Genomic DNA, 57671 nt, shown 5'->3' with positions numbered 1-57671 from the left:
TAGCTTTATATGAAGAATTAGGTGACGATTCCGGTTTGGGAAGCGCGTATCGAACTTTAGGGGTTAAATATCGGGTTACGGGAGATTTTGAAAAATCTATAAGCTACACCAATCAAGCGATTCCTTTATTGGAAAAGACCAAAAACTATAGCGCTTTAGCCATTGCTCAATTCAATTTAATTATTGGTTATGGCGAATTGGGAGAGTATCAAAAAGCCTACGAAGCCACAGAAGTTTGCCTGGAAATTGTGAGAACAAAAGTACCTGAAGAGATTTTTGTGCCGGTTAGAGCATATTCCTACCGCGGAGAAGTCTATACCAAAGCAAAAGATTATGATAATGCTTTAAAAGATTATCTAAAAGCCTGGCAGCTGTGTATAACACATATAGGAGAGGAACGTTGTGCCACTTATCGCACCGAGATAGGAAAGATTTATTTGTTGCAGGAAGAATATGAGCAGGCTTTAGATCACCTTTTAGCTGGTGTAAATTCTTATGAAGAAAAGGGACAAATAGGTTTTGTAGAACCTTATTTAGATCTGGCCGAAGCTTATAGGCAATTGGGAGATTTTGAGAAAGCATTGCACTATAGAGAAAAAGCTTATGCTAATTCAGAAAAGATGCTGGAAGACAAAATTAGTAGTATTGAATCTGAAATGGCTATAAAATATGAAACCGGGAAAAAGGATGAAGCCTTAGCATCTCAAGCTGTTTTAATTGAACAAAAAAGTAAGACACAAACGCTCTTTATCGTGATTGCCTCGCTCTTATTATTGTTTTTACTATCCTTACTTTATTTCTTCTACAAGAACAAAAAAGCCACTAAAATTATACGGGCTAAAAATGCCGAAAAAGAATTGTTGCTGAAAGAAATTCATCACCGCGTAAAGAATAATTTAGAAATGGTGAAAAGCTTAATTGCCTTGCAATCGGCACAAATAGAAGATCCGGCCACCAAAGACGCGATGATAGCCAGCCAGAATAGGGTGCAATCTATGGGAATTATTCATCAAAAATTATATCAGGGGGAAAACCTGGGAAGTATTGAGATGAAGGATTATTTTATAAATCTGAGTGAAGGTATCCTGGATAGTTTTGATGCATCAAATAAAGTGAGAATTGAGCTTGCCATGGATAACCTGGAACTTGATGTAGATACGGCGGTTCCCATAGGTCTTATTGTAAATGAGTTACTTACTAATGCGCTCAAATATGCATTTCCTGAACAGCAACAAGGCCTTATTAATATCAGTTTAGAAAAAGATAGTGATCAAAATTTAAAATTAGAGATCAGGGATAATGGTGTAGGTAAAACCAGGGGGCTTGCTCCTATTGGTACCGGGTTTGGTTCGCAATTAGTAAAACTACTTACCCAACAACTCAACGGAAAAATGAGGGAACGTATAGATAAGGGTACTCATATTGAATTTGATTTTGCTCGATAATCAATTTCTATAAACGTCTTCGGTCAATAATTTGGCCTTTTCGGGAAGTGAATTGGTGCTTTCGTCCTTGATGTCTTGTGGGTTTTACTGAATATCAGTTACTTATATATTTAATCGACTATTAATTCTTAAATAATTTAAAATGAAAACATTAAAAATATTAGCACTTGCAGTAGTCCTTTGTATAGGACAAATCACAATCGCTCAGGAGATGAATTTCAACGAAGTTGTAACCCAAAATCCAACTGCCGAGGAAGACCTTAAAGTAGTTGCCGATTACTTAGATGCCCTGGTAAATAATAACCTGGATAAAGCCAAAAGTCTACTGGCTGACGATTTTAGCGGCAGTGGACCCAGCGACGGTGACAGTGAAACCAAAGAAGACGTAATCGAAAACTGGACGCAAATTCATAAACTGCGTACCAACCAAAATAATGAATATGTTGTGAATACCTGGAGAGTATTAAGTGGAGAATACGAAGGAGATTGGGTTTCTATTTGGGGCACTTATTCGTTTACAGAAAATGATACAGATATCAACCTTCCCTATCATTTAACTGCAAAAGTTGAAGATGGAAAGATACAGAATTCAATAATCTATTATAATAGTTTAGCCGTAGCGCAAAAAATGGGTTATGAATTAACACCTACCGAAAAAGATTAGTCGCTAACATATATGGAGCTAATATTCTATTAGCTTTTAAAAAAAACTTATCCATGTAGATAAGTTTTTTTTATGATCCTATTTAAGGATTAGCTATTGAGTGATTTCAATCTATAGAATTAGAATGGACGATTGAGATTTAGCGTGAAATAGAAGAATAATAAAATCACCAGAAATGCTACCGCCAATAGATGATGTGTTTTTAATAGAAAATAATTAACTTACTCATAAATAAGGTTGAATATGGTTGTCTAATGGATTGCTAGATAAAACTTATAAGCGGAATGGAGAACATTGAAATCTATATTAATTATGTTGCAAAAATAACTGAAGCCATTGGTGTTTTAACTATTTTCCTTGGCTCATTATACGCCATCGGTAAATTTATGTTTTCGATGAGGAATAGGAAACCTGTTACTTACATAGAGCTGCGGCAGTCGGTTGGAAAATCTATTCTTTTAGGGTTGGAAATTTTAATTGCGGCAGACATAATGGCCACCGTGGTTACTAAACCCACATTAAAATCTGTATCTATTTTAGGTTTAATAGTTTTAATTAGAACCTTCTTAAGCCTTTCGCTCCAGGTTGAATTAGAAGGAAAGTTTCCCTGGCAGAAAAGCAAGAATTAAATATTAAAAACTGTATTTGGAGTTTTGATTATACTTCTAAAAAGGCTAAAATTTTCCTATAATTTCTTTCCAAAATCATAAGATGCAGTTTTTTTCCTATGGCATTACTTAACTTTAAGAAATAGATCGTGTTTTCTAATTTCGAATAAATTATAGCCAATGTCTAAATCAATTTTAATTACCGGTGGTTCGGGTGCTTTGGGCTTTAAACTACTTAAGGATTTTAAGTTTAAGGGTTATAAAATAAGAGCGCTAACCCATTCAGAGGAAGGCCTGGAGAAACTCAAAGGAGAGGTTGAAGATATCCAGTATCTGGATGCCAGCGAAGATAAAGCTAAATTGGAAGGGATTACCAGAGGTATGGATTATGTAGTTTCAGCACTGGGAAAATCCATTAGCCTTTTCCACCCCGATTCAGATACTTTTTATGAAAGTAATTACAAGGCTAATAGTCACCTGTTGGGAGATGCAAAAGAATATGGGGTAAAGAAGTTTATATATGTTTCTATGATGGGAGCAGATACCGCCTCGAATTTTAAAATTCCCGGCACCCATAGAAAAACGGAGAAGGAGATTCAGAATTCAGGACTCAATTATTCCATATTAAGACCTGTCGGATTTTATTCCGGTTTACATGATCTAATTATTATGGCCAGGAAAAAAGTGATTCCGCTCGTTGGGGATGGGCAAGCTAAGACCAACAGTATTTATCATGGCGATTTGGCAAACTTTATAAGCAATAACTTTGCTGGATTACCTGAAATTTTAGATATAGGTGGTCCAAAAATTCATACCCGGGAAGAAATGGCTGTGATGATCCAGGAAAAAATAGGAGGGAAGATAATTAAAGTGCCGGAAGCGATAGCTAAATCAGGTAGTGAAGTCCCAAAGCTTTTTGCTAAAGAAAACCTGGGGCACAAGCTGGATTATTTCAGTTATATTATGAGTAATGATATGATAGGGCAATCCCGGGGAACATTAAGTTTTAAGGAATATTTAAATCAAATTGACCTTGACAATATAGAGTAAACTATCTCGGAGCAAGCTCACAAGGCATTCATTGAGAACCATTAAATAATTTTCGAGGCAAGCCTCTGAGCATTTAAATCTCGATTATCGAGTAAAGCGACTCTTAAAAAATTCAGGAATAATTCCACTTAATTTTATAAAATGGAAGTCAGAAAGCCACATTCAAAAAAGTACGATGCAGTTATTATAGGTGGTGGCTCCAATGGTATTGCCGCTGCTATACACTTGCAGCAGCAAGGTTTGAACACGGTAATTTACGAGAAATCTTCTGTTCCCGGCGGAGCAACAAAAACTGCTGAAATTACTTTGCCAGGCTTTAAACATGATATCGGTTCTACGGTACTTCCTATGGCTTATAGTTCTCCTATTTTTCAGGAACTTCCATTAGAAAAATATGGTTTAGAATGGATTTACCCGGAAATTCCTTTTTCACAAACCCTTGAGAACGGGAAATCCATAGCCTGTTATAAAAGCATTGAAAAAACCGCTGCTCAGCTAGGGAAAGATAAGGGGAGTTATATTCATTTTATGAAGCCTTTAGTCGAAAACTGGGACGATATTGGAGAAGATGTGCTGGGGCCGTTGGGGATTCCATCTCATCCTATAAAATTTTTAAAATTTGGCTTAAAGGCTTTTCCTTCGGCTAAATTTCTGGCCAATTCCCTTTTTAAAGAAGCGGAGGCTAAAGCTTTGTTTTATGGTGCAGCTGCACATTCTACGCTACCATTAACGAACTTGTTTTCTTCGTCCTTCGGGGTAGTGCTTGGATTGATGGCGCATTTAAATGGCTGGCCATTTCCTAAACAGGGTGCGGGTGCACTAATTGAAGCTTTATTAGATTATTATAAAGATCTGGGAGGTGAGTTGATATTGAATACTCCTATCAGGAAAGTATCTCAACTTCCCGAAAGTAAAGTTCAAGTTTATGATCTTACACCCCAGCAATTATTACAAATTCAGGACCTGGATTTAAGTTCGGGTTATAGAAAACGATTAGAAAATTATAAATATGGCGCCGGGGTTTTCAAAATAGATTGGGCATTAGACGGTCCTATTCCTTTTACAAGTGATAAATGCAGGCGTTCGGGTACCATTCACATTGGATTTAGTCCAGAAGAAATGGAAAAGTCTGAGCAACTTACAGCTGAAGGGAAAATTTCGGAACAGCCTTATGTGTTATTGGTACAACCCAGCATTTTTGATAAATCCAGAGCTCCAGAGGGTAAGCATACCGCCTGGGCTTATTGCCACGTACCCAATGGCAGCGAAGAAGATTGTACCAGGATTATCGAAAATCAAATTGAAAAGGCAGCGCCGGGATTTAAAAATTTGATAGTCCATAAAAGCACGATGAACACTAAGGAATTAGAGGTTTTTAACCCTAATTTAGTTGGAGGCGATATCAATGGAGGCCGACAGGATATTACACAATTATTCACGAGACCTGTAGCTAAAATTTCCCCTTATAAGACTTCTAATGATAATGTTTATTTGTGCTCTTCTTCAACTCCTCCCGGTGGAGGCGTTCACGGGATGGGTGGGTATAATGCTGCTAAGCAGGTGATTAATGATCATTTTAGTTAGATGAAGAGTGAGGGGAAAAGAGTGAAGAGTGAATTCTAAAGAGTAAAGAGAAAACCATAAACAACAAAGACACTATCTCGCTAACTGATAATTTACAACCCACAACCCACAACCCACAATCCACAACCGAGAACCGATACCCTAAACTATAAACAAAAGTCTACCAATTATCGTCTGGGACGGTGTGAAGAGTGAAGAGGAAATAGTGAAGGGTGAATAGTAAATAGTGAAGAGGTAATGGGAACGTCACCCCGAATTTATTTCGGGGTCTAAGTTGAGCACGGCAGTCCATTGTTGTGAAGAGGATAATGTAAATAGTGAAGGGTGAATAGTAAAGAGTGAAGAGGTAATGGGAACGTCACCCCAATTTATTTCGGGGTCTAAGTTGAGCACGGCACTCCATTGTTGTGAAGAGAATAATGTAAATAGTGAATAGTGAATAGTAAAGAGTGAGGAGTGAAGAACAAAGAACAAAGAACAAACAACAAACAACCGCTAACCGCTAACTGATAACTCACAACCCACAACCGAGAACATACAACCGACAACCGACAACCGACAACCCACAACTCAGAACCGACAACCGAGAACCCACAACTGACAACCCACAACCGATACCCCAAACAACAAACTACCAACTAAAGACTACCGCCTGGAGCTGCCTGGAGCCATCTTTCTTCTTTTCTTTTCTCTCCGAAGTAAGTTTAACTCTCTATTCGTTTGTCCTTCTACAGAAGAATTCTCTTCAGCCCTTCTTAATAGATAAGGAACCACGTCTTTTACCGGGCCAAAAGGAACTAACTTCGCGGTATTATAATCTTTGCTGGCAAGGTTATAACTAATTTGATCACTCATTCCGTATAACTGGCTAAACCACACCCTGGGATCATCTTTTGCGATTTTCTGGTCTTCCATGATCTGCAGCGCCAGGTAGTTGCTCATTTCGTTGTGGGTTCCTATAAAAACGGCGATATCATCAATATTATCAAGACAGTAAGCCAGCACATTGTTAAAATGAAGATCGGTAGCTTTCTTATTCTCACAAATAGGAGATTTTTTCCCGTACTTTTTAGCTCTTTTGTTTTCTTTCTCCATATAAGCCCCGCGAACTATCTTTGCTCCAATTTTAAAACCTTTTTCTTTGGCTTTAGTATGCAGTTCCTTTAGATAATCAAGCCTGTCCCATCGGTAACATTGAAAAGTATTAAAAATAAGCGCCTTTTCGGTATTATATTTTTCCATCATTTCCTCCATCAGGTCGTCGGCTGCATCCTGCATCCAACTTTCTTCCGCATCTGCGTATAAACGAACACCTTGCTTGTGTGCTTCTTTACAAAGGTCTTCAACCCTGGCTTTAGTTTTTTGCCATTCCTCTTTTTCCTTTTCACCGAGATTGACGTGGGAACTGAGTTTATGCCAGATTTCGAAGCTACCCAGTGCAGTAGGTTTAAAAATAGCGAAAGGGATCTCTGTTTCTTCTTTGGCAAATTTTATAAGGTCTTTCTTTACCCTGTAGGCCGAATCGAATTCTTCTTCGGTTTTCTTTCCCTCTACCGAATAATCAAGAATACTGGAGAGGTTTACCTCGTGCATTTCTTTAATAACCGGCTTGCAATCGTCCTTACTGGTTCCTGCACAAAACTGGTCAAAGATGGTGCTCTTAATTAGTGGCTGTATAGGAAGTTTAGCCTTAAGGGAAAATTTGGTCAATAAAATTCCGGGTTTAATCAAGGAGGGGATTCCCATTACGTTAAATAGGAGTAAAGCTCTATTGAGTTCTAAATCAGACTTTAATCTAAATGCTGTCGCTGTATCGTTAAAAATTTTCTTCTCAATCATATCCCAAAAATAGCCCAGAAAGTAGTTTAAGGAAAGTGGTTTAGCTAAACTTTAACCGACCAAACCCCTTATTGTGAAAAGAGTTCAGATTAATTCGAAATGGAGCATAAAAAGTCTTAATGATATCTTTTAATGTGTTAAGGATTTTAGGAGTAAAAAGTGTATATCGTTATATAGTGAGAAGACTTTCTAAGTTTAATTTGACGTTTCTTATGTAAAGTAAGTGGACTTGGAATTTTTTACAGGGATTCACTAAATACAAAATCATTCATTTCCCGGTATATTTTGTTCGGTAAACTCTAATTTCAACTCAAGTGCTTAGTTTTAAGTTTGAATAAATCCCTGACTCAAAAACAGTTAAAAATAAGTGAAACCGGGTCGTCTTAATTCTTAAAAATTTTAACAAATATAGTTCGTTAGAATCTTTTGCAGTGATTTATCTTTGCGGTCTTAACGGAAAGCACATATTCATTACGGTTTTCCGTAATTTTCCCTGAATTTGTCCGTTAAATTACTTGGCAACACGGGAAAGGTATTAACATAAAATTAAGGTTAGCGAGAGTTAAAATGTGACTCACTGTGGCGAAGCCGTATTCAGTTGGCAGGTTTTTTAACCGAGAACCGAAAACTCATAACCGACAACCGGTAACTGAGAACTCAAAACTGATAATCGATAACCGAAACAACCCAAATCTATCGTCTAAAGACGAATACTAAACTTAACCTACGGCTCGTTCTAAAGCGAGATTAATTAACCCCCTGCTTTCGCAACACCCTACATCGCGAAAGAATTAAAAATGTTTATGGTGTAAATCCAAACCGCAATCCGGCGGTAAAAAAATCTTAAACTTTAATTACCAGAGTAAAGCATTTCGAACATGTTTATAGCTATGCTTATGTCATTATTAGAGGGAAATTGAGACATAGTTATTTTAATATTATAAGTCAACTTTGTAAGAAATATAGAAAAATATGAAAGGTATCATTCTTGCCGGAGGATCCGGCACCAGGCTTTATCCTATTACTAAAGGGATATCTAAACAACTTTTGAGTATTTATGATAAGCCGATGATCTATTATCCTCTTTCGGTTTTAATGCTTGCCGGAATAAGAGAAGTGCTCGTCATATCAACGATTGAAGATCTTTCGAATTTTGAAAGATTGCTAGGTAATGGGTCTGAATTGGGGATGAAGTTGGAATATAAAGTTCAACCAAGTCCAGATGGTCTTGCTCAAGCCTTTATTATAGGTGAGGAGTTTATAGGAGATGATGATGTTTGTTTGGTACTGGGAGATAATATCTTTTATGGACACGGTTTTACAGAATTGCTTGCCCAATCTGTAAAGAATGTAAAGGAAAAAGGAAAGGCAACCGTTTTTGGATATTATGTAAATGATCCAGAACGCTATGGAGTAGCCGAATTTGATAAACAAGGGAATGTGACCAGTATAGAAGAAAAGCCAAAACAGCCTAAAAGTAATTATGCAGTGGCAGGTCTTTATTTTTATCCTAATTCTGTTGTAGAGGTTGCAAAAAATGTTAAACCTAGTGAAAGGGGAGAGCTTGAGATAACTTCTGTGAATGAAGCATATTTAAAAGACGGGGATTTAAAAGTCGAATTAATGGGGCGTGGCTACGCATGGTTAGATACCGGTACGCACGATTCCATGCTGGAAGCTTCTAACTATATTCATACCATAGAAAAAAGGCAGGGCTTGAAAGTGGCTTGTTTGGAAGAAATAGCCTATGAAAAGGACTATATCTCAAGAGATCAACTTTTGAAACTTGCTGAACCTTTAAAAAAGAATGGCTATGGCCAGTATTTAATTAAACGTGCTGAAAAAAAATAAATATGGATTTTATCAGAACAGAAATTCCCGATGTGGTTATATGCAAACCCAAAGTTTTTGGAGATCACAGGGGATATTTTTCAGAAACTTTTCGAAAAGATACTCTTGAAGAATTTTTAGGCTATAAGGTTAATTTTTGCCAGGATAATGAATCGAGATCTACTTATGGGGTTTTAAGAGGAATGCATTACCAATTACCCCCATTTACTCAAACCAAACTGGTACGTGTAATTGAAGGTAGAGTTTTAGATGTAGCCGTAGATATTAGGCAGGGATCTCCATATTATGGGAAGGCTGCTGTAGTAGAGTTAAACGATAAAGACAGAAATCAGTTATTTATTCCCCGGGGTTTCGCCCATGGTTTTGTAGTGCTTTCGGAAACTGCAACATTTGCCTATAAATGCGATAATTATTATGCTCCTGAATATGACAGTGGATTCTTATTCAACGATTCCTTTTTAGATATAGACTGGAGAATACCTATGGATAATATGGTTCTTTCTGAAAAAGATAAAAACCAACCTATATTCTCGGAAGCTGAAAAATTTGATTTCTCAAAAAACCTTTATGAAGAATATATTAGTAACGGGCGCTAAAGGACAGCTGGGTTCTGAGATTAGGGAAATTGCTTCTCAATATCCCGATTTCACTTTTGGTTTTACTGATATCGCTGAATTGGATATTACTGATAAAAATGCAGTAGTACAATTTATTGTCGATAATAATATTGATATTATTATCAATTGCGCCGCATATACCGCAGTAGATAAAGCGGAGTCTGAACCGGAATTAGCTGAAAAGATCAACAATACAGCTGTTAAATATCTTGCCGAAGTCGCAAAGAAATATTGTAGTAGTATAATTCATATTTCAACCGATTATGTTTTTGACGGCAAAAATTTCCAACCCTATATGCCCGATCATCCGACGGACCCGGTGAATATGTATGGGGAAACAAAATTAGAAGGAGAAAAAACTTTAAAAAAAATTAACCCGTCTGGTTCAGTAATTATTCGTACTTCCTGGGTGTATTCCTCTTTCGGAAATAATTTCGTTAAGACTATGCTTAGGCTTGGTGGCGAACGGAAAAATCTCAATGTTATTTATGACCAGGTGGGTGTACCAACATACGCGGCCGATTTAGCGAAATTTATTCTCGATAATTGCCTGAACTTGCAAAATGAAGAGGTGAAGACTTATCATTACACCAATGAAGGGGTTTGCTCCTGGTATGACTTTGCAAAGGAAATTATGGAGGTAGCTAACTTAAACTGTAAGGTAGCTCCAATTCCAACCGCATCTTATCCCACCCGGGCAAACAGGCCTTTTTATTCTCTGATGGATAAAACCAGTTTAAAGGAAGAGTTTGATGTTGAAATTCTTTATTGGAAAGATAGTTTAAAAGACTGTATTGAAAAAATGGCTGTAAGCATTAAGCTTTAGACTATAATTTTTCTAATAGATAAATCAATTTAAAAAAATAAGGTCAACAGCCTATAGCTTATGGCCTAAAGCAATACAACCCAATGTCACTAACCCGAACTATACTCATCACAGGTGGCGCCGGCTTTATTGGTTCCAATTTTATTCCATATTTTCTTGAATCCAATCCAGATGTAGCTGTAGTAAATCTAGATTTATTAACCTATGCAGGTGACCTTGCAAATTTGGAAGAAGTAAAAGAAAATGATCGCTATACTTTTATTAAAGGAGATATATGTGACCGGAGCTTGGTAGAACAAATTTTTGATAAACATCATATTACCGGGGTTATCCATTTCGCTGCAGAATCCCACGTAGACAATTCTATTAAAAACCCGGGAGTTTTTATGGAAACCAATGTTAAAGGAACCTTTGCTTTGGTAGATGTTGCTTATAAAACCTGGATGGAAAAACCATTTGAATATAAAGAGGATTATAAAAATGTCCGGTTTTTACATATCTCTACCGATGAGGTTTATGGAACACTTGGGGAAACAGGTTTGTTTACCGAAGAAACTCCATATGCTCCTAACTCCCCTTATTCAGCCAGCAAAGCGGGATCTGATATGATCGTACGTTCTTATCATCACACCTATGGATTGAATACTGTTATTACGAACTGCTCTAATAATTATGGACCGAAGCAGCACGATGAAAAGCTGATTCCTACTGTAATTAGAAAAGCTATAAAAGGAGAAAATATACCCATTTACGGAGACGGTGAAAATGTAAGAGACTGGTTGTATGTTTTGGATCATGCCAAAGGCATTAACCTTGCTTATACTAGTGGAAAAGCTGGAGAGGTGTATAATATTGGTGGAAGAAATGAACGAAACAATAATTACATCGCTAAAAAGATATGTGAGCTTATGGATGTCCTAAAACCTAAGAAAAAAGGCAGTTATTTGGAGCAAATCGCTTACGTAGAAGATCGTGCCGGCCACGACCGTCGATATGCAATAGATGCAACAAAAATCGAAAATCAATTGGGCTGGAAAGCCGACGAGAATTTCGAAACCGGAATAATAAAAACTATTAATTGGTATTTGGATAAATATGATTTCATTACTAAAGAATAAAAAATTATTAGTATTCTTTGATCAGGCGATAGTAAGTGGGAGTAATTTTTTACTAAGCGTATTATTAGCAAGAAATTTAGAAATTAAAATTTTTGGAGAGTTTTCATTATTATGGCTTGTACTGTTGTTTTTTTTAGGTATACAGAATGCTGCGATAATTTCACCATTTTATTCTCTGGAACCTAAACGTTCTGCAGAAGAACATAGAAGGCTTGGAGATGTTTTCGGTTTGCAACTTATATATTCTTCTTTAGCTATATTATTAACGTTAATCTTTATAGTGATTGCTTCCTTTTTTAATGAGGATTGGGATATTAAAGATGGGTTGTTGCCATTTAGTTTGTTTTTTGTGGCTTTTTTAATCCATGATTTTTTAAGAAGACTATTTTTTTTAAATAATAAGTATATCCATGTTATAATAATTGATGTTTTAGCATATGTTGTGTCGTTAGTTTTGCTTTACCTAAACCTTAATATTCTTGATAGTTTAGAACTGGTTTATTATCTTCTTTTTTCAGCCTTTTTAAGTAGTTTAATAGTTGCTCTTCTGTTTTTGAGAAAATCGGGATTACGAATTTATAATTTGCTAATTACATTTAAGGAATATTGGAGTTTTTCAAAATGGTTGAGTCTTTCAGCAATTCTGCAATGGTTTTCTGGTAATTGGTTTATAGTAATAGGGGCAATGATTTTGGGACCATGGGTGGCTGGTGTGATAAGAGTTTTCCAAAATACTATGGGGGTCTTTAATGTTTTATTTCTAGGCTTAGAAAATTTTGTCCCAATATCCGCATCAAATATTTATTCAGCCCACGGTTATAAAAAAATGATTTCATATATAAAGAATTTTGCTTTTAAAGGATTATTACCCTTTTTGGGGTTTGGTGTATTACTATTAATTTTTAGCCCAGAAAAAGCAATTTCTTTCATTTACGGAGATGGTTATAATGAATATGCTAATTTAATTTATTGGTATCTATTGATATATATCTTCATCTATTTTGGTCTCCTATTTAGATTCATAATTAGAACAGTTGAAAAGACTCAAAAGATATTTTTAGTTTATTTAGCTTCAACAATTTTGAGTCTAATATTTTCCTGGCCTCTAGTAAAATATTTTGGGATTTATGGGATTGCTGGAGGAACCCTCGGAACTCAAATCCTAATGTTCACTCTTTATTATAAAATAGGAAATGAAGGCACGGCTTTCTGTAAGTAGATATTATTATATTTTACTCAATCTTTTCTAACTGCAATATTAATAGATTAACCTAATGGTGGTTCAGCAAGGGGAAAACAACCTTTACACTTATTTTACGAAAATTATCATAATATCTTTAGCTATTGCTCCTGCATTTGCATTGGGTAGTGACAACAGAAATTTGATATTAATTTTTGTTATGAGTATTTCTCCTATTTTAATTTTCACCTTCAGAAAACTTTACAAATCAGATTTACTACTCCTAACTTTTATTGCTAGTATTACCTTATTTCCCTCGATTCTGCATCCACAGAGTATGCGTTGGTCTACTGTGCTATATTCCTATATGTTCTGTCTAACTTTTATGTCTTATTATCGTCTTTTATTGAGTGGGAAACTTGAAATAAATAGCTATTTAAAATTACTCCGCTTTTTAATTTTAGCATATTTTATAACATTAATTTTACAGCAACTTTCAGTCTTGACAGGACTTCCTATAATTAATCTCAGTAACTATAGTATCGAAGAACCATGGAAGTTAAACTCTTTATCATCAGAGCCTTCTCATTCAGCTAGAATTTTATCTTTATTAATGTACTCCTTTATTAGTGTTAAAGAGGTGGTGATTGATAAGAGGTATAATTTTTTAAATGCCTTTAAGGAGGATAAATGGTTGTGGTATGCATTTATTTGGACTATGGTAACTATGGGTAGTGCAACTGCTTTTATATTCCTGCCATTAGTACTACTGAAATTTCTTAAGAATAGAAATATTATTTTACCATTATCTATATTACTTTTAATTGGATTTATTTTATTTAATATTAATTATATACCTGTAGAACGGGTTATAAATGTAGTTGAGGCAACACTAACCTTTAATCCAGATGAAATAATTAAAGCTGATCATAGTGCATCATTTAGAATTGTTCCTTCAATTGTATTGATTTCTTTTCTCGATCTAACTTCAGCTGAATCTTGGTTTGGTCATGGAGTGGATTCCGTTAGTAGTTTTATGTATCAATATATTCCATATGGAGGAGAAGAAATATCCGGTGGGGGTTTCTTACAAGTATGGTATGAATACGGTTTAATAACTTTTATAATTATTACTATTTTTAGTATTAAAAACACTATTAGGAAAAATGATTTTTTGACTTATGCATTTTGGTTTATGTTGATTTTTATTTATGGAGTTAATAATCAAATTGTGTGGTTATGTGTAATTCTACTTTTCACTAATAAATATTTTATTAATAATAAAAAATTATTTAATTAATTGAGGAAATATTTTATATGTAGAGAAATCAACTCAATGATAAATTTTGAATTTTTAAGAATTACTTATGAAAATAGATTGCTTGGCATCAGATTTACTAACTGGTTTTTTTCATGAAATAAACCATCAAAATATTGAATATGCTGTATTAAGAAATTATGAAGGCTTACCATATAAGATTAAATCAAAAGATGTAGATATAGTAGTTAATCCCACTTCTTTGTATAAGACAGAAGAGATATTATTACATACAGCTAAAAAATTCGGATATCAATTAATATGGTCGAACCATTTAGATTATTTAAGAGGTTTTAGTTTAGTTAAGTTGGAAAATAATAAAGTATTTTCAGTTAAGATTGATTTGTTTTTTGGTTTCAAATGGCATGGCTGTACCTATTTAAATCACGATTTAATATTTGATAATATCAATTATTATAATGATATAAAAGTTCCTAATAAAGGTCATGAGGCTCTAATAATGATTGTATACTATGTTTTATACGCAAAGAGAATAGACGAAAAGTATCACGACGAAATCTATAATAATGCAGTTAATAATTTTGAAAATTTTCAGGCAATTGTTCATAAGACCTTTAAAAATAAATTGGGTAATAGTATAATAGACAGAGTTAAAGAAAATAAAATTAAAACTTTGGAGAAGTTGAGACCTCAGATTAAGAAAGATGTAGTGGTTCATAGTTTTAAAAATGATTTTTTAATTAAAACTTACTTGAAACACTTTATAACCGAAGTGTTTGACAGGAATAACATGGGGACTCTAATTGCATTTTCTGGACCAGATGGGGCAGGGAAAAGTACTTTAGTAAAGGTTGTAATGGAGTTATTTTGTTCTTTGGGCATTTCTCATAACCCAATTCCCGATCATTTTTTATCTAATAATGTGCCATCATTACATAAGCTCCCAGGTGCACCTAAAAAATATGCAGAACAAGATTATACTAAACCATATCAAACTAAAACAACTGGATTTTTTAATTCAAGTTTACGAACTACGTATTATTATTTAGCCTTCTTATTTGACAGACTGTTATTTATAAAGAAGAAAAAGAGGTCTAATCAAATTGTGGTTTATGATCGTTATTATACTGATCTGATAGTAGATCCATCGAGAATTAGAATAGGTCTAAAAAAATCTCTCGTTAGAAAGTTGTTTTTATCTCTACCTAAACCGGACTTTACATTTATAATATTGGCAGAAGTAGATCAAATTTTAAATCGTAAAGAAGAATTATCAAAAGATAAACTTCAAGAACTGCTATTTGAATATAATGAGCTACCAAAAAGAATGGCGAATTGTGAGGTTATCAACAATATAGGTTCGCTTCAAGAAGGCCAAACTAATATTTTGAAAAGTGTATTTGATAAACTGAACAAATTTAATTAATTAATATTGAAAATTTTACATTTCATTTTAGGAAAGGCTAATCCAGATAGAGCCAATGGAGTCAATGTAGTAATTAATGGATTGGCGAAATATTCTGCATTAGCTGGGCACGATATTCAAGTAGTTGGTATAAGTAAAGGAATGCACGAAAAATTTGAATTAGTAAAGCGAGATGGATTCGAAGTTAAAGTTTACAATTCATTTTTTGGTGAAAGTTTTAATGAAATAAAAAAAATCATTGGCGAAGTTGATATTGTACATCTTCATAGTGTATGGCAGCACTACAATATTATATTGGCAAATTATTTATTGAAAAAAAATAAACCTTACGTAATAACAATACATTCTGGTTTAACAGAAGATAGGATAAAACAGTCTAATTATTGGATAAAATTGGCTTATCATCAAATCTTTCAAAAAAGAATATTTGATGGCGCATCTGGTATCCATGTTATTACAAAGGAAGAGATGAGCGATGTTGCAAAATACACCAGAAATAATAATATTTTTTTTGTTCCAAATGGGGTTGATTTGGATAATTATAATTTAATAAAAAAAGAATATAATGAAAGTAACCTCAAAATCCAATTTGGGTATCTCGGAAGATTTGGAGTTGAGAAGAATATTTCGAGTTTAATATATGCAATTGCGAGATTACCTTTAGAATATTTAAATAAAGTACAGTGTCATCTTATTGGCCCAATTGATAAGGAGGGTGAGCGACTGAAAAAAATTGTAGAAAAATTAGAATTACAAAGTGTCATAAAGTTTACTGGTCCCTTATACGATTCTGATAAATATAATATGTTAAAACAATTAGATTTTTATATTCATCCAGCTCATTCTGATGTTGTAAGTATTGCTGTTATGGAAGCTATGGCGTCGGGTCTACCTTGTGTTATTACTAGAACCTCACAGGTTTCTTATTATTATAATTCCAAGGCATTTATAATGGTGGAGCCGTTAATTGAAGACATTAAAAGTGGTATAATTGAAATTATTGATAATGAAGCAGATTGGGGGCATATGTCGCAAAATGCCTTAAAATTAATTGCTCATAATTTTAATTGGAAAAATGCAACTAATAGATTATTGCGCCAATATGAGCTTTTAATCACACACCCGTCTTAGTAATTCATTTATGAAGAAAATTTTAATGACAGCTTATGACATAAACCCTTATAAGGGATCTGAAGCTGGAACAGGCTGGAACTTTGTTATACAAGGTGCTCGCTTTAATAAAATAATTGCCATAACTAGGGAGAATAATCAATCTGATATAGAAAAATATATAATAGAACATAATATTGACCTAAGCAATATTATGTTCTATTATTACGATTTACCTTATTACCTACGGTTTTGGAAAAAAGGAGCTAGGGGATCTTCTATTTATTTCTATTTATGGCAAATGTTCATACCGATATTTATTAAATCGAATAAAATAGAATTTGATATAGCGCATAATGTCAATTTTCATGCTGATTCTTTTCCAACATTTTTATGGGTATTTCATAAGCCTGTAATTTGGGGACCGATAAATCATAATGAGAAAATTCCTAAACAATATATTCTTTCAAAACGAGAATACATAAAAGATAGAATTAAGTGGGTAATAAAAAATTTCAATTGGAGGCTAGATCCTTTTATGCAATTAGCTAAATGGAAAGTTAATTTAATTATCGGGGGTAATAGCAGTATTCAATTAAGACTAGACCTAGATAATAGAAAATTTCTTCATTTGTCCCAAGTAGGTGCTCATGCTCATACAAAATATGTTAAACCTCAAAAACTAGAAAATGAATTTAATTTTCTAGTTGTAGGAAGATTTTTAACAATTAAATCATTCGATATAGCGGTTAAGGCTTTTGATCAATTCTATAATAAGCTCTCATCATTTGAAAAGAATAATATCAAACTTAGAATAATTGGACAAGGCCCTTTAGAGAAGTCACTTAGGTCAATTATAGGGAAATTGGATAGCAAATCTTCAATACAATTAGAAGGGTGGGTAAATAAGGACGAAATAGATAATATTTACAGAGATTCGTCGGTATTTGTTTTCCCATCTCATGAAGGGGCTGGTATGGTAACTATTGAAGCTTTATCCCACGGGTTGCCTGTAATTTGTTTTGATAATTATGGAGCAGGAGAATTTGTTAATGGTGATTGTGCAATAAAGATTGAATATTCAACCTATTTAAATTCTGTTCAATCTTTCGCGAACGCATTTTTAAAATTGTATTCTAATAAAGACTTATATTCTAATATGTCAAAATCAGCGGTGGCCCATTTTGAAAATTCATATTCCTGGGAGCAGAAAGGATTAGAGCTAGAACGAATTTATAGCTTATACTAAAATGAGGAAACACAGAGTATTTCTTGTGATGAATGGAAAAAACGGTGCCACATACATTATTAATGCTAGTGATAGAAATTCAATTACAGAATCCCTTAAGTTTTATAGGGCGTTATCTTTAAGATCTAAAATTTTAAAAGTGGGCTTAATGATTTCTCTAATGCTCAAATCCCGTATTTTCTCTACTAAATTCGAAACCGCAGAAGAGGTACAGCAGTTTCTGCAAAATCTTTCCAGCTCGAAGATAAAATTTGGGATTGATGAAAATTGTTCAGTATTGGTATCTCCAACCAGGTCTAAAATAATTGTCAATCATCATGGAAACTATTTTGAAAAATTTGCTTTTGGGGATAGTTATATTCAGGTAAGAAATGAAGCGAATATTTATAAGTTATTTTCGGGTCAATATAATAATTTTCAGGTTTCAAATTTTTATGATCTTACAAATTCATTCGACGAAATTTGTTCTTTTAAGCTCTCCAATGTTAATGTGGATGTTGCCGGTGGACCTACTTTTAGTCTTGTAAATAGCCTTTCGGAGTTTTTTAATATAACAGAAAACACAAAAATAACTGTTGAAAAATATATTGAAGATTTGGTGCAAAGGTTGAACTTCTCAGAGCTTCAAAATCTTTCCCTACAGGATGAAGAATTGGAATCAATAAAACAAAAATACAAAACAAAAAAATTCCCAGTAGGCCTGGTTCACCGTGATTTTAAGCCCTGGAATATTATTGAATATCCAAAAATATTAATATTTGACTTTGAAGAGGCGATTACAAATGGGCCACCCATGGAAGATCTCCTGAATTTTTATCTAGACCCAATAATTCGATATCAATCTACTAAAATGGTAGCTGAATATTTGCAATCTGAAGAATTGGTTAATTATCAAAATGCATATTTAGAAAAATTGAATATTTCAATAGATTCCAAAGTATTTATACATTTTTATTTAACTGAAAGAATGTTATTCTGGTGGAATGCTGGGGAAAATCAAACTTCTAAGGCATATTTGAAGTTGTCAGATTATTTACTTGAATCCAGACAGCTTTAGTGAAACAAATTATTTTTGTACATCTTCTTAATGACTTTAGCGGGAGCCCAAAGGTGCTTTCTCAAGTTGTGGATGCTATTAAAAGAGATGGTCAGGAACCTGTTTTGTATACTGGAAAAGGTGAGTCAGGATTTTTATCCAATAAAACCTCTAAACATAAGAATTTCTACTACAAAAGATCTGAAAATCGGTATATCACGCTTTTCAATTTCATGCTATCTCAGCAAATCCTATTCTTTAAACTTCTGAAATATTTTAATAAAGATGTGGTTATCTATGTAAATACCATGTTGCCTTTTGGAGCAGGCCTCGCCGGTTTAATAATGCGTAAACCTGTTTACTACCATGTTCATGAAATAAGTTTGACTCCTGTTACCCTCAAACGATTTTTAAGAGGGATCATTCAGCTAACAGCCCAAAAAGTGATTTATGTTTCGGAAGCGGTAAGAGCTTTAGAAACTTTTAAAAATAAAAGATCTTATGTGATACATAATGCATTGCCGTCAGAATTTGCACGGAAAAATGATGACCTTAACCCACATACCTTTGCCGGCCAATTCAATATTTTAATGATAGGATCATTAAAGGCTTATAAAGGAGTTTATGAATTCCTGGAGATCGCCGAAAGATTAAGGGAAAATACTTCGCTTAATTTTAATCTCATCCTTAATGCAGAAAAGGATGAAATAGACAGCTTTTTTAAGGATATGTCTGTTTCGCCTAATGTTTCTTTAATTCCAAGGCAGAAAAATGTTGTGTCATTCTATAAAAATGCCAATCTAGTGCTGAACCTTTCCAGGATAGATAAGTGGGTGGAAACTTTTGGACTGACCATTATAGAAGCTCTGGCTTTTGGAATTCCTGTTATTGTACCGCCGGTAGGAGGTCCGGCCGAAATTGTGAGAAACGGTAAAGAAGGATATCTGATCTCTTCTTATGAAATAGAGGAAATTGTCCGGAAAATTCAAATGTTGTCTCATGATAAAAACAAATGGGAAGAGTTATCAAAAAATGCTCTTAAGCGGTCCCTCGATTTTTCAGAAGAAAGATTCAATATGAAAATAATGGCAAGTATTAATGCGTAAAAAAGTTGCAATAGTAGGCACAGTTGGTTTGCCTGCAAAATATGGGGGGTTTGAAACCCTGGCAGAACATTTTGTGAACCAGAAAGGAGACGAATTTGATATTTTGGTTTACTGCAGTAAAAAAGCCTACCCGGAAGGTCCTGTTGCTCATGAAAAAGCTACTTTAAAGTATTTACCGCTAAATGCCAATGGTATACAGAGTATTCCCTATGACATCTGGAGTATTTTGTATTCAGTAAGAAAAGCCGATAGGTTACTAATCCTGGGAGTTTCAGGTTGTGTTATCCTACCATTTGTAAAATTAATTACTCGGAAAAAAATTGTGGTCAATATTGATGGTCTGGAATGGAAAAGGGACAAATGGGGAAAGTTCGCCCGGAAATTCTTGAAATTTTCTGAAAAGCTGGCGGTACGATATGCTGATGAGGTTATTGCCGATAATAAAGTGATACAGGACCATGTAAAAAAGTCCTATAAAAAAAATGCTCAACTCATTGCTTACGGTGGTGACCATACTCGATCTGAAAATATTTCTTCAGATACATTCTTAAAATTTCCCTTTTTAAAAGAACCATATGCCTTTAAGGTATGCAGGATAGAACCGGAAAATAACATAGAATTGATTCTGAAGGCATTCTCAAAATCTGGTAAATTGAACCTTGTTATAATTGGTAACTGGGAGAATAGTGATTATTCCAGTAGATTGAAGGCAGAATATGATAATGTTCAAAATATTTTTCTATTAGATCCAATTTACGATCAAAGAAAACTTAACGAGATTCGATCAAATTGTTTGCTTTATGTACATGGACATAGTGCCGGCGGCACAAATCCATCTCTTGTAGAAGCTATGTATTTAGGGCTTCCCATTTTAGCTTATGGAATTAATTATAATCGTGAGAGTACAAAAAATCAAGCGCTTTATTTTGAGGATAAAGATTCTTTAGTTTCTGCTTTAAGTAAATTGGAAAGTCTACCATTGAAAGAAGTTGGAGAGAAAATGTCAGACATGGCAAAGGAGGAATATATGTGGGTGAAGGTAGCTAATGCTTATGCCAGACTATTTATATAAGTCTTTATTGTATGTGAGATTTTTGAACTGTACTGAGTCTAAATATTAAATAAAATATCATACTCATATGAATCAGTATAATTAACCGACCTTCTCTTTAGCAAGAGTGGGAAGCCATCCATAATTAAAAATCTCTAACGACAAGTCTTGTCCATCATAAAAATTAAAATTGTTTAATCAGACAATTTACCAATATAACAACCCAATCGATCATATTTCAAGATCTCCCTACAGGTCTCTAATTACTAACCAAAATCTTAAATTATGAACATTCTGGATCAGGACATTTTATTGGACCTATTTCACCGGTATTATCTAATTTTTGCAGGAGGTGTATTTTTTCTGGCTTTTGTACTTACCTGGTATTTCACGCCAAAGGTATTATTGGTGAGCAGGGAAAAGGCATTGGTCAAGGAGGTGAATGAACGTAGTTCGCACCAGCAAGCGATTCCGCCATTTGGAGGGGTAGCCTTCTTCCTGGTGCTTATCCTGGTGATAAGCATCCTGCAGGCCTTGCGTAACTCACCCACCGGGAATCATCTAATAATAGGGCTTACCTTTTTATTTATGGCTGGACTTAAGGATGACCTGATTATCTCTTCCGCTAAACTTAAGTTTGTGAGTCAGCTTTTTGCTGCGGCATTTATTATTTTCTCACCGGAACTACAGCTTACCAGTTTGCATGGCTTTTTAGGGATAGCTGAGATCCCAATGGTACTGGGATATGGATTAAAAGTCCTGATAGTTGTGGCGCTTATAAATGCTTATAACCTGATAGACGGGATAGACGGGCTGGCAGGAATTGCCGGGATCGTGATCTCGCTTACTTACGCGGCGGTATTCTATGCTACGGGGCATCCTTATTTTGTGCTCATAAGCCTGACAGTAGCAGGAATCCTTGGTGCTTTTTTAAGATTTAATTTCTCCAGAGGGCGCAGGAAGATGTTTATGGGAGACGGTGGAAGCCTGGTCATTGGATTTATGATCGCTTTTCTAAGTTTGAAGATCCTGGTAATGCAGCCTTCTGAATCCCTAATGAGAGAAGGTTTTGTGCCCGAAAACAGATTGTTATTTGCTTTAGCTGTTTTATTTATCCCCATTTTTGATACGCTTAGGGTGATTTGTATTCGTTTAAAAAATGGAAAAACCCCTTTTGAAGCCGATCGCAATCATATGCACCATGTATTGCTGGATAATGGTCTAAGTCATAAAAAGGCCAGTTTTATACTTGGAGGATTAAACCTAGTTATAATTATTATATATATGATGGTAAGTCGGGATCTAAAAAGTATCGGGATGAGTTTAGCTATGCTTGGGATTTTTGTGGTAGTAGCAATTGCTTTTGCCGGACTAAAAAGAAAGTCGCAACAAAGAACCATGGTATATGGCAGGCCAAAAGGTATTAAAATTGTAAGGCAACAAAAGGAAACGGTAGAGAATTAGTAGACGGATTGCGTCGGTCATATCTCCTTTGAATTGACGCAATATTTCATTCGTATCGTCATTGCGAGGACGGCGATAGCCGGACGCGGCAATCTTTCGAATTGATTTCAAAGTCTCAAGAACAGATTGCTTCAGTCTCCCGATACTTCGGGATCCTTCGCAATCATAATTTTATTTGATCCTCGTCATTGCGAGAAGTGTATTGACCGAAGGGAAATTAACGACGCGGCAATCTTTTGTTTGCAGGGTAGTACGTCATCCTGAACTTGTTTCAGGATCTATCATGTTAGAACCTGAAACAAGTTCAGGTTGACGATAAGTTTAATAGGGGTGACAACTGTTTGAATGTATAATGAGGTTTGAGCTACGAAGAAAAGATTGCTTCAGTCGTACCTTCTTCGCAATGACGTTAGAACCCGGAATGCCTCGTCATTGCGAGGAATCTATTGACTGCAAGGAAATAGATGACGCGGCAATCTTTTGAATGATATCAAAGTCTTAAGAAGAGATTGCTTCAATCGTACCTCTTTCGCAATGACGGCCAACGACCAAAGTCTATGGACTTTTTTAAGTAAAAATTAACATAAATCAATATATTTGCACAAATTTTCAAAAATGAAGAAATTGCCCCAATTTTTTAAATTATCTGTAATAGGTTTGCTGCTTATTAGTCTTGCTTCTTCCTGCGTTTCAAGGCAGGAGATCGTTTACTTCCAGGGATTGGAAGAAGCCGAAGCCCGAATAGATAAACAAAGAGAAAACAGTTTAAAAATTAAACCTAATGATCTACTTACCATTAGCGTTTCCGCACCGGAACAAACTGCCGCTTTACCATTTAACCTTCCGGTAATTGGTGTTTCTCAAGGTGGAGAAATTGGAGGGCTTAGTCCTGTAGGACGCCAGCAATTACAAACTTACCTGGTAGAAGAGAATGGTAAAATTGATTTTCCTATCCTGGGCCAGGTAGCGGTAGAGGGACTTAGTCAGCAGGAATTAGCTGCTAATCTAAAAGAAAAAATAAGAAGATATGTACAGGATCCTATTGTAAATGTAAGACTGGTTAATTTTCAAATTAGTGTTTTAGGGGAAGTAAATCGGCCCGGAACTTTTGATGTTCAGGATGCCTATTTTACCTTATCCCAGGCCCTTGGGATGGCCGGGGATTTGAGCATATATGGAAAGAGGGATAATATTTTGGTGATGCGCGAAGAAAACGGTGTGACTACCCATGCTTATCTGGATCTTGGAGATGCTAATGTTATTAATTCTCCTTATTATTATTTACAACAAAACGATGTGGTTTATGTAGAGCCTAACGCACCGCAACGTCAAAGTGCAAGTTATAACCGGAATGCCGGAGTTTATATTTCAATAGCCTCAGTATTAGTTTCTGTGGCAGTCCTTTTAACAAGATAAGAATTTATGTCTCAACAATCTACCCCAAATCGTCCACAGGAAGAAGAAATCAACTTAAGGGATGAAGTTGAAAAATACTTACGTTACTGGCCATGGTTTGTTATTGGTGTAATCCTTAGCTTACTCATTGGTTTTATTTATTTAAAATATTCTACAGCAGAATATAGCACTACCGCGAGTATTATTATTAAAGATGAAAAGAGTAAAGGACCATCTTCTGAAATGGCGGCTTTTGCCGATCTTGGTCTGTTAGGCGGAATGGGCGCGAGTAGTATCGAAAATGAAATAGGCATATTAAAGTCTAAAACTCTAATGACCCAGACTATTAAGGCACTAAACCTTAATATTACTTATTTTGAAGAGGGAACTGTAAAAACCAAAGAGCTTTATTCTAAAACTCCTTTTGAAGTGGTGGCGCTTCAGTTAGATGAAGAGAATTTAGAGAAAACTATTCAAGAAGAATTGGGAAATACTTTTTATATAGTTCCAAAATCTGAAGAGAAATTTCAGCTTGTTAATACGGAAACCGAAGAAGTAATTGAAGGGAAATTTGGAGCCCCTGTAACTATAGATTTTGCTACTGTCACAATAGAAAAAACAGGGGTAAGCCTGGAAGAGGATGCAGGAAAAATTGGAGTACGCTTTAGTCCTTTAGAATCAGTTGTGGGAAAATACCGGGCAGCTGTTCAAATTAATTTAACCGATAAGAATTCGAGCTTGCTTGAGTTAAGCCTGGTAGATCCTGTAAGGGAAAAGGCACAGGATATTCTGGACCAGTTAATTCTGGAATATAATCAACAGGCTATTCAGGATAAAAACCTCGTAGCCACTAATACCGCTGAATTTATAGATGAAAGGCTTGCTATCATTAACCAGGAACTGGATTCGGTAGAGGTAGGTAAAGAAGAGTTCAAGGAGGCTAACCAGCTTACCAATATAGAGGCTGAATCTGAAATGTTTATTGAAAATGCGAGTGATTATAAAAAACGCCAGCAAGAGGTAGGAACTCAACTGGAACTAGCCAATGCAATGATCACTTACCTGGAAACAGGAAGTAATTCTGATCTTTTACCGGCAAACTTAGGTATCCAGGAATCTGGAGTCAACGAACTTATTGGAGAATATAACACCCTTGTTCTTGAACGCAACAGGGTTTTAAGCGGTTCAACCGAAGAGAACCCGGTAGTATTAAGACTTAATTCGCAAATTGAGCAAATGCGCGCCAATGTTTTACAGAGTTTGGAACGGATGCGAAATAATTTCAGGATCGCTCAAAAAGATCTGGATCGGCAGATGGCTGTTATTGGTTCACAAATATCTTCGGTCCCCTCAAAGGAAAGACAATATCGCGGGATAGAAAGACAACAGAATATTAAAGAAGCTCTTTATTTGTTCTTACTCGAAAAGCGGGAAGAAAATTCTTTATCTCTTGCAGTAACGGCGCCTAAGGCAAAAATTGTAGATGATGCTTATAGCAGTAATACCCCGGTTTCGCCAAAATCCAAAATAATTTTATTAGCATCGCTTATCCTAGGGCTTTTAATTCCTTTCCTCATCATTTATTTAAGAGGGTTACTTAACAACAAGGTTAGAAGTAGAGAAGATCTTGAACAGCAAGCGAAAGAAATTCCCGTGGTAGGAGAAATTCCACGGGTGGAGAAGAAGAAAAATGAAATGGTCTTAAAGAACGACCGTAGTGTACTTGCCGAAGCTTTTAGGATTTTGCATACCAACTTGCAATACCTTATTGTAAATACGGCAGATAAGGATACTGGGAATACCATCTTTGTAACTTCCACAGTAAAAGGTGAAGGTAAAACCCTGGTTTCTTTTAACCTGGCTGCAACCCTGGCAAATACAAATAAAAAAGTACTAATCGTAGGGGCTGATCTTAGAAATCCTCAATTACAGAGGTTTGAAAAAGATGCCCGGTCACATATTGGGGTAAGCGATTACCTGGCCAACGACGAGCTCAAACTTAAAGACTTAATTAGAGAATCTAATACTGAAAACCCTAATTTGCAGCTTTTACCATCTGGAACAATTCCGCCAAATCCATCTGAACTCTGGAGAAGACCGAAAACCGGCGAAATGTTTAAGGAGTTGGAACAAATGTATGATTATGTAATTGTTGATACCGCTCCTTCTTTATTGGTAACCGATACCTTCCTTATCAATAAATGGGCAGATCTTACGCTATATGTGGTAAGGGCCGGCCATACCGAAAAGAAACTATTGCAATTCGCAGTAGACTCGAAAAGAGACGGGAAATTCAAAGATCTTAATTTTGTACTGAATGATGTAAAATGGGCGAATTTTGGTTATGGTAATAAATACGGTTATGCGTATGGTGAAGAAAAGAAATCTTTTCTAACACGCCTTTTAAATAAAGCCGCAGTTTATTAAGTAGTTATTTCCTTTCTGTCATTGCGAGTTATTAATTGACCGAAGGGAGATTAATAACGCGGCAATCTTTCGACTTGATTTCAAAGTATCAAGAACAGATTGCTTCAGTCGTACCTCCTTCGCAATGACGGGCAGAAATGATCTAAAATACACCGTCATTGCGAGCGACGAAGGAGCGCGGCAATCTTTAGGATTTGAGTTTTCCTTTTGAGATAATATTCAATTAGAAGTAATCTTAGAAATTAAAAGATTGCGTCAGTCGTTTCTTGAATGTATATTGTAAAGTGTATACTGTATAATGAGGTTTGAATTATTATCAAGCACTTCGACTTTTCCTTCGGTTATCGCCTCGGGCTCAGTGTGACACTGGATTTTAATTGCAGCGTCATTGCGAGAAATCAATTGAACGCAGGGAAATAGATGCCGCGGCAATCTTTTTGTTTTGGGTTTATTGTTTTGTGATTTGGGTTTTAGATTTGTTTTAAAGTTTTTAATCGTACTTAGAGTTCATAAATTCAAATTATATTAAACATTATCAGCTTGTTTGTTTATTTTAGTGCTTTTAAATGAACTATGAGTACTAATAAACCATCTAAAATAAACAAGTTATTGGGGCTTCAGCCCCCGGGCGTGGTATTAACGAGTAACTGGCTATCAGAACAGGGATACAGCCCCGAATTACTCAGGAAATACCGGAACAGTCAGTGGTTGTTCTCTATTGGCACCGGAGCAATGATTAGAGCAAATGATCAGATAGATTATTTGGGTGCAATTTATAGTTTGCAACAGCAGTTAAATTTAAGTATACATCCTGGAGCTAAGACAGCTTTGTCCATTCAGGGTAGAATTCATTTTTTAGATTTTTCCGAAAAAGAAATTTATTTATTTGGGAATGCAAAAGAAAGTTTACCAGTCTGGTTTGTAAATTATGATTGGGGAGTTAAAATAAACTATTACACTTCCTCTTTTCTTCCTGCAGATGTGGGAATGATATTAACTGAAAAAAAAGAAAATTTTGATCTAAAAATTTCATCACCTGCCAGGGCAATAATAGAATGTCTATTTCTGGCACCGCAATCCCAGGATTTGATGGAATGTTTTCAAATAATGCAGGGCCTCAATAACCTGCATCCCCAAAAGACCCAGCAATTATTAGAACTATGCACCTCTGTAAAAGTAAAACGTTTATTCCTATATCTTGCTGAAAAATCAGGACATGCCTGGTTTAAATATTTAAATGTGGAGAATATTGATTTAGGAAAAGGGAACAGAAGCTTAGTTAAAAATGGGATTTACATTAAAAAATACAAGTTAACCGTTCCCCGAGAAATGGAGAAAAATGAGTATCCAGACCTATAAAAACCAGGTTAAGCTTTTGCTTACAATTTTGCCAGAAGTTGGGAAAGAAACGTGTTTTGCACTTCATGGAGGTACAGCTATTAACCTATTTGTGAGAAATATGCCCCGCTTGTCGGTAGATATAGATCTAACATATTTACCTCTGCAAGACAGGACTACTTCTATTATAGCTATAAATAATGCTCTTGCCCGAATAAAAAAGAATATAGAAACAGTTTTTACGCAATTAAGGGTTCAACACCTGGAAATAGAAGCTAAATTATTGATATCACACCGCGAGGCAAGTGTAAAAATTGAGGTAAACTTAGTAAAGAGGGGCTGTTATAACGAACCTCAAATTTCACAGTTATGTGTTAAAGCACAGGATGATTTTGAAGTATTTACAGAAATGAGACTAGTTGAATTAGGCCATTTATTTGGAGGGAAAATTTGTGCAGCTTTAGACCGGCAACATCCCCGGGATTTATTCGACATTAAATATATGCTCGATACAGAGGGTTTTACTTCCGGAATTAAAAAGGGTTTTATTTTTTATTTAATTAGTTCCAATCGTCCCATAGGTGAAATTTTGTTTCCTATATATAAAGACCAAAGGAAGGCATTTGATAATCAGTTTGCCGGAATGACCAGCGAAGAATTTGATTATACAGATTATTTGCAAACCAGGGAAGTCCTGGTTCAAACCATACATACGTTATTAACCAGTGAGGATAAAGCTTTTTTACTGAGTGTAGAAAGAGGTGAGCCAGATTGGAATATATATGATTTTAGTCAATTTCCTGCAGTAAGATGGAAATTGCAAAATATTAATAAACTGAGGAAGCAAAACCCAAATAAGCATAAAGGACTCTGTAAAATACTTGAGTCTAGGTTTTCCGAAAACCAGGGTGAATAATCACTATAAAATAAACTTAAACTTAAGCGTCATCGCCAGCGATGTAGGAGCCCGGCAATCTCACCTTATTTTCATATTCAATCCAACTAAAATTAAAAACTCAATCAATAATTAATCATCAATGATAAAAAAAATAGCCTTAACAAGCTTTTTCATCTTAATATCTCTTAGCGGTTATGCGCAATGGGATTTTTCGGGTTCTGTAAACCTTAACGCATATCTTCACGATGGGGAATTGCAACGACTTCCTTTTTGGATGTATCATAATCAACGAGGAAGAATTTCAGAAGAAACTAATATTTCGGGATGGATTTCAGCAAAGACTTTTAAAGAATTCAATAATGGAAATTCTTTAGAGATCGGCGCCGGGGTTTTATACCATGATGGAAATAGCGACGAAATTTTCCTGGATGAAATTTATGCTGCTTATAATAATGACTGGCTGGAAGCGGTAATTGGTCGCAAACAGGAGGAAGAACTTTATAAAGGCTTAAGTGCTACCAATGAAAGTATCTTATGGTCGCTAAACGCCAGGCCGATGCCGGGTGTTTCTTTGGCTACAAACCGAACGATCTTTTTCAGCTCACAGTCTGCCTTTGGTTTTGAAGGACATTGGAGTGATTATTTAATGGGAGAAGATCGATTTGTAAGCAATGCCCGTTTGCACCACAAGGGTTTTAAATTGGTGTATCGACCTAACCCTGATTTTGAAGTGAAAGCAGGGATTCGTCATTTTGCACAATGGGCCGGAGACTCTCCGGAATCAGGACAACAACCTGATGGGCTTTCCGATTATCTAAAAGTGATTGCAGGAAGGGAAGGCGGTGAGAATGCCGTAATTGGTGATCAGCAGAATGTTTTAGGAAATCAATTAGGAACCTATGAACTGGAAATAAGAAAAAGACTTTCTCCTGAAATGCAACTGAATTTCATATATAATCATATGTTTGAAGATGGCACCGGCAGTCGCTTTGCTAATTTTCCTGATGGCCGCTATGGAGTTTTCCTGGATTTTGACGATGATAGCCGACTGGTTAATGGAATTTTATATGAGTTTTATTATACGCGGAATCAAAGTATTAATTCCAGCGCACCGCATAAAAGTGATCAGTATTTGAATAATTATGTGACCTATCATTCCGGTTTCACCTATGAACGTAGAATTATAGGCCTTCCATTTTTTACTTATGATGAAGAATTAGACCAGGTAGTAAATAATAAATTTAGTGCCCATCATCTTGGGCTTTCCGGCAATATTTCGAATTATTTTGTGAGTTATCCCTGGAAACTTTTATTAAGTTTTTCCCATAATGAAGGTCAATATAGAAGGTTTTACGGTCCCAACCGGGATATTTTTTCCGGCTTGTTCGATATTAATTTACTGCAATCTTTTGTCCAGTTAAATGTGCAACTGGGGCTTGAATTAAGTAATGTAGCCGAGCCGCTTTATGGAGCTGGGATTAACTTGAGAAAAGAGTTTTAGGTTATAGACGAATGTTTAAGATCAATAACTAATTATAGGGATAAATTATTAATCACTATTTTAACTAGTAAGACAAAACCTCTTGAGAAATCAGGGGGTTTTTTGTTTTACTCTATAAGCGAGATTCAAATGCCCCGAGACTTGCTTAAAGATAATTTACGTCATTTGCAAGCAACGAAGGAGCGCTGCAATTTTTACGTGAAGAGGAAATAGTGAAGGGTGCTGGAGCTTGCCCGAGATAATTTACTAATTTTCATGTTAGATGCTGAAACGAGTTCAGCATGACGTCACCTTGAATAATTTCAAAGCCTGCTCCGAAATTTATTCGGAGGTCTAATTAGAGATTCAAATGCCCGAGTCTTACTTAAAGTTAATTTACGTCATTGCGAGCAACGAAGGAGCGCGGCAATCTTTGCGTGAAGAGGAAATAGTGAGGAATGAGGGGGTGAAGGGGAAATAGTAAAGGGTGAATAGTGAGGAGTGAAGAGAAAAGACAAAAGTTCAAAAACTTGAACAACTCTAATCCACAAACCCACTACCGTCTACCCATCGAAGTAACGAAACACCTTGATAATAGCTTGTTCGAGATAGTGTGCTAATTATCATGTTAGATGCTGAAACCAGTTCAGCATGACGAAAGCTACGTCACCCCGAATTTATTTCGGGGTCTAAGAAGAGATTTTCAATAATTAAATGCTCCGTGGCTTTTGTGAATTTTCAATAGAGAATTAATATTCGCATAATTCTGCCTTTTGTAGTAAGGAAGCAAATTATAAAACTACGATCTTAAATATTTCCCTTCATTATTTCAGAAAATATTTCAAAAGACCTTAATCTATCTTGATGATCATAAATATGGGAGACAGCCATAATTTCATTTACACCGGTTTCCTTTATAAATGCTTCAGTTTTTTCTTTTATAGTCTCAGGATTACCAATAAATGCATATTTAAGCATTCGCTGAAAACCTGGGTGGGCAAGAATCTGCCTATGTTCATCAGTGAAATCTTCTGGGGGTTGCATATAATCTATATTTCCACTCATTACCCCAAGCATCATTTTAATAAGAGAAGTCGATATTTTTTCAGCTTGAGCTGTAGTATCGGCAGCGATTATATTTACACCAGCCATGGTGTAAGGATTTTTTAGAAATTTTGACGGCTTAAAATTATTGTGATAAATACTAAGAGCCTGGTGTAATTGGGCAGGAGCAAAATGGCTGGCAAAAACATAAGGCAGGCCTTGTTCGGCGGCAAGGTGAGCACTATCTGTGCTTGATCCCAGTATATAGATGGGCACATCAACTCCTTCAGCTACGGCAGCTCTTACTTTGTTCTGAGCATTTTCTACTGAAAAATATTTCTGAATCTTTTTTACTTCCTCAGGGAATTTAAAAACCGATTTCATTCGGTCTGACCGAATTGCCTGTGCGGTAACCTGATCGGTGCCTGGAGCTCTCCCTAATCCCAGATCTATTCTATTGGGATAAAGTGTTCCTAAAGTTCCAAATTGTTCAGCAACGATTAAAGGAGAGTGATTAGGAAGCATGATTCCGCCAGATCCTACTTTAATATTTTTCGTCCCTCCCGCAATATGACCTATTAATACCGATGTTGCAGAACTGGCAATACTCACCATATTATGATGCTCGGCGAGCCAGAACCTGGTATAACCCATTTCTTCGGCCTTTTGAGCGAGATCTAAACTTTGATCAAAAGTCTCTTTTACACTAGAGTTTTTGGCCACTGTAGCCAGTTCAAGAATAGCATAGGGAATATCCCTTAATTTTGAAGCCATATTGGATTTTGTTTGATGCTTACAGGTAGCCGAAATCAATTTGAAATCCTTACAGTAAACACCCTGGAATCCTTTGTTTTTCAGGTATTTTATGAGATATTACTAATGAAAAGTTAAGAATGTAAATGTACTTTTATCTATACTTCCTTAAAGGAAAAGGTTTTATTGTGCTTTTTTATTATTAAAAATTGAATTAATTTAGAGATATTAACAACTAGGAGTTAAATTCCGCATAAAAAGTTTTCGCCCAGTAAGTATACCTATAATTTAGCCTAACCAAACTAATAAAATTAACACCTATGGCATCTTACTTAAACACCAACGAAATAAGGCTTAGCCTTCGTCAATTAGTAAAGCAATACATTCAAGAATGTAAATCTTGTGAGGAACTTCCTGAAGAATTTGTTAGCTTAATTAAGCATAATTTTTTTGCTAAATATGTGTACTATAATAGAAAGAGGGAACAAATTGAAATTGGAATTGACGCCTCTGAATCTCCGGATACCTATCCAGAGATTAAAGTTTATAAATTTCCGGTAAAAAAGGCCGGAAAGTGGATAGATAAATCATTTAAAGATCAAGAAAGTGATTTAGAATTTTATGGAAAATTATTAAATAGAAATGATAGTTTTAACACATCTGAAATTATTTTGATGGGGAAATAGTGGATTTTTATGATAACCTAAAAAAGGCGATTTTTTAATTAAGATCGTTTTTTTTATTTTTAATAGATGAATATAGAGATAGCAAGAATTTACGAGCATAAGAAAGCTTCAGATAATGTCAGGATTTTAGTAGATAGGCTCTGGCCACGCGGAATTTCTAAAGAAGATGCGCATTTAAATTACTGGCATAAAGAATGGGCGCCAAGTGATGATTTACGAAAGAAATTTCATGAAGATAAAATTTCGTGGAAAGAATTCTGTAAAAATTATGACGAAGAATTAAACGATAACAGAAAACCTATTCTTGACGATCTGGAGGAAATTGACAAAAGAAAAAAACTAATTCTTTTGTATGGTTCGAAGGATAAAACCCATAATCATGCAATTCTGTTAAAAGAGTTTTTGGAAAAGCTATAAATTAAACCAACACTTATCTGGCCAAATCTTCCATGATCATTTTAGCATGTACCCTGGAGTTTTCTATAAACCATTTGTGGGTTTCTACACCGCCACAAATAACTCCTGCCAGATAAATTCCTTTCACATTTGTTTCCATCGTTTCCTCATTATATTGCGGGATCTTACGACCATCATCAGATAGATTAATCCCCAGGTTTTTGAGGAATTCAAAATTAGGGCGATAACCGGTGAGCATAAGCACAAAGTCGTTTTCCAGGGTTTGTTCGCCCTCCGGGGTTTCAATAACCACCTCGTTTTCCCTGATTTCTTTTAAATTAGCCTGGAAATATGCTTTAATGCTACCTTCTTTAATTCGGTTTACAATATCTGGACGTACCCAATATTTTACCCTGGGGCCAATATCTTCTTTTCTAACAATCATAGTAACCTCGCCGCCTTTTCGGTATATTTCCAAGGCGGCGTCTACAGCCGAATTGCTGGCGCCAACTACAATAGTCTTTAGGGTGGCATAATAATGAGGGTCACCATAATAATGCGATACTTTTGGTAAGTTTTCTCCTGGAATGTTTAAGTGATTAGGAATGTCATAAAACCCGGTAGCCACGACTATATTTTTAGCGGTGTACTGGTTTTTTATACTGGTAACAATATGGAGATTATCTTGTGATTCAACCTTTGTTACTTTTTCAAATAGGTTGATATTAATATTATTGGAAGTGGCTATCCGCCGGTAATACTCCAATGCCTCGGCTTTTCTTGGTTTAGGATTATTGCTGATAAACGGAATATCGTTCAATTCCAGTTTTTCTGAAGTTGAAAAGAAAGTCATGTTTGTAGGATAGTGGTATAATGAGTTTACCAGGCAGCCTTTTTCCAGGATAAGATAAGAAAGGTTTTTCTTTTCAGCTTCCAGTGCACAGGCAATCCCAATAGGGCCACCACCAATAATTATAACATCGTAGATATTCTTAGGAGTTTGCAAGTTTTTTTAGGTCTTTTATGGTTTCCAGTTGATCCTTAGCTTTAAAAACATAGCTGCCTGCTACAAGAACATCTGCACCGGCTTTTATAAGCTGAGAAGCATTTTCGTTAGTTACGCCGCCATCAATCTCAATTAAAGTTGAAGCGTTGTGAGTTACAATAAGCTCTTTTAAACGCTGAACTTTTTGGTAGGTGTTCTCTATAAAACTTTGCCCGCCAAAACCAGGGTTTACACTCATTATACAAACTATGTCGATATCATTGATCACATCTTTCAATAAATCTACACTGGTATGCGGATTTATGGCAACTCCGGCTTTCATTCCTTCTGCCTTAATCGCTTGTAGTGTGCGGTGTAAATGTGGGCAGGCTTCGTAATGCACCGTTAGATTATCGGCGCCCAATTTTGCAAATTCCTTGATGTATCTATCTGGATCTATAATCATTAAGTGAACATCAATGGTTTTTTCGGCATGTTTGGAAATAGCCTGAAGTACGGGCATTCCAAATGAGATATTCGGTACAAAAACACCGTCCATAATATCTATATGAAACCAGTCGGCTTCACTTTGGTTTACCATTTCAATATCACGCTGAAGGTTGGCAAAATCTGCAGCAAGTATAGATGGAGCAATAAGTTTTGTTGTCATAATTTTTGTGCTGTAAGTGTGCCCACAAAAATAATAAGATTATACTTATTTGATGCCTTCTGGAAAATTATTTAAGATGTACTGTACGCGATATTCAAAATTAAACTAACCAGGGTTTTGCCGCGAGTTAGTTTGCTGTAGTTCACAGAGTGAAACTTCTTGAAATATACTGGGATTTTAAAATGGGTAAGTTGATTTATGTCATGAAAAAACCCCGGTTCATCACGCCGGGGTCATTCATCAATCAAAAAACGAACAGTTATGTTAGCCGGCCGTCGCCGGCATTAACTGTTGTCATCTTAAATATCTTATCCTAAATACGTTTTTAGGATCTTGCTTCTAGAAGTATGTTTCAACCTTCTAATCGCTTTTTCTTTAATCTGTCTAACTCTTTCTCTGGTAAGGTCAAAAGTTTCGCCAATTTCTTCAAGCGTCATTGGGTGCTGGTCTCCAAGACCAAAATACAAACGAATAACATCAGCTTCACGCGGAGTTAAAGTTTCTAAAGCACGCTCAATTTCAGTTCTTAAAGATTCGTGTAAAAGTTCTTTATCAGGATTTGGAGATTCCCCAGATCGCAATACATCGTAAAGGTTAGAGTCTTCACCTTCTACCAACGGAGCGTCCATAGAGACGTGACGTCCGGAATTCTTCATAGATTCCTTAACGTCATTAATCGTCATGTCCAGCTCTTTCGCAATTTCTTCAGCACTTGGAGGGCGCTCATGAGATTGTTCTAAGAAAGCAAAAGTTTTGTTGATCTTGTTTATAGATCCAATTTTATTCAATGGTAAACGAACAATACGCGATTGCTCGGCCAGCGCCTGTAGAATAGACTGGCGAATCCACCATACAGCGTAGGAGATAAATTTAAAACCACGAGTTTCATCAAAACGTTTCGCAGCTTTAATTAATCCTAAATTTCCTTCATTAATAAGGTCGGGTAGGGTTAACCCCTGATTTTGATATTGTTTTGCTACCGACACCACAAAACGTAAATTCGCTTTAGTTAATTTTTCTAAAGCGCGGTCATCACCCGCTTTAATTCGTTGTGCTAATTCTACCTCTTCATCGGCAGTAATTAGATCAACTTTACCAATTTCTTGCAAATACTTATCTAGCGAAGCAGTTTCACGGTTCGTTACCTGCTTCGTAATTTTAAGTTGTCTCATCTATCGTCTCCTTGGATTTTAATTGTGAATAGCTCTTGTATTAGTTTATACGTAAAGACTAGTCTAAATGTTACAAAAAACCTTAATTAATTTTTTATTTTAAAAATGAGTAGAGGTTTTGTTCACTTTTAGGTTGGCAAGCAGTTTATTATATCACGTTTCAATTTCTAAAATCTTCTTGAAGCAGTGGGTTGGCCCAGTGTTAGATAATTTTCTCCATAATAGAGATTTAAATGCTTCGATGATTGTTTCGAAATCCAAAAATTTTTCCATTTACGGCCTCTTGGGCTGGCCGCGAGATAATTTACTGCATACTTATATATAATGCCCGGTGAAATTGATCTTATTTACTGAAAAATATTAGATTTTATGTCTTAAGTGTTCTCCTGGGCGTTACCCTGCGGGTCGGGCTTTCCGCTGCAAGTCCGCACTCGCTCCACTCGCTGTGGGCTTTCCGCTGCAATCCCTAACGCAAAAAAAAACTGAAAATACTATCTTTTCGTCATCCTGATTTCAGGATCTAACCTAATATCATGCTAGAAGCTGAAACAAGTTCAGCTTGACGTTTAAAAATACACCTATAAACTGCATAAAAAAATCCCCGAAAATTGCTTTCCGGGGATTTAGATTTATAAAGCTTAAGACTAATTAGTCGTTATTTCTACGATCTTTATTGTCTCTTCCTCTGCGATCATCACGGCCACGATTATCTCGAGAACCACGGTTGTCACGACCTCTGTCATTACGATCGTTGTCTCTTGGTGGTCTTGGCTGGTAACCTTCAGGTTTTTCAAGTAAAGCTTTTCTTGAAACTTTTTCCTTTCGGGTTTTAGGATCTACACCAAAGTATTTTACATCTATTACATCACCAATATTCAAAATATCGGTTACGTTATCTGTACGTTCCCATGCCAGTTCAGATATGTGAAGTAAAACCTCATTGCCAGGGGCATCAAGATATTCTACTACTGCACCAAAGTCAAGAACTTTGATAACTTTTACTTCGTAAACACTTCCTTTTTCAGGCTTAAAAGTAATAGATTCTATTTTAGCAAGAACCTTATCAATTCCTTCTTGTTTAGTACCTAATATTTCAACAATACCTTCTTCGGTTACAGGATCTTCGTTGATTACGATTTCACACCCTGTAGTTTTTTGAAGTTCCTGGATCACTTTTCCTCCAGGTCCAATTAATGCACCAATAAATTCGTTAGGAATTCTTCTGGTGATAATTTTTGGAGCGTGAGCTTTTACATTTTCGTTAGGCTCAGAAATAGTGTCGGTTAATTTTTCAAGAATATGAAGTCTTCCTGCACGTGCTTGTTTTAGTGCTTTTACTAAAATCTCGTAAGGAAGTCCTTTTACTTTAATATCCATTTGGCAAGCCGTAATCCCGTCAGCCGTTCCTGTTACTTTAAAGTCCATATCCCCAAGGTGATCTTCATCTCCAAGAATATCTGAAAGTACAGCGTGACGCTCACCATCAGAAATTAATCCCATAGCGATTCCAGAAACTGGTTTTTTCATTTTTACCCCGGCATCCATCATTGCCATAGTTCCGGCGCAAACCGTAGCCATAGAAGATGATCCGTTAGATTCTAATACTTCAGAAACTATTCTTACGGTGTAAGGATTATTTTCAGGAATCATTCCTTTTAATGCACGTTGTGCAAGGTTTCCGTGTCCTACTTCACGTCTTGAAGTCCCTCTTATTGGGTAAGCTTCTCCTGTACAAAATGGAGGGAAATTGTAGTGCAGGTAAAAAGTTTCTTCGCCCTGGTGGGTTGGCATATCTATGGTGTTTGCTTCTCTGGAAGTTCCCAAAGTAACCGTTGCCAATGCCTGAGTTTCCCCACGGGTAAAGATAGCTGAACCGTGTACCGATGGTAAATAATCGGTTTCACACCAAATTGGTCTAATCTCGTCGGTTTTTCTACCGTCTAATCGCAAACCTTCAGCAAGGGTAAGTTCTCTTACCGCTTCTTTTTCGGTTTTGTTATAATATTTTTTAATCAGCTTTTCGTTTTCTTCCAATTCCTCTTCAGAAAATAAAGCTAATACTTCGTCTTTTACTTCTGCAAAAGCATCACTACGCTCTTTCTTACCATGACCACCTTTGGCAATAGCATAAATTTTATCGTAAGCCGCATCGTGAACTTTTTTCTCAATATCTTCTTTTTCTTCAGCAGTAGCATATTCCCTTACCGGTTTTTTGCCAAAAGCTTCTGCAAGACGTAATTGAGCGTCTATTTGTTTTTTGATATGTTCGTGAGCGAATTGAATGGCTTCTGCCATTTCTTCTTCTGAAATTTCTTTCATTTCACCTTCTACCATCATCACAGAATCTGAAGAAGCACCAATAATCATATCGATGTCTGATTCTTGTAATTGTGCACGGCTTGGGTTTATCACAAATTCACCTTCTATTCTGGCCACACGGGCTTCAGAAATAGCGGTTTCAAAAGGAATATCTGAAAGTTGAATAGCAGCTGAAGCAGCAAGTCCTGCTAAAGCATCTGGCATAACATCCTCGTCATGAGACATCAATTGAATCATTACCTGAGTTTCTGTTCTATAATCTGATGGGAAAAGTGGGCGCAATACGCGGTCTACAATTCTCATTGTTAAAACTTCACCGTCACTTGGTCTTGCTTCTCTCTTAAAGAAACCACCTGGATAACGACCTGCGGCAGCAAATTTTTCCCTGTAATCTACAGTTAATGGAAAGAAATCCATGGTACTCTCTTTGTAAGAGGATACTACGGTACAAAGCAACATAGCGTTGCCCATTTGAACAACAACTGACCCGTGGGCCTGCTTTGCTAATTTTCCGGTTTCGATAGAGATTTCTCTTCCATCTCCTAAATCGATAACCTCTTTAAATGTTTGTGGAATCATAATTTTGAATTCTTCGTTTGATCTGAATAACTTCACCAGATCTTTTGTTATACAATGGTCTCCGCCTATAATACCGGACGGCCGGGAGTTGTGTTGTTGTGTGTTGTGTAGACCAATGAAAAACTACTCTCTTTGAGCGACAATTTTACTCGATAATCGAGATTAAATGCTTCGAGGCTTGCCTCGAAATCAATTTATATTTTCCAATATTAATGCTTCGTGAGCTTGCTCAGAAGTTGTTTACTCACTAAGTGAGATTTAAAATATTTCAAGGCTTGCTTCTATTTTTTGTGTAATAGGGCTTGCCAGAGGAAATTTACAAATTAATAGTATATAAAAAAAGGGGGCATAAAGCCCCCTTTGAAATTTATTTTCTTAATCCTAATTCTTTAATAATAGCACGATATCTCATAATATCTTTCTTCATCAAGTAATCAAGCAAGCTCCTTCTTTTACCAACCAACATTACCAAAGAACGCTCTGAGTTGTAGTCTTTACGATTCTTTTTTAAGTGATCAGAAAGGTGAGAGATTCGGTAGGTGAACAAAGCAATTTGTCCTTCAGCAGAACCGGTATCGGTTTTACTTTTTCCGTGCTTCTCAAAAATTTCTTCTTTTCTTTCTTTGGCTAAATACATTCCAATATTAATTTTAATGATTTTTATGTATTGACAGTTTTTCCGTCAGGCGGCAAAGATACTACTTTCTATATAATTACCTACTCAAAGAAAAATTTATTTTAAGCTCTTACTGGCTGATTTTGAATTAGATCCAAATAAAGGTTTACTTTACTTTTAAGTTCAGACCTTTTTGTTATAAAATCTAAAAAGCCATGTTCTTTAAGGAATTCTGAAGTTTGAAAATCTTTTGGAAGGTCTTTTCCGGTAGTATCTTTTACCACACGTGGCCCGGCAAAACCAATTAAAGCACCTGGTTCAGAAATATTAATATCGCCTAACATTGCGAAAGATGCCGTAGTACCTCCGGTAGTTGGATCTGTGGCTAAAGATATATAAGGAATACGAGCTTCTGCCAATTGTGCTAATCTAACCGAAGTTTTTGCCAATTGCATTAATGATAATGCGGCTTCCTGCATTCTGGCTCCACCAGATTTAGAAATTATCATAAATGGGATTTCATTTTTTAGCGAATATTCTGCAGCACGTGCAATTTTTTCACCTACTACAGAGCCCATTGAACCACCAATAAACCTAAAATCCATACACGCAATAACGAGATCTTTCCCTTTAGATTTCCCAACAGCGGTACGAATGGCATCAGTAAGTTCGGTTTTTTCCTGTGCACTCTTTAAACGGTCGGTGTATTTTTTAGTGTCTTTAAAGTTTAAAGGATCTTTTGAAGTCACATCTTTATCCAATTCTTTGAATTTATTATCATCAAAAAGGATTTTAAAATACTCCTTACTGCCAATTCTTACATGATAACCATCCTCTGGACTTACATAAAAATTACTTTCTAGCTGTTCAGCATCTACGATTTTACCTGTAGGTGATTTGTACCAAAGACCTTTAGGAACATCTTTTTTGTGTTCTGTTGGTGTTTGAATTCCTTTTTGTGTTCTTTTAAACCAAGCCATTTATTTTCAGGTTTCAGGTTTCAGTTTATTGTATGAGCAACAAACCAAAAGTTTTACTTAAAATAAAAACAGCCGGAATTTTAAAATTCCAGCTGTTTTAAAAAATTAAATTTATAAAGTGTTTACGTTGTTAAGGTCTTCACATGCCTTTTTAAGTCGGGCTTTAAAAGTAAGCTCTCCTTCACGTAACCATTTTCTTGGATCGTAATGTTTTTTATTAGGAACATCGTCTCCTTCTGGATTACCAATTTGGGCAGCAAGATATTCTTTCTTTTCTCCCATATAATCACGAATTCCTTCAAGGTAAGCATATTGAAGATCTGTATCGATATTCATTTTAACTACTCCGTAGCTAATTCCTTCACGAATTTCTTCAACAGTAGAACCACTACCTCCGTGGAATACAAAATCAATATGGTTTTCTTCAACACCATATTTTTTAGTGATATATTCCTGAGAATTTTTAAGAATTTTAGGGGTAAGCTTTACGTTTCCTGGCTTATACACTCCGTGTACATTTCCAAAAGCTGCAGCAATAGTAAATTGGTCACTTACTTTGCTTAATTCTTCGTAAGCATAGGCTACTTCTTCTGGTTGGGTGTATAATTTTGAAGAATCAATATCGGTGTTATCCACACCATCTTCTTCACCACCTGTAACTCCAAGTTCAATTTCAAGGGTCATTCCCATTTTGCTCATTCTTTCCAGATATTTCTTGCAGGTTTCTATGTTTTCCTCAAGAGATTCTTCTGAAAGATCTATCATATGTGAGCTATATAATGGTTTCCCAAATTGCTCAAAATGTTTTTCACTGGCATCAAGCAAACCGTCTATCCAGGGAAGTAATTTTTTAGCACAATGGTCTGTATGTAAAATTACAACTGCACCATAGGCTTTGGCAAGTTCGTGAATGTGCTTAGCACCTGCAACAGATCCTAAAATAGCGGCTTTTTCATCCTTATTGGATAGACCTTTTCCAGCGTTAAACTGGCCACCTCCATTAGAGAATTGAATAATGATGGGTGAATTTAGTTCTGCAGCTGTTTCCATTACAGCATTCATACTGCTGGAGCTTATTACGTTTACTGCGGGAAGGGCAAAGCCCTTTTTCTTGGCGTAATTAAAAATTTCTTGTACTTCTTTTCCTGTGGCTACGCCAGGTTTAATGTTATGACTCATAATTTTAGTTGATATTAGAAATACAAAAATAAGAAAATATGTTGGCTTAGAAAGGATAATTGATGCCTACATTATAGACCGCGTGATTAAAATTGTAATCTCTAAACCAACGATTAGCTTCAGGAAGGGCAGGATTGTAGGTTTTAAAGCCAACATCAAACCTTAGAACAAAAAAATTAAAGTCGTATCTAAGACCAAAACCAGAGCCTATGGCTATATTCTTTAAGTCTGCTAGCGACTCGAAAGTGGCTTTTTCGTCTTCAACAATATCCAGAACATTCCAAATATTTCCTACATCAATAAAAACAGCTGAGTTTAAAGCACCAAATAGGTTGTAACGATATTCTGCATTAAGAGCCAGTTTCATGTTGGCTTCGTTAAATTCGTTTCTACCACCACTGCTGCCAGGGCCTAAATCGTATGCTCGCCAGGCACGATTATCGTTAGGTCCACCGGCAAAGAAACTTCTTACAAACGGGATACTGTTGGCGTTTCCATAAGGGATTGCTACACCTCCAAAGGCACGAAATGCAAATATATTATCCCTTCCCATATCCCAGTGTTTTATGAAATCGAGTTCGGTTTTAATATATTGAGAGAAATTTACTCCCAATATATTATAGTTTTCGTTTTCATTTTTTGTGAACCCTGCTATAGAAGAAATTGCAGAAAGTGCATTTCCTGCCGTCTCTATTTTAAATCTAAATCGGGTGAACTCCTGGTCGTATAAATTTTTCTTGGTGTTCCATAAGTAAGTATAGTTTGAGGCAAAGATGAGGTTGTTTTCGGTTAAACGATTTTTGCGTTCTCCTATATTATTTACCAGTTGAGTTTGATCTTCATTCAGGCCGGTGGTTCCTCCGGTGTTATTGGAAATGTCCCTAATAAAACTTTCGGCTCCAGTAGGGATGCTGAGTAAACCTTCTGAATTTAGATAGGAAGGATTGGTCACTATACTACCCGATTGGATAATCTCATTAAGATCGTTATAGGAATTGCGATAAACATTGAAATAATTATCAATATTCAGGTTTCTTACATATTGAATATTTAATAGGTCCAGACGGTTTGAGAGTTGTGAAGAGGGATTCCACCTATAATTGAGAATTCCTGTGAGATTTCGTTTATCAAGTCCAATATTATTTTGAGTGCTAACCCCAAGGCTAAGTGAGGTGAAGGGCTGCATATATTTTGGGATAAAGCGATCTGTATTAATTGGAAGAAATATCCTTGGAAAGGTGAGTTTGAGATCGGCTCCAATTTCCGAAATATCAAAAAAACGATCGTCATTTCCGCTTATAGCTGCATCTGTAGAAGATCCTATGCTTCCCCGTCCTGAAATTTCAAAGTTTTCGGCTCCTCTAAATACATTCCTTATTAAAAGCGAACCTCCAAAACCAATTCCAAATTTTTGGATATTACTTTGTGAAACATCAAAATCAAACCCAAGTGAGTATTTTGGTTGGGGAGTTAAAAAAATATTAGCTACAAGATCACTGCGTGTAGAATCTACAGGATCTGGGGTGAATTGTACATTGGGATATTTAAAAACGCGCAAAGAGTTTAAACGATTATAAGTTCTGGAACGCGAAATATCACTGTAAGTGTTTCCTGGCTTAATAAAAACAGCATCTGTAATCGCTTCTGGTTTATAACGCAGTTCTTCAAAGCTATAAAGGGTATAGCCATCCTTGGTAGTTATGCTATCTGTTAAGGCTTGATTTCGGTTAGCATATTTATAATCGGTAAAAATATTAACCTTACTAATTTCGTGAATTTTAAATGGAACCCTAGAAGTGGTATCTTCTTCTGAAGCAAAACGGTTTTTTATTATTAAGGTTGTATTTACATTTTTGCCGGTGTTAATCGTATCGGCATTAAAACTTATATATTCCTGGTCAAAATTATACACTCCGCTATTTCTAAAAAGAGAAGTAAGTCGGTCTCTTTCTTCATTAATGTCCAGTGTTTTATACTGCATACCTTCTTTAATGATAGATTCATCTTTATGAAGTTTGTATAAAGAATCTATAACTTTAGAAGAAATATTGGTGGTTATGGAATCTAAATGGTAGGGTTCTCCCGTTGTAACTTCGTAGGCTACGTGGGCGCGTTTGTTTTTATTTTCTGACGGAATTATCTCGTAATCGGTTTCTACATTAAACCAGCCGTTATTCCAATACCAGGAATTTAGGCGGTTAACCGATTTTTGGGTTTCTTCTTCATTTACAATTACCGGTGCCTCACCTGTTTTTTTAATCCATTCGTTGAAAGCCTTCCGTGAATGTAGATATTTTTCAAACTGTTTATACGAAAGAATATCTACCAGCGTATTTTTCTTCCCTTGATTTTCAAGATATTTTTCGCTTAAAATAGAATCGATATTTGGGCGGGCAAGATTATAAAAATGAAGTCTCAGCGGAACTCCTAAGAAACTGGTATTTGGTTCCTGGTAGAGTTGATTATAAATACGGGTTTCTTTAATCTTTTCGTCATTGACGAAAATCTCATTGTCAGTGAGCAGTTTGTCATCACCCTCCACGCGTTTAACGGCATTACAGGAAATTAAAAAAAGCAGGCTTAAAAAAAATAATGATATTTTTGCGAAATGCCGATTCAAACACACATTTTTAAGAGATCAAAATTACATTTTTTGTATGGTTAGTAAAAGCCAAATTAAGTTAATAACCAGTCTTGCACAAAAAAAATACCGTTATAAACACGGACTTTTTGTAGCCGAAGGGTTTAAAACAATAAACGAGCTTATAAACTCTAAATTTAGTCTAAACAGGCTTTTTACGATTTCCGCAGATTTTGGTGTTGATTCTAGTAAAGTCCAAAAACTTGACGAAAAGGAACTCAAAAAAATAAGTTTTCTTAAAACACCACAGACTGCATTGGCCTTATTTGAAATTCCAGAGGAAGAAATAGTTCAGGAGGAAAGCCTGATTCTTGCTTTAGACGGAATTAGAGATCCCGGAAATTTGGGGACCATTATAAGGCTTTGCGATTGGTTTGGGATAAAAAACCTTGTGTGCTCTAATGATTCGGTAGATTGCTTTAACCCAAAAGTGGTCCAGGCGACGATGGGTTCTTTAGCCAGGGTGAATATTTCTTATTGTGAATTAAAAATGTATCTGGAAAAATCAGATTTACCAGTATACGGAGCTTTTATGGAAGGAGAAAATATTTATAAAGCTGAAGTGTTTAAGAATGGAATTTTAGTGATGGGAAATGAAGCGAATGGTATTTCTGCTGAGATTGAAGCTTTGATTAATGAAAAAATAAGCATCCCGCGTTTTGGAGAATTAAATGAAACTGAAAGTCTAAATGTAGCCACTGCAACGGCAATTCTTTTAAGTGAATTTAAGCGTAAAAATTTTTCCAATAGTTGAGTCTGAAATGCTCCGAGGCTTTCCGCTAAATCCAAAAAAAACTTATTTAATTTTTCCGGATTGTCTATTGAAAAGTGAAATTAAGAAACACAGCTTGTGATCGCATAGCATCTACCGCTTGGAATTTTGTTTCTACCATTTCGTTGTTTATGGTAAATACACCTCTTATAGAAGGAGAGAATTTAAAATAATATAGGTAAAGATCTACTCCCAGGCCAACTTCGTAATTGTAATTATTGGTTTTTAGACGCGTGTCTACGTCAGGATTGTTTTCATTGCTAGAAAGATTTATAGAGGCAGATAAGCCGCCAACCACAAATGGTTTGAAATTATTGTTACGATCTGCTGAGAATTTTAATAATAGTGGGATATGAACATACGTGGCATTTACTTCCTCGATATCTTTGGTGTATGGAGGTCTAAAGTTACGAGTGTTAAAAGTAACACCTGGTTCTAAACGAAGATCCAGGTTGTTGTTGAGTTTTAAATTTCCAACCAGACCAACATTAAAACCAAGGGTCTTTTCAATAATTAGGTCGTTACCGTTAGGAGCTACTTCCTTATTATATTTAAATTTAAAATCGTAGGTATTAAAACCTAGGTAATATCCCCAGGACCAACGTTGTTTATCAAAATTCTCATTATTTACAATTTTATCTCCTCCAAAAATTTGTGCGTTACCAAATTGAACGCAAAAAAGAAAGATAATAACAAAAAGTTTCTTCATAGTTTTATTTTGAAGCAGTATAAATAGTTGCAACCCCAAGTGTTTGAGGTTTGTTATCTATATTTATAAACCCCGTTTTCTTTAAAATATTGTTGAAAGCTTCTCCATGAGGAAATTCGGCTGCACTTTTACTTAAATAGGAGTAAGCTTCCTGGTCTTTAGAAAATATTCGCCCAATTAAGGGAAGCATATAGCCAGAATATAATTTATAACCTTGTTTGAACGGGAATCTGGTAGGGACAGAAGTTTCCAAAACTACAAAAATTCCACCGGGTTTTAGAACCCTTTTTATTTCTGATAATCCTTTTTCTAAATCCTCAAAATTCCGAACTCCAAAAGCTACGGCTATGGCATCAAAAGTGTTGTCCTCAAAAGGTAATGCTTCAGAATCTCCCTGAATCATCTCAATTTTATCGGTTAAGTTTTTTGCAGCAATTTTCTTACGGCCAACTTTTAGCATGCCTTCAGAAAGGTCAAGACCAACAATTCTCTTGGCGTTAATATCGGCCATTTGTATTGCGAGATCCCCGGTTCCGGTAGCAATGTCTAAAACAGCATCTGGCTTTTGTGCCTTAACCAAAGCAATAACTTTCTTTCTCCATTTCACATCGGTACCCAGTGAAATCACCCGATTTAAGCCATCATAATTGCCAGATATTTTATCGAACATCTGCTCAACCTGTTTCTTTTTATTGAGGCCAGAATCTTGATAAGGAGTCAACTTTTTGCTCATAGTAACAATTTTGCTCCAAAGATACACGATATGAAATAATTGCGCTTGATACTTTTAAAATTTGTTGTTGCGCACTTTGGTTTTTGGTTTGTCTAAAATACCGTACATTTGTTCTTCTTTTCAATTTCAAGCTGTTATATGAAGATAATTATTGCCGGAGCAGGTGAAGTGGGCTTTCATTTGGCAAAATTGCTTTCTTTCGAGTCCCAGGATATTACATTGATTGATACCAACCGGGATAATCTTACTTATGCCGATACGCATTTAGATATCAGGACAATAAAAGGAGATGCCACCTCTATAGCTATTTTAAAAGATTCTCAAGTAAAGCATGTAGACATGCTTATAAGTGTAACCTCTAGTGAAGCTACCAATATTACCACCTGTGTGTTGGCTAAACAGCTAGGTGCAAAACGAACTATAGCCCGTATTTCTAATACAGAGTTTCTGGAAAATAAAGAGGAAATTGGGTTTACACGCTTTGGAATAGACGAATTGATCTCTCCTGAAGCATTAGCGGCAAGGGAAATTGCTTTGCTCCTTAATCAGTCTGCTTTTAATGATAGTTATGAATTTGAAAATGGCGCCTTAACCATGATAGGTCTTAGCCTTTCTCGTAATGCATTATTTGTGGGTAAAACAGTTAAGGAAGCGGCTAATATTTTTCCAGATCTTAACTTTGTTCCAATAGCTATTCAGCGGTATGGAACTCAGTATACATTAATTCCGCGAGGAGATACCCAGTTTAAAGAAGGCGATCAGGTAAATTTTATTACCCTAAAAAGCGGGGTTGAAAACCTTTATAAGCTTACCGGGAAAACCAAGCAGTCTATTAAGAATATTATGATCCTGGGCGGAAGTAAAATTGGTAAAAAAACAGCCATAGATCTTTGTAGAAATAACTTTAACGTGAAGTTGGTTGAGAGTGATAAAGAGAAAGCTTATGATCTTGCCGACGAACTTCCTAATGCGCTAATTATTCATGGCGATGGTAGAAATGTAGAGCTGCTTGAAGAAGAAAACGTACACGATATGGATGCTTTTATTGCGGTTACCGGTAATTCGGAAACCAATATTATGTCCTGCCTTGTAGCAAAATCTAAAAGTGTAAAGAAAACCATCTCGTTGGTAGAAAATATGGATTATTACCAATTAAGTCATTCTATTGGGATTGATACGCTAATTAATAAAAAACTACTTGCTGCAAATAATATCTTTAGATATGTTAGAAAGGGCGAAGTAGTTGCAATGACCAAGATCAATAATATGAACGCTGAACTTTTGGAGTTTATCGTAAAACCAAATTCACAAGTTTGTAATAAAAAAATTAAGGATCTTGATTTCCCTAGATCGGCTATTATTGGCGGAATTATAAGAGATGGCCTGGGAATAATTGCACTTGGAGAGTTTACTATTACCAGGGGAGATCGAATAGTGGTTTGTTGCCTGCCACGATCTATTAAAAAGGTTGAAAAACTCTTTTTGTAATGCCTAGACTTAATTATCAAATTATTCTGCATGTCATGGGGCTGTTGCTTTTGTGTAACGGTGGTTTTATGCTTACAGCAGTTTTGGTGAGTTGGTTTTATGAAGATGGGGTGACGATAGATATTCTAGCCGCAGCTTTTATCACCTTATTCCTGGGAGTGCTTTTTATGTTTACTACCCGGGGGCACCGTAAAGAAGTGAAAAAAAGGGAAGGTTATATTATAGTGACCTTTGGCTGGATTTTTATGGCTCTAAGTGGCACTTTACCTTATGTTTTAAGTGAATCCATTCCTGCCTTTACCAATGCTTTCTTTGAAACCATGTCTGGGTATACCACTACGGGCGCTTCTGTTTTAAATGACATAGAATCTATTCCAAAAGGGGTGCTGTTTTGGCGAAGTCTTACTCATTGGATTGGTGGGATGGGGATTATAGTTCTTGCCATCGCGATTCTACCACTTTTGGGAATAGGAGGAATGCAGCTCTTTGCTGCAGAAGCTCCCGGCCCCAGTGCCGATAAACTTAAACCCAGGATTACTGATACTGCTAAACGCTTATGGCTTATTTATGTAAGCTACACTATTGCTGAAACTATCTTGTTAAAAGTGGCAGGAATGAGTCTTTTTGATGCGGTAAACCATTCACTTAGCACACTTTCTACAGGTGGTTTTTCAACCAAAAATATTAGTGTTGCTTATTGGAATGACCGCCCGATTATTCAATATATTATTATGCTTTTTATGTTTTTGGCGGGAGCTAACTTTGTTTTAAGCTATTACAGTTTTAAAGGTAAAGTCCAAAAGGTATTGCATGACGATGAGTTTAAATGGTACTTCTTTTTTATAGCAATATTTACAGTGGTAGCTTCTTTATTTATTTATTTTGAGGCTGATGTAGCCCTCTCACAAATAGATCATCCTATGGTTTGGGGTGAAGCCGAAAGTGCTTTTAGACATGCGCTTTTCCAGGTTTTGGCAATTATTACTACTACAGGTTTTGTGAGTGCCGATTATACTATGTGGACACCCTTTCTTACAATTTTATTCTTTGGAATGTTTTTCTTGGGCGGTTCTGCAGGCTCAACAGCCGGTGGCGTGAAGGTAATGCGGCATATTATAATGATTAGAAATGGTGGCATTGAATTTAAACGGGCTCTGCATCCAAACGCGATTCTTCCTGTGCGATTTAACGGAAAATCTATTGGCAAAGGAGTGACCTTTAATATTCTAGGCTTCTTTATTCTTTATATGCTTTCTTTTATTATTGGATCTGTTATTTTAGGTGGGCTGGGACTGGATTTTGAGACTGCCATTGGTGGTGCGGCCTCCTCGTTGGGGAATATTGGCCCTGCTTTTGGTGCGCTTGGACCGGTAAATAATTATGATATTCTTCCGCCATTAGGGAAATGGTGGTGTTCTTTTTTAATGCTTATTGGTAGATTAGAACTCTTTACCGTGCTTATCTTGCTTACTCCGTTCTTTTGGAGAAATAGGTAATACTAATATTCAAATAGAAAATAGAAAGGCAGGTCAAAAGGATAATTTTCCGTCAAGCTGAACTCGTTTCAGACTTTATCCCGAATTTGCTTCGGGATTCTAACACTTTTTTATTTTTTAACATCCTGGATCTCCGAATAAATTTCGGGGCAGGCTCTGAAACAAAGAAATAAGCTGTGATTTTAATAAAAAACGTCATTGCGAACGGAGTGAAGCAATCTGTAGTTAATTACTGAAGATTGCTTCGTTCCTTGCAATGACGAGTATAATGTTTTGTATATACAGCTTAAATGGACCTATTAAACTAAAATTCTATGCTTCAGTTAAAAAAGATTTAATTCGCTTCAGTGCTTCTTCAATTTGATCTTCACTCGCTGCGTAAGAAATTCTTATACAATCTGGATTTCCAAAGGCATCACCAGTAACGGTCGCTACGAGGGCTTCTTCTAATAAAAACATAGAAAAATCTGTTGCATTTTCAATTTTATGGCCTTTAATTGTTTTTCCGAAGAAATGAGAGATATTTGGGAAAACGTAAAACGCACCTTCCGGCTCTGTGGTAACAAAACCTTCTATATTGTTTAAAAGGTCTATAATGAGTTTCCTTCTTTTCTTAAAGGTATCTACCATATAGCTAATTTTGCTAACAGGAGCTTCTAGCGCGGTAATTACTGCACGTTGGGCTATACAATTGGCACCGCTTGTAATTTGACCCTGCATTTTGTTAGTAGCACGGGCAATCCAGGAAGGAGCTCCTATATAACCAATTCTCCAACCCGTCATAGCGAAAGCTTTAGAAACACCGTTTACGGTAACTACACGGTCATACATATCTTCAAACTGTGCCATAGATGCGTGACCACCAACAAAATTAATATGTTCGTATATTTCATCACTTACAATAATGATATCTGGATATTTTTTTAGCACATCTGCAAGGCCTCTAAGTTCTTGTTTGCTGTAGACCATTCCGCTAGGGTTACAGGGAGAGCTATACCAAATCATTTTTGTTTTGGGAGTAATTGCTGCTTCAAGCTGCTCTGGCGTCATTTTAAAATCGGTTTCTACTGAAGTTGGTACTTCTACCGGAACGCCTTCGGCAAGCTTAACTATTTCAGCATAACTTACCCAGTAAGGGCAGGGCAATAGAACCTCGTCTCCCGGATTTAACAAAACCATAGCTACATTGGCCAAAGATTGTTTAGCACCTGTAGATACTACAATTTGAGAGTGGTCATAAGTAAGATTGTTGTCTCGCTTAAATTTATTGATTATCGCATCTTTTAATTCTACATAACCGTCTACAGGAGTGTAAGAATTATAATTGTCGTTAATCGCTTTTATAGCAGCGTCTTTAATGAAGTCTGGAGTGTTAAAATCTGGTTCTCCCAGGCTTAAACCTATAATGTCTTTCCCTTCGGCTCTAAGTTCACGCGCTTTTGCAGCCATAGCCAGGGTTTGAGAAGTGGCTAAATTGTTAATTCGATTAGATAATTGTTCTTGCATTTTTTAAATGGTTACAAATTAATTACTCACTAAATGAGATTGGAAAATAAATACTCTTTAAAATGGTGCCTATTTTCCAAACTTGGCCTCGTGGGATTTCCCCGAGGTAATCTACGAAATTGCAGGTTTCGCGCCCATTTCTTTTAAATGTTGAAAATGGGCAATTATTGCTGCGCGTGTGGTTTTGTATTCGTGATATGGGAGATTACATTCTGATGCGGTCTCCTTAACTATTTTAGCTATTTTAGAATAGTGAATATGACTAATATTCGGGAAAATATGATGCTCTACCTGGTGGTTTAATCCGCCGGTAAACCAGTTTACGATTTTGTTTTTTGTAGCGAAATTAACCGTGGTAAACAGCTGGTGAATTGCCCAGGTATTTTTCATAGATCCGGTTTCATCTGGTAATGGCATTTCTGTTTCCTTAACCACGTGGGCCAATTGAAATACAATACTAAGAATTAGACCTGCGGTATAATGCATCACGAAAAAACCAATTAAAATCTTCCACCATGAAATAGATAAGATGAGCATAGGGATTACAATCCATATTGAAACATAAATCACTTTGGTGATGGCTATAATGCTCCATTGCGCTACCGGGTTAGGCATTTTTCCGTAAGATAATTTGCGTTTTAGGTAGTTTCTCGTTTGCTTAAAATCGGTAGTCAATGCCCAGTTAAAAGTTAATAACCCATATAAAAAGACAGAATAATAATGTTGAAAACGGTGAAAACTATACCATTTTGCATGTTCAGAAAATCTAATTATTCTTCCTGCATCCAAATCTTCATCGTGACCGTGAATATTGGTGTAAGTATGGTGTAAAACATTATGTTGTACCTGCCAGTTATAAACGTTTCCGGCCAGCACATAAATAGTGCCGCCCATAAATTTATTCACCCATTTTTTTGAAGAATAGGAACCATGATTGCCGTCATGCATAATATTCATTCCTACTCCGGCCATCCCGGCGCCCATTACTACTGTAAGCAGCAACATCCACCATTGAGAAATATCCAGGGTGAGAATCAAGAAATACGGTGTTAAAAATAAAGAAAACATGACAACAGCTTTGAGGTGCAATTTCCAGTTTCCTGTTTTTTTAATATTGTTTTCTTTAAAGTAATCGTTAACTCTTTTATTGAGTAGCCTAAAGAATTTTGTAGAATCCTTTCGGGAGAACTTTATGTGATTTTGAGCGTTTTCCATGTATTTTTTTGTAAGCGGTAAAGGTAAAATTTTTATATAGTTAATCTATAATCCAGACCGTATTAATATACGGTGCAATTTAAGCACCAAATTATGTATTTTTGTTCAAAATTTGAAAACTTTGGAATTAATAAAGAAATATTTCCCCGATTTATCCGATGACCAGTATGCTAAATTTGCACAGTTAGAAGCTTTGTACAAAGACTGGAATCTTAAAATTAACGTGGTGTCCCGTAAAGATATAGATGAAATTTATCTTAGGCATGTACTACACTCTCTGGGAATCGCAAAAATTCAGGAGTTTAAATACGGAGCAGAGATTTTAGATGTTGGCACCGGTGGTGGATTTCCGGGAATTCCATTAGCTATTTTGTTTCCGGAGTCGAATTTTCATCTAGTAGATTCTATCGGAAAAAAAATGAAAGTAGTGGAAGAAGTGGTGGAAGGTCTAAAGCTTACCAACGTAAAAACTACCAATGCAAGGGTAGAGGAGATTTCCGGAACTTACGATTTTATAGTGAGTAGAGCTGTAGCCGCAATGCCTACATTTGTGCATTGGATAAAAGGTAAGGTCGCTAAGAAAAGTAAGCATGATCTTAAAAACGGTATACTCTACCTTAAAGGCGGAGATCTGGCCGAAGAGTTAAAAGATTATCCCAAAGCTAAAATTTACGATTTAAGCAATTACTTTGAAGAGGATTTTTTTGATACTAAAAAAGTTGTTCATCTTCCATTGAAGTACAAGCCTTAATCTTTTCTAATAATTATTTTTTTAGCATAATCCCCGGCATCGGTATAAACTTTTACAATGTAAACAGCCGAGCTTAAAGATTTTTTCTGCGGAATATGAATTTCTTTTATGTCTGGTATCCCAAAGTGTTGATCTACTAATTGGCCTCCAATATTGTATATGTTTATATGTTCAATTTTATGCAGTTCGGGATTGCTGATTACAAATTCCCTATTGTCTAGGGAGTAATAGTAATCAATTGTCCCTTCACCAGGTTCTTTATCTACCAGCGTTGAATTTAAATCTTGAAAAACAATTTCATACCTATCGTGATATTCTCCGGGAGGCAAACTCGATTTAAAATCCGCTTTTCGTAGATCATGATAAGTATTATCACTATTGTCACGTAAATAGATATCTATGATATCAGGTAGATTCTCAAGCTCTCCAATTTCTATGCTGAATTCTTTTTCTTCGGCAATTTTAAGGCCAATTGGTAATTTTTGATCCAAATTAAAATTGGGAACCCCCTGAATAACAAACTTATTTTCTTTGATTAGCCAGAACATATCTTCAGGAATATTGTCATTTAAAAGAGCGTCGTAACCCAAATCAAAACCATTTGTAGTATTGGCATCAGCAGTAACTAAAATCTGTCTTTGGTAGCCAAGGGCGGAGGTAAAGTTTAATCTTATTTTATATCTTGAATCCTTAGTTTTAACCGTTTCTGGGCCCTTAATAAGATCAATTGGTTTTAGAAATTGTGAATCATTTGTATTAGCTTCGGTTGCAAAAGCACGTTGACCGTTATTGAAGTTGATATTTCCACCACTTATAGTTAAATCATCAGCCAGACTTGGATCTAAAACTGTATTTACGAAAAATCCCTGACCTACCGGAATAAACTGCCCGGGTTTTTTAGTTCCCAGAGCATTGTTGTTATTAATACGTTCATCTACAGAAGATGCAGATTGCACTGCGCCAGATAGGTTTATAGTGGCATATCCGCCTACATATTCTCTTAAAATATGGGTTTCGCCGCCAAAATGATCCCAAAAGTAAAGGGCACCGTTAAAAATATTTTTGGTGTTGGTAGCACCGGTCACCACACTTTTGTCAAGATTGTCTAAAATAAATTGCCTGGCTTCAATTGCCGATGGGTAAGGATTGCCTAGAAGGTAATTTTGATCTTTGACAATATTCAAAGGATTGGTTAGTGATCCATTATTTGGAAAACCTTTAAAAGTGTAATTTTGAAGGTCTTGTATATTCGCATTACCTGAAGTTCCCTTCATAGTGTAACCTTCTCCCGGTAATAAAGTTCCATCTTTTCCTAAATATTCCCACTCGCTATATTGGTTGGCATCGCCTCTAAATTTATATAACCAACGTCCACTTATTTTTCTTGGAACGCTCAAACCACCATCTGCATATGTGACATGTCCTGTAGGTCCGATATCAAGTTTCTTTGGTATTTCTTCTGTACCGTCGTGCATAACAGAAGCAATAGTATAAGATTGGTTTCCCGTATTCGAAACTACCGGGGAACTCCAATAATTATAATTATAACTACTGGCTGTTCCCTGTTGGTCACGGGTAAGATACCCCGATCCTGAAACCTCACTACCTTCTGACTGGATAAGTTGAGATTCTCCGTTGAGGTCCAGCACTCCGTCTAATTTGAAATAATGGGTAATTGTAAGACCGTTTCCGGAAGTGTTATTTGCTCCCTGCATATCCAATGTGCCTCCTTCATCCAGAAGGGCAAGTAAGTCTATGCTTTTAGAATTATTCGTACTGGCAGGATTATGGACCAATTTATTGTTTAACCTAACTATATTCCAGGCTATGGTATCTCCGGTTATTCCAGCGCTGCTTGGTGGATCCCACACTAGGGGTTCATTCCAGGTATTTGTGTCCCACCAGTTTCCGGCTTTGGCAGCTATGTAGGGAAGGGGGGCAGTTCTGTCTTGAAGAGAAGTAATATTTTTAAGTTTGCCAGTAACGCCGATATCTTCGTGTGGTATAAGATTTCCACAGCCTGTATTATCCATCCTGTAATAACCAATTAGATTAGTCCAACTTAGATTATTCACAATTACTGGAATTTCCTCACCTTCCACCTCATTGGTATTAGCTTTTTTTATTCGTTGATTCATCATAAGATGTATCTGATCTTGTGTGAGTGCCGCATTCCAAATCCTTAGCTCTTCCATCCAGCCATTAAAATAGTTTGATGGGGCGTCATTTAAATTGCTATGCATTGCCCCCAAAATGGCTTTAGTATCATTTATATTAGGAGAACCCCCTCCCTCACTTTTAATTAAAATTCCATCAATATATAAATTATATAAACTTCCAGTGTGAGTAACAGCAATATGATACCACCTGCTTGATGTAATTGGATAGGATGAAACAATTCTTCCTGAAGTATTCCAATTAAATGAAATTTTGTCTCCAACTAATTTCAAATCATATCCGGTAGCCATATTATTCAAATAACGTTTGGAAAAAATAGTTTGGGTACCGGTGGTGGATTCAGGTTTTATCCAGATTTCAAAACTAAAGGCTCCGTTTAAGTCGTATCCATCATTAAAATCTACGTAATCATCTATTCCATCGAAATCAACTTGATTACATTCTGTTATTGTAATAGTTAGGTCATCGGAGCATCCGTTGACAGTCCAGGTTAAAATATAGGTTCCAGCTCCAGCGGTAAAAGTAGCATTAGGATCATTAGTTGGATCTGGATATTTCGTTGGATTACTAGATGAGAACAAGCCATTTTCACAAGAATTGGTTGAGGTAACATAAGTCCACTTTCCTATCTCTCCAGTTCCCGGATCATCACATGTTTTACAATCAGTAGGTCGAGTAGGATATGCTCCTTTATCGGAATTTTCATTGGCTGTAATAGTGTTGTCATACGCATTTAATTGAATTTTATTCATCCCGCATTCTTGAGAGTCTCTTATTATATCCTTTCCTGCGTATGAATAATTTACATAAACATTAGCCATAGCTGTTCCTTGTGGATCGTAGGCTCTGCAACCATCTACCAAAATTGTTGCCCCATATTCATGATATCCTGGTGCTTCTGGAGTAAAAGTATATGTGGTTTCCAATCTCCCATTTGATAATACAGGTTTATCAGGACTCCCTAAACCATCAGTCCATTCTATTTCATCTAATATTGGTTCTGTAGGAATTGAGATGCCGTCAATAGCCCAAGCACTTGCATCCGAGGTGCCGTGAAAAGTCCATCTTATTCTAACTTCAGAATTCCCAACGTATGGCGTTAAATCAAATGTAGAATTATCGTTTTCAAAATTATAATTGGTTGATGAAGAGGGGGGGGTTGTGGCTTTTGCAGGGTTGGAGTAATCCCATGTATCTCCTCCCGATAATGATTGTAGGGTTATTGAATAAGTGTTTCCCCCATCCAAGGACAATTCTAAAGTTGCATAATCACTATCTACTAAGTTATAGGCTTGGTCGAACTCAAGCGATGCTGTACCAATATTTTTTAAACTGAATATGGGGGTTTCTAATGTTGATTCTCCTGTTTGGTATACTTGAGGTTGTTTCTTCTTTATCCAAGATGATGAATAATCTCCTTGTGCTATACCAAATTTTGGAGCTCCAGAACTATAATATATTGATCCAAGCTCTTTACCATCACCTTTTGCAGCCCAATTTGTAGGTTTTCCATTATTAGCATTTGCAGTAAAATAAGAGGCAGCAGCAGCACCATCAATTCTCCACATATCTGGATTGTGTTTATCTGGAAATTGTCCACTTTGAAAATTCCCGCCTTTTCCCGTTAATACGTCTTCTTGTACTGTAAAACCATTTCTTGCCACTAAGGACACCGTCTCGTTAAGGCAAGTGTTGAATAAACTAACATCTAAAATTGGAGCTGTATCCGGTGGAATCGCTCGAGCGTAAAAATTATTGGAATATTCATTACAGGTTCCTTTCTGAATCAATACACGAAAAAGTGTAGATTCACTAGTAGAAGCATCAAAGGTAACTGAATAGGAGTCTGAAGAGTTTTCAATAACTTCCCAAAATCCAGAGCCAACTTCATATTTTTCCCATTGAATAATTGTTCCTCTTTCATTAGAAAGATTCATTTGAATTATATTTGATCCAGATGCACATGCAGTAATATCAACTTCCTCACTGGCAGTATTCGCCCCATCATTGGTGAGATAACCTTTTAAATCACCCCCATCAATATTTTCTGGGATTAGCCGAATTTCTTGTGGTTTTACAGATATATTACCGTGGCTGTCTACGAACTCCCATTCGATAATGTTGGATCCAATAACAGAATAGGGGAAAAGAAAATCTTCCGCCAACGTTCCTAAAATTAAACCATCACATTGGTCTGTCGCAGTTGGTCTTGTAAATTCTGCAATATTTGAAATTTGGCACCCATTGAATGTTTGAGGAGGTAATGTTCCTGTTATATCTGGCTCAGGAGCATTATCAGTAATTGTAATTTTTTGTGCAGCTTCGGTTGATTTTCCTGAAGCATCAGTGAAAACCCAATATATGGTTTCTTCACCTACGATATCAAATGTTAAATCAGTTAGGCCTGTTGTACCCGTAATTTCTCCATCACAATTATCTGTGGTTGTTGGTGGTACAACAGTTAATGAGCATTCTGCAATTAAATCTGGTAAAACTGGAGTCTCAGGGAATTGGGTATCCTGTATGTTTATTTCCTGGGTTACCTCAATAGAATTCCCTGCATCATCGGTTACGCTATAAGTTCTTTTAATGACTTCCGGATTAAAATTGCCATCACTAACATCAGAGACAAAATTGACTACAGGATTAGCAGTACAATTATCTGCTTCATCAGTAACTACTGTTTTATCCGGATCAGGAACATCGGCAATACATTGCACATTTATTGGTGTGGGATTACTGGCTGTGGGAACTTCATTATC

The 57671-nt window shown here is 36.0% G+C and carries 44 protein-coding genes (1 of these 44 running past the window's edge); 29 read left to right on the top strand and 15 right to left on the bottom strand.

The features are described 5' to 3' along the window. From B5X51_RS12900 to B5X51_RS12880, 5 genes are all read left to right on the top strand, one after another. On the top strand, nt 1-1445 hold the 3' portion of the coding sequence (locus B5X51_RS12900; RefSeq protein ID WP_217699553.1) for a histidine kinase dimerization/phosphoacceptor domain -containing protein. Its footprint begins 340 nt before the window's first position; the window shows 1445 of its 1785 coding nt (coding positions 341-1785); the start codon falls outside the window, past its left edge; the stop codon is at nt 1443-1445. Between the two features lie 142 nt (nt 1446-1587). Then, nucleotides 1588-2109, top strand: coding sequence for a nuclear transport factor 2 family protein (locus B5X51_RS12895; protein ID WP_079721608.1), 522 nt, complete (start codon nt 1588-1590; stop codon nt 2107-2109). 284 nt (nt 2110-2393) lie between these two features. Further along, nucleotides 2394-2738: a DUF1622 domain-containing protein gene (locus tag B5X51_RS12890; protein ID WP_079721607.1), complete on the top strand. Its 345-nt coding sequence runs from the start codon at nt 2394-2396 to the stop codon at nt 2736-2738. A 159-nt stretch (nt 2739-2897) separates the two neighbouring features. Further along, a complete protein-coding gene (locus B5X51_RS12885) occupies nt 2898-3767 on the top strand; it encodes an SDR family oxidoreductase (protein ID WP_079721606.1) in 870 nt (289 codons plus the stop codon). 141 nt (nt 3768-3908) lie between these two features. Continuing rightward, a complete protein-coding gene (locus tag B5X51_RS12880) occupies nt 3909-5351 on the top strand; it encodes a phytoene desaturase family protein (RefSeq protein WP_079721605.1) in 1443 nt (480 codons plus the stop codon). Between the two features lie 645 nt (nt 5352-5996). Here the strand turns inward: B5X51_RS12880 and B5X51_RS12875 are convergent. Next, a complete protein-coding gene (locus B5X51_RS12875) occupies nt 5997-7190 on the bottom strand; it encodes a proline dehydrogenase family protein (RefSeq protein ID WP_079721604.1) in 1194 nt (397 codons plus the stop codon). Between the two features lie 972 nt (nt 7191-8162). Here B5X51_RS12875 and rfbA point away from each other — a divergent pair. The 18 genes from rfbA to B5X51_RS12785 all read left to right on the top strand — a co-directional run bounded on the left by rfbA (nt 8163) and on the right by B5X51_RS12785 (nt 30062). Then, nucleotides 8163-9041: a glucose-1-phosphate thymidylyltransferase RfbA gene (gene rfbA, locus B5X51_RS12870; RefSeq protein ID WP_079721603.1), complete on the top strand. Its 879-nt coding sequence runs from the start codon at nt 8163-8165 to the stop codon at nt 9039-9041. A 2-nt stretch (nt 9042-9043) separates the two neighbouring features. Continuing rightward, a complete protein-coding gene (gene rfbC, locus B5X51_RS12865) occupies nt 9044-9637 on the top strand; it encodes a dTDP-4-dehydrorhamnose 3,5-epimerase (protein WP_079721602.1) in 594 nt (197 codons plus the stop codon). Further along, nucleotides 9609-10484 (top strand): dTDP-4-dehydrorhamnose reductase, encoded by an 876-nt coding sequence (gene rfbD, locus B5X51_RS12860; protein ID WP_079721601.1) that lies wholly within the window; start codon nt 9609-9611, stop codon nt 10482-10484. Before rfbC ends, rfbD begins: the two co-directional genes overlap by 29 nt. Nucleotides 10485-10567: 83 nt before the next feature. Beyond that, on the top strand, nt 10568-11602 hold the full coding sequence (rfbB, locus tag B5X51_RS12855; RefSeq protein ID WP_079721600.1) for a dTDP-glucose 4,6-dehydratase: 1035 nt from the start codon (nt 10568-10570) through the stop codon (nt 11600-11602). Further along, nucleotides 11580-12821: a lipopolysaccharide biosynthesis protein gene (locus B5X51_RS12850; RefSeq protein ID WP_079721599.1), complete on the top strand. Its 1242-nt coding sequence runs from the start codon at nt 11580-11582 to the stop codon at nt 12819-12821. The genes rfbB and B5X51_RS12850 overlap by 23 nt, the downstream gene beginning before the upstream one ends. A 55-nt stretch (nt 12822-12876) precedes the next feature. Further along, a complete protein-coding gene (locus B5X51_RS12845; RefSeq protein ID WP_079721598.1) occupies nt 12877-14082 on the top strand; it encodes a hypothetical protein in 1206 nt (401 codons plus the stop codon). A gap of 82 nt (nt 14083-14164) precedes the next feature. Then, nucleotides 14165-15487, top strand: coding sequence for a hypothetical protein (locus B5X51_RS12840; protein ID WP_139374896.1), 1323 nt, complete (start codon nt 14165-14167; stop codon nt 15485-15487). 6 nt (nt 15488-15493) lie between these two features. Next, nucleotides 15494-16618, top strand: a complete 1125-nt coding sequence (locus B5X51_RS12835; protein ID WP_079721596.1) for a glycosyltransferase family 4 protein — start codon at nt 15494-15496, stop codon at nt 16616-16618. 10 nt (nt 16619-16628) lie between these two features. Beyond that, on the top strand, nt 16629-17846 hold the full coding sequence (locus B5X51_RS12830) for a glycosyltransferase family 4 protein (RefSeq protein WP_079721595.1): 1218 nt from the start codon (nt 16629-16631) through the stop codon (nt 17844-17846). A gap of 1 nt (nt 17847) precedes the next feature. Next, nucleotides 17848-18903, top strand: a complete 1056-nt coding sequence (locus B5X51_RS12825; protein ID WP_139374895.1) for a phosphotransferase — start codon at nt 17848-17850, stop codon at nt 18901-18903. Next, nucleotides 18903-19988 (top strand): glycosyltransferase family 4 protein, encoded by a 1086-nt coding sequence (locus B5X51_RS12820; RefSeq protein WP_079721593.1) that lies wholly within the window; start codon nt 18903-18905, stop codon nt 19986-19988. Before B5X51_RS12825 ends, B5X51_RS12820 begins: the two co-directional genes overlap by 1 nt. Further along, on the top strand, nt 19981-21060 hold the full coding sequence (locus B5X51_RS12815) for a DUF1972 domain-containing protein (protein ID WP_079721592.1): 1080 nt from the start codon (nt 19981-19983) through the stop codon (nt 21058-21060). Before B5X51_RS12820 ends, B5X51_RS12815 begins: the two co-directional genes overlap by 8 nt. 264 nt (nt 21061-21324) lie before the next feature. Further along, entirely contained in the window at nt 21325-22503 is a 1179-nt protein-coding gene (locus tag B5X51_RS12810) for a glycosyltransferase family 4 protein (protein ID WP_079721591.1), read from the top strand. A gap of 615 nt (nt 22504-23118) precedes the next feature. Next, nucleotides 23119-23919: a polysaccharide biosynthesis/export family protein gene (locus B5X51_RS12805; protein ID WP_079721590.1), complete on the top strand. Its 801-nt coding sequence runs from the start codon at nt 23119-23121 to the stop codon at nt 23917-23919. 6 nt (nt 23920-23925) lie between these two features. Next, nucleotides 23926-26325, top strand: coding sequence for a GumC family protein (locus B5X51_RS12800; RefSeq protein ID WP_079721589.1), 2400 nt, complete (start codon nt 23926-23928; stop codon nt 26323-26325). 573 nt (nt 26326-26898) lie between these two features. Continuing rightward, on the top strand, nt 26899-27684 hold the full coding sequence (locus B5X51_RS12795; protein WP_079721588.1) for a type IV toxin-antitoxin system AbiEi family antitoxin: 786 nt from the start codon (nt 26899-26901) through the stop codon (nt 27682-27684). Continuing rightward, nucleotides 27665-28579 (top strand): nucleotidyl transferase AbiEii/AbiGii toxin family protein, encoded by a 915-nt coding sequence (locus tag B5X51_RS12790; protein ID WP_079721587.1) that lies wholly within the window; start codon nt 27665-27667, stop codon nt 28577-28579. Before B5X51_RS12795 ends, B5X51_RS12790 begins: the two co-directional genes overlap by 20 nt. Before the next feature lie 121 nt (nt 28580-28700). After that, a complete protein-coding gene (locus B5X51_RS12785; protein ID WP_079721586.1) occupies nt 28701-30062 on the top strand; it encodes a capsule assembly Wzi family protein in 1362 nt (453 codons plus the stop codon). Between the two features lie 786 nt (nt 30063-30848). On the opposite strand, the gene B5X51_RS12780 is transcribed toward B5X51_RS12785, so the two are convergent. Next, nucleotides 30849-31859 carry an LLM class flavin-dependent oxidoreductase gene (locus tag B5X51_RS12780; RefSeq protein ID WP_079721585.1) on the bottom strand — a complete coding sequence of 337 codons (1011 nt, stop codon included), beginning with the start codon at nt 31857-31859 and terminating at the stop codon, nt 30849-30851. A gap of 299 nt (nt 31860-32158) precedes the next feature. On the opposite strand from B5X51_RS12780, the gene B5X51_RS12775 reads away from it, so the two are divergent. Next, nucleotides 32159-32524, top strand: a complete 366-nt coding sequence (locus B5X51_RS12775) for a hypothetical protein (RefSeq protein WP_079721584.1) — start codon at nt 32159-32161, stop codon at nt 32522-32524. Nucleotides 32525-32590: 66 nt separating this feature from the next. Continuing rightward, nucleotides 32591-32941, top strand: a complete 351-nt coding sequence (locus B5X51_RS12770) for a DUF488 domain-containing protein (protein ID WP_079721583.1) — start codon at nt 32591-32593, stop codon at nt 32939-32941. A 13-nt stretch (nt 32942-32954) separates the two neighbouring features. Here the strand turns inward: B5X51_RS12770 and B5X51_RS12765 are convergent, their stop codons facing one another. From B5X51_RS12765 to tamL, 8 genes are all read right to left on the bottom strand, one after another. After that, nucleotides 32955-33926, bottom strand: a complete 972-nt coding sequence (locus B5X51_RS12765) for a YpdA family putative bacillithiol disulfide reductase (RefSeq protein ID WP_079721582.1) — start codon at nt 33924-33926, stop codon at nt 32955-32957. After that, a complete protein-coding gene (gene rpe / locus B5X51_RS12760) occupies nt 33913-34575 on the bottom strand; it encodes a ribulose-phosphate 3-epimerase (RefSeq protein ID WP_079721581.1) in 663 nt (220 codons plus the stop codon). Before rpe ends, B5X51_RS12765 begins: the two co-directional genes overlap by 14 nt. A gap of 308 nt (nt 34576-34883) precedes the next feature. Continuing rightward, nucleotides 34884-35747: a sigma-70 family RNA polymerase sigma factor gene (locus B5X51_RS12755; protein ID WP_011708302.1), complete on the bottom strand. Its 864-nt coding sequence runs from the start codon at nt 35745-35747 to the stop codon at nt 34884-34886. Between the two features lie 648 nt (nt 35748-36395). Then, complete coding sequence (locus B5X51_RS12750; protein WP_079721580.1) at nt 36396-38645, bottom strand: polyribonucleotide nucleotidyltransferase; 2250 nt, start codon at nt 38643-38645, stop codon at nt 36396-36398. Nucleotides 38646-39012: 367 nt separating this feature from the next. Continuing rightward, entirely contained in the window at nt 39013-39282 is a 270-nt protein-coding gene (rpsO, locus tag B5X51_RS12745) for a 30S ribosomal protein S15 (protein WP_079721579.1), read from the bottom strand. A 101-nt stretch (nt 39283-39383) separates the two neighbouring features. Further along, nucleotides 39384-40241 carry an acetyl-CoA carboxylase, carboxyltransferase subunit beta gene (accD, locus tag B5X51_RS12740; protein ID WP_079721578.1) on the bottom strand — a complete coding sequence of 286 codons (858 nt, stop codon included), beginning with the start codon at nt 40239-40241 and terminating at the stop codon, nt 39384-39386. A gap of 111 nt (nt 40242-40352) precedes the next feature. Continuing rightward, entirely contained in the window at nt 40353-41420 is a 1068-nt protein-coding gene (fbaA, locus tag B5X51_RS12735; RefSeq protein ID WP_079721577.1) for a class II fructose-bisphosphate aldolase, read from the bottom strand. A gap of 46 nt (nt 41421-41466) precedes the next feature. Next, on the bottom strand, nt 41467-44040 hold the full coding sequence (gene tamL, locus B5X51_RS12730) for a translocation and assembly module lipoprotein TamL (RefSeq protein WP_079721576.1): 2574 nt from the start codon (nt 44038-44040) through the stop codon (nt 41467-41469). 37 nt (nt 44041-44077) lie between these two features. Here tamL and B5X51_RS12725 point away from each other — a divergent pair, with 37 nt between their 5' ends. Next, a complete protein-coding gene (locus B5X51_RS12725) occupies nt 44078-44815 on the top strand; it encodes a TrmH family RNA methyltransferase (RefSeq protein WP_079721575.1) in 738 nt (245 codons plus the stop codon). Nucleotides 44816-44879: 64 nt separating this feature from the next. Here B5X51_RS12725 and porT read toward each other — a convergent pair whose 3' ends face one another. Together porT and ubiE are read right to left on the bottom strand one after the other, a co-directional pair. Beyond that, entirely contained in the window at nt 44880-45542 is a 663-nt protein-coding gene (gene porT, locus B5X51_RS12720) for a type IX secretion/gliding motility protein PorT/SprT (protein ID WP_079721574.1), read from the bottom strand. 4 nt (nt 45543-45546) lie between these two features. Then, nucleotides 45547-46275: a bifunctional demethylmenaquinone methyltransferase/2-methoxy-6-polyprenyl-1,4-benzoquinol methylase UbiE gene (gene ubiE / locus B5X51_RS12715; protein ID WP_079721573.1), complete on the bottom strand. Its 729-nt coding sequence runs from the start codon at nt 46273-46275 to the stop codon at nt 45547-45549. Nucleotides 46276-46413: 138 nt separating this feature from the next. Here ubiE and trkA point away from each other — a divergent pair, with 138 nt between their 5' ends. After that, the gene (gene trkA, locus B5X51_RS12710; protein ID WP_079721572.1) at nt 46414-47763 is read left to right on the top strand and encodes a Trk system potassium transporter TrkA; all 1350 of its coding nucleotides are present in this window, start codon (nt 46414-46416) and stop codon (nt 47761-47763) included. Next, the gene (locus tag B5X51_RS12705; RefSeq protein ID WP_079721571.1) at nt 47763-49259 is read left to right on the top strand and encodes a TrkH family potassium uptake protein; all 1497 of its coding nucleotides are present in this window, start codon (nt 47763-47765) and stop codon (nt 49257-49259) included. Before trkA ends, B5X51_RS12705 begins: the two co-directional genes overlap by 1 nt. Before the next feature lie 312 nt (nt 49260-49571). On the opposite strand, the gene B5X51_RS12700 is transcribed toward B5X51_RS12705, so the two are convergent. Both B5X51_RS12700 and B5X51_RS12695 read right to left on the bottom strand, forming a co-directional pair. Next, nucleotides 49572-50765 (bottom strand): pyridoxal phosphate-dependent aminotransferase, encoded by a 1194-nt coding sequence (locus B5X51_RS12700; RefSeq protein WP_079721570.1) that lies wholly within the window; start codon nt 50763-50765, stop codon nt 49572-49574. Nucleotides 50766-50876: 111 nt separating this feature from the next. Further along, nucleotides 50877-51980, bottom strand: coding sequence for a fatty acid desaturase family protein (locus B5X51_RS12695; RefSeq protein ID WP_079721569.1), 1104 nt, complete (start codon nt 51978-51980; stop codon nt 50877-50879). 121 nt (nt 51981-52101) lie between these two features. Between B5X51_RS12695 and rsmG the strand changes: the two genes are divergently transcribed. Next, a complete protein-coding gene (rsmG, locus tag B5X51_RS12690) occupies nt 52102-52731 on the top strand; it encodes a 16S rRNA (guanine(527)-N(7))-methyltransferase RsmG (RefSeq protein WP_079721568.1) in 630 nt (209 codons plus the stop codon). Here the strand turns inward: rsmG and B5X51_RS12685 are convergent. After that, on the bottom strand, nt 52728-57671 hold a 4944-nt coding region (locus tag B5X51_RS12685), incomplete at its 5' end, for a LamG-like jellyroll fold domain-containing protein (RefSeq protein ID WP_139374894.1). The two genes, rsmG and B5X51_RS12685, sit on opposite strands and share 4 nt — an antisense overlap.

The sequence above is a fragment of the Salegentibacter holothuriorum genome (assembly GCF_900168045.1).
In the GTDB taxonomy this organism is placed as follows: Bacteria; Bacteroidota; Bacteroidia; order Flavobacteriales; family Flavobacteriaceae; genus Salegentibacter; species Salegentibacter holothuriorum.
This window is presented reverse-complemented; position numbering and strand designations above follow the sequence as displayed.

Excerpts from the sequence above, each read along its gene's own strand:
- B5X51_RS12895 (WP_079721608.1), top strand. The coding sequence starts at position 1,588 with ATGAAAACATTAAAAATATTAGCACTTGCAGTAGTCCTTTGTATAGGA.
- B5X51_RS12890 (WP_079721607.1), top strand. The coding sequence starts at position 2,394 with ATGGAGAACATTGAAATCTATATTAATTATGTTGCAAAAATAACTGAA.
- B5X51_RS12885 (WP_079721606.1), top strand. The coding sequence starts at position 2,898 with ATGTCTAAATCAATTTTAATTACCGGTGGTTCGGGTGCTTTGGGCTTT.
- B5X51_RS12880 (WP_079721605.1), top strand. The coding sequence starts at position 3,909 with ATGGAAGTCAGAAAGCCACATTCAAAAAAGTACGATGCAGTTATTATA.
- B5X51_RS12875 (WP_079721604.1), bottom strand. The coding sequence starts at position 7,190 with ATGATTGAGAAGAAAATTTTTAACGATACAGCGACAGCATTTAGATTA.
- rfbA (WP_079721603.1), top strand. The coding sequence starts at position 8,163 with ATGAAAGGTATCATTCTTGCCGGAGGATCCGGCACCAGGCTTTATCCT.
- rfbC (WP_079721602.1), top strand. The coding sequence starts at position 9,044 with ATGGATTTTATCAGAACAGAAATTCCCGATGTGGTTATATGCAAACCC.
- rfbD (WP_079721601.1), top strand. The coding sequence starts at position 9,609 with ATGAAGAATATATTAGTAACGGGCGCTAAAGGACAGCTGGGTTCTGAG.
- rfbB (WP_079721600.1), top strand. The coding sequence starts at position 10,568 with ATGTCACTAACCCGAACTATACTCATCACAGGTGGCGCCGGCTTTATT.
- B5X51_RS12850 (WP_079721599.1), top strand. The coding sequence starts at position 11,580 with ATGATTTCATTACTAAAGAATAAAAAATTATTAGTATTCTTTGATCAG.
- B5X51_RS12845 (WP_079721598.1), top strand. The coding sequence starts at position 12,877 with ATGGTGGTTCAGCAAGGGGAAAACAACCTTTACACTTATTTTACGAAA.
- B5X51_RS12830 (WP_079721595.1), top strand. The coding sequence starts at position 16,629 with ATGAAGAAAATTTTAATGACAGCTTATGACATAAACCCTTATAAGGGA.
- B5X51_RS12825 (WP_139374895.1), top strand. The coding sequence starts at position 17,848 with ATGAGGAAACACAGAGTATTTCTTGTGATGAATGGAAAAAACGGTGCC.
- B5X51_RS12815 (WP_079721592.1), top strand. The coding sequence starts at position 19,981 with ATGCGTAAAAAAGTTGCAATAGTAGGCACAGTTGGTTTGCCTGCAAAA.
- B5X51_RS12810 (WP_079721591.1), top strand. The coding sequence starts at position 21,325 with ATGAACATTCTGGATCAGGACATTTTATTGGACCTATTTCACCGGTAT.
- B5X51_RS12805 (WP_079721590.1), top strand. The coding sequence starts at position 23,119 with ATGAAGAAATTGCCCCAATTTTTTAAATTATCTGTAATAGGTTTGCTG.
- B5X51_RS12800 (WP_079721589.1), top strand. The coding sequence starts at position 23,926 with ATGTCTCAACAATCTACCCCAAATCGTCCACAGGAAGAAGAAATCAAC.
- B5X51_RS12795 (WP_079721588.1), top strand. The coding sequence starts at position 26,899 with ATGAGTACTAATAAACCATCTAAAATAAACAAGTTATTGGGGCTTCAG.
- B5X51_RS12790 (WP_079721587.1), top strand. The coding sequence starts at position 27,665 with ATGAGTATCCAGACCTATAAAAACCAGGTTAAGCTTTTGCTTACAATT.
- B5X51_RS12785 (WP_079721586.1), top strand. The coding sequence starts at position 28,701 with ATGATAAAAAAAATAGCCTTAACAAGCTTTTTCATCTTAATATCTCTT.
- B5X51_RS12780 (WP_079721585.1), bottom strand. The coding sequence starts at position 31,859 with ATGGCTTCAAAATTAAGGGATATTCCCTATGCTATTCTTGAACTGGCT.
- B5X51_RS12775 (WP_079721584.1), top strand. The coding sequence starts at position 32,159 with ATGGCATCTTACTTAAACACCAACGAAATAAGGCTTAGCCTTCGTCAA.
- B5X51_RS12770 (WP_079721583.1), top strand. The coding sequence starts at position 32,591 with ATGAATATAGAGATAGCAAGAATTTACGAGCATAAGAAAGCTTCAGAT.
- rpe (WP_079721581.1), bottom strand. The coding sequence starts at position 34,575 with ATGACAACAAAACTTATTGCTCCATCTATACTTGCTGCAGATTTTGCC.
- B5X51_RS12755 (WP_011708302.1), bottom strand. The coding sequence starts at position 35,747 with ATGAGACAACTTAAAATTACGAAGCAGGTAACGAACCGTGAAACTGCT.
- B5X51_RS12750 (WP_079721580.1), bottom strand. The coding sequence starts at position 38,645 with ATGATTCCACAAACATTTAAAGAGGTTATCGATTTAGGAGATGGAAGA.
- rpsO (WP_079721579.1), bottom strand. The coding sequence starts at position 39,282 with ATGTATTTAGCCAAAGAAAGAAAAGAAGAAATTTTTGAGAAGCACGGA.
- accD (WP_079721578.1), bottom strand. The coding sequence starts at position 40,241 with ATGGCTTGGTTTAAAAGAACACAAAAAGGAATTCAAACACCAACAGAA.
- fbaA (WP_079721577.1), bottom strand. The coding sequence starts at position 41,420 with ATGAGTCATAACATTAAACCTGGCGTAGCCACAGGAAAAGAAGTACAA.
- B5X51_RS12725 (WP_079721575.1), top strand. The coding sequence starts at position 44,078 with ATGGTTAGTAAAAGCCAAATTAAGTTAATAACCAGTCTTGCACAAAAA.
- porT (WP_079721574.1), bottom strand. The coding sequence starts at position 45,542 with ATGAAGAAACTTTTTGTTATTATCTTTCTTTTTTGCGTTCAATTTGGT.
- ubiE (WP_079721573.1), bottom strand. The coding sequence starts at position 46,275 with ATGAGCAAAAAGTTGACTCCTTATCAAGATTCTGGCCTCAATAAAAAG.
- trkA (WP_079721572.1), top strand. The coding sequence starts at position 46,414 with ATGAAGATAATTATTGCCGGAGCAGGTGAAGTGGGCTTTCATTTGGCA.
- B5X51_RS12705 (WP_079721571.1), top strand. The coding sequence starts at position 47,763 with ATGCCTAGACTTAATTATCAAATTATTCTGCATGTCATGGGGCTGTTG.
- B5X51_RS12700 (WP_079721570.1), bottom strand. The coding sequence starts at position 50,765 with ATGCAAGAACAATTATCTAATCGAATTAACAATTTAGCCACTTCTCAA.
- B5X51_RS12695 (WP_079721569.1), bottom strand. The coding sequence starts at position 51,980 with ATGGAAAACGCTCAAAATCACATAAAGTTCTCCCGAAAGGATTCTACA.